The 57,671-nt window shown below is 68.2% G+C and carries 46 protein-coding genes; 17 read left to right on the top strand and 29 right to left on the bottom strand.

Translation table 11 applies throughout. The features are described from left to right. Positions 1-405: 405 nt before the first annotated feature. Genes arsB through DB30_RS02975 form a run of 5 tightly spaced genes read right to left on the bottom strand, consistent with a single transcriptional unit; the run spans position 406 to position 4,517 of the window. On the bottom strand, positions 406-1,434 hold the full coding sequence (gene arsB, locus DB30_RS02995; RefSeq protein ID WP_052546447.1) for an ACR3 family arsenite efflux transporter: 1,029 nt from the start codon (positions 1,432-1,434) through the stop codon (positions 406-408). A 15-nt stretch (positions 1,435-1,449) separates the two neighbouring features. Continuing rightward, entirely contained in the window at positions 1,450-1,878 is a 429-nt protein-coding gene (locus tag DB30_RS02990) for a YchJ family protein (protein ID WP_052546446.1), read from the bottom strand. Between the two features lie 8 nt (positions 1,879-1,886). Continuing rightward, the gene (locus tag DB30_RS02985) at positions 1,887-3,266 is read right to left on the bottom strand and encodes a Vgb family protein (RefSeq protein ID WP_146657920.1); all 1,380 of its coding nucleotides are present in this window, start codon (positions 3,264-3,266) and stop codon (positions 1,887-1,889) included. A gap of 13 nt (positions 3,267-3,279) precedes the next feature. Continuing rightward, complete coding sequence (locus DB30_RS02980; RefSeq protein ID WP_052546444.1) at positions 3,280-3,795, bottom strand: nucleoside deaminase; 516 nt, start codon at positions 3,793-3,795, stop codon at positions 3,280-3,282. 11 nt (positions 3,796-3,806) lie between these two features. After that, entirely contained in the window at positions 3,807-4,517 is a 711-nt protein-coding gene (locus DB30_RS02975; RefSeq protein WP_052546443.1) for a hypothetical protein, read from the bottom strand. A 197-nt stretch (positions 4,518-4,714) separates the two neighbouring features. Between DB30_RS02975 and DB30_RS02970 the strand changes: the two genes are divergently transcribed. The 5 genes from DB30_RS02970 to DB30_RS02950 all read left to right on the top strand — a co-directional run bounded on the left by DB30_RS02970 (position 4,715) and on the right by DB30_RS02950 (position 9,986). Next, on the top strand, positions 4,715-5,863 hold the full coding sequence (locus tag DB30_RS02970; protein ID WP_052546442.1) for a hypothetical protein: 1,149 nt from the start codon (positions 4,715-4,717) through the stop codon (positions 5,861-5,863). A gap of 87 nt (positions 5,864-5,950) precedes the next feature. Beyond that, on the top strand, positions 5,951-6,907 hold the full coding sequence (locus tag DB30_RS02965; RefSeq protein WP_146657919.1) for a hypothetical protein: 957 nt from the start codon (positions 5,951-5,953) through the stop codon (positions 6,905-6,907). After that, positions 6,908-8,083: a DUF2169 family type VI secretion system accessory protein gene (locus tag DB30_RS02960; RefSeq protein ID WP_052546440.1), complete on the top strand. Its 1,176-nt coding sequence runs from the start codon at positions 6,908-6,910 to the stop codon at positions 8,081-8,083. Between the two features lie 16 nt (positions 8,084-8,099). Beyond that, positions 8,100-9,176 (top strand): hypothetical protein, encoded by a 1,077-nt coding sequence (locus DB30_RS02955; protein WP_052546439.1) that lies wholly within the window; start codon positions 8,100-8,102, stop codon positions 9,174-9,176. 660 nt (positions 9,177-9,836) lie between these two features. After that, on the top strand, positions 9,837-9,986 hold the full coding sequence (locus DB30_RS02950) for a hypothetical protein (RefSeq protein ID WP_153258199.1): 150 nt from the start codon (positions 9,837-9,839) through the stop codon (positions 9,984-9,986). An 82-nt stretch (positions 9,987-10,068) separates the two neighbouring features. On the opposite strand, the gene DB30_RS02945 is transcribed toward DB30_RS02950, so the two are convergent. From DB30_RS02945 to DB30_RS02935, 3 genes are all read right to left on the bottom strand, one after another. Beyond that, complete coding sequence (locus DB30_RS02945) at positions 10,069-11,520, bottom strand: HNH endonuclease signature motif containing protein (RefSeq protein ID WP_052546438.1); 1,452 nt, start codon at positions 11,518-11,520, stop codon at positions 10,069-10,071. A 232-nt stretch (positions 11,521-11,752) separates the two neighbouring features. Further along, on the bottom strand, positions 11,753-14,083 hold the full coding sequence (locus DB30_RS02940) for a hybrid sensor histidine kinase/response regulator (protein WP_052546437.1): 2,331 nt from the start codon (positions 14,081-14,083) through the stop codon (positions 11,753-11,755). A 228-nt stretch (positions 14,084-14,311) separates the two neighbouring features. Then, the gene (locus DB30_RS02935) at positions 14,312-14,992 is read right to left on the bottom strand and encodes a hypothetical protein (protein WP_052546436.1); all 681 of its coding nucleotides are present in this window, start codon (positions 14,990-14,992) and stop codon (positions 14,312-14,314) included. Between the two features lie 243 nt (positions 14,993-15,235). On the opposite strand from DB30_RS02935, the gene DB30_RS02930 reads away from it, so the two are divergent. Continuing rightward, positions 15,236-15,628, top strand: coding sequence for a hypothetical protein (locus DB30_RS02930; protein WP_052546435.1), 393 nt, complete (start codon positions 15,236-15,238; stop codon positions 15,626-15,628). A 33-nt stretch (positions 15,629-15,661) separates the two neighbouring features. Continuing rightward, positions 15,662-16,306, top strand: a complete 645-nt coding sequence (locus tag DB30_RS02925; RefSeq protein WP_146657918.1) for a CAP domain-containing protein — start codon at positions 15,662-15,664, stop codon at positions 16,304-16,306. Between the two features lie 30 nt (positions 16,307-16,336). Here DB30_RS02925 and DB30_RS02920 read toward each other — a convergent pair whose 3' ends face one another. Continuing rightward, positions 16,337-17,119 (bottom strand): nucleotidyltransferase domain-containing protein, encoded by a 783-nt coding sequence (locus tag DB30_RS02920; RefSeq protein WP_052546433.1) that lies wholly within the window; start codon positions 17,117-17,119, stop codon positions 16,337-16,339. A gap of 260 nt (positions 17,120-17,379) precedes the next feature. Between DB30_RS02920 and DB30_RS02915 the strand changes: the two genes are divergently transcribed. Then, positions 17,380-18,000, top strand: a complete 621-nt coding sequence (locus tag DB30_RS02915) for a hypothetical protein (RefSeq protein WP_052546432.1) — start codon at positions 17,380-17,382, stop codon at positions 17,998-18,000. On the opposite strand, the gene DB30_RS02910 is transcribed toward DB30_RS02915, so the two are convergent. Next, positions 17,994-19,727 carry a BRCT domain-containing protein gene (locus DB30_RS02910; protein WP_052546431.1) on the bottom strand — a complete coding sequence of 578 codons (1,734 nt, stop codon included), beginning with the start codon at positions 19,725-19,727 and terminating at the stop codon, positions 17,994-17,996. The two genes, DB30_RS02915 and DB30_RS02910, sit on opposite strands and share 7 nt — an antisense overlap. 120 nt (positions 19,728-19,847) lie before the next feature. Here DB30_RS02910 and DB30_RS02905 point away from each other — a divergent pair, with 120 nt between their 5' ends. Then, a complete protein-coding gene (locus DB30_RS02905; protein ID WP_052546430.1) occupies positions 19,848-20,630 on the top strand; it encodes a sulfite exporter TauE/SafE family protein in 783 nt (260 codons plus the stop codon). A 45-nt stretch (positions 20,631-20,675) separates the two neighbouring features. Further along, a complete protein-coding gene (locus DB30_RS02900) occupies positions 20,676-21,137 on the top strand; it encodes an SRPBCC domain-containing protein (RefSeq protein WP_052546429.1) in 462 nt (153 codons plus the stop codon). Here the strand turns inward: DB30_RS02900 and DB30_RS02895 are convergent. The 4 genes from DB30_RS02895 to DB30_RS02880 all read right to left on the bottom strand — a co-directional run bounded on the left by DB30_RS02895 (position 21,116) and on the right by DB30_RS02880 (position 31,598). Further along, positions 21,116-21,931 carry a hypothetical protein gene (locus DB30_RS02895; protein WP_052546428.1) on the bottom strand — a complete coding sequence of 272 codons (816 nt, stop codon included), beginning with the start codon at positions 21,929-21,931 and terminating at the stop codon, positions 21,116-21,118. The two genes, DB30_RS02900 and DB30_RS02895, sit on opposite strands and share 22 nt — an antisense overlap. Continuing rightward, complete coding sequence (locus DB30_RS02890) at positions 21,928-23,886, bottom strand: PAAR-like domain-containing protein (RefSeq protein ID WP_146657915.1); 1,959 nt, start codon at positions 23,884-23,886, stop codon at positions 21,928-21,930. Before DB30_RS02890 ends, DB30_RS02895 begins: the two co-directional genes overlap by 4 nt. 1,099 nt (positions 23,887-24,985) lie before the next feature. Beyond that, complete coding sequence (locus DB30_RS02885) at positions 24,986-26,653, bottom strand: hypothetical protein (protein WP_146657914.1); 1,668 nt, start codon at positions 26,651-26,653, stop codon at positions 24,986-24,988. Positions 26,654-26,675: 22 nt separating this feature from the next. Continuing rightward, positions 26,676-31,598, bottom strand: a complete 4,923-nt coding sequence (locus DB30_RS02880) for an nSTAND1 domain-containing NTPase (RefSeq protein WP_052546424.1) — start codon at positions 31,596-31,598, stop codon at positions 26,676-26,678. A gap of 89 nt (positions 31,599-31,687) precedes the next feature. Here DB30_RS02880 and DB30_RS02875 point away from each other — a divergent pair, with 89 nt between their 5' ends. Continuing rightward, positions 31,688-32,374, top strand: a complete 687-nt coding sequence (locus DB30_RS02875) for a hypothetical protein (protein WP_052546423.1) — start codon at positions 31,688-31,690, stop codon at positions 32,372-32,374. A gap of 37 nt (positions 32,375-32,411) precedes the next feature. Here the strand turns inward: DB30_RS02875 and DB30_RS02870 are convergent, their stop codons facing one another. Then, positions 32,412-34,334 carry an ATP-dependent DNA ligase gene (locus DB30_RS02870; protein WP_052546422.1) on the bottom strand — a complete coding sequence of 641 codons (1,923 nt, stop codon included), beginning with the start codon at positions 34,332-34,334 and terminating at the stop codon, positions 32,412-32,414. A 181-nt stretch (positions 34,335-34,515) separates the two neighbouring features. Here DB30_RS02870 and DB30_RS02865 point away from each other — a divergent pair, with 181 nt between their 5' ends. Next, the gene (locus tag DB30_RS02865) at positions 34,516-34,755 is read left to right on the top strand and encodes an FAD-dependent oxidoreductase (RefSeq protein ID WP_052546421.1); all 240 of its coding nucleotides are present in this window, start codon (positions 34,516-34,518) and stop codon (positions 34,753-34,755) included. Positions 34,756-34,767: 12 nt separating this feature from the next. Here the strand turns inward: DB30_RS02865 and DB30_RS02860 are convergent, their stop codons facing one another. The 6 genes from DB30_RS02860 to DB30_RS02835 all read right to left on the bottom strand — a co-directional run bounded on the left by DB30_RS02860 (position 34,768) and on the right by DB30_RS02835 (position 39,575). Further along, positions 34,768-35,193: a hypothetical protein gene (locus tag DB30_RS02860; RefSeq protein WP_052546420.1), complete on the bottom strand. Its 426-nt coding sequence runs from the start codon at positions 35,191-35,193 to the stop codon at positions 34,768-34,770. A gap of 41 nt (positions 35,194-35,234) precedes the next feature. Continuing rightward, positions 35,235-36,035 carry a hypothetical protein gene (locus DB30_RS02855; RefSeq protein WP_052546419.1) on the bottom strand — a complete coding sequence of 267 codons (801 nt, stop codon included), beginning with the start codon at positions 36,033-36,035 and terminating at the stop codon, positions 35,235-35,237. Between the two features lie 12 nt (positions 36,036-36,047). After that, a complete protein-coding gene (locus tag DB30_RS02850; RefSeq protein WP_146657913.1) occupies positions 36,048-36,785 on the bottom strand; it encodes a hypothetical protein in 738 nt (245 codons plus the stop codon). A 176-nt stretch (positions 36,786-36,961) separates the two neighbouring features. Continuing rightward, positions 36,962-37,513, bottom strand: coding sequence for a response regulator transcription factor (locus DB30_RS02845; RefSeq protein ID WP_052546416.1), 552 nt, complete (start codon positions 37,511-37,513; stop codon positions 36,962-36,964). Next, positions 37,510-38,925 carry a HAMP domain-containing histidine kinase gene (locus DB30_RS02840; protein WP_052546415.1) on the bottom strand — a complete coding sequence of 472 codons (1,416 nt, stop codon included), beginning with the start codon at positions 38,923-38,925 and terminating at the stop codon, positions 37,510-37,512. Before DB30_RS02840 ends, DB30_RS02845 begins: the two co-directional genes overlap by 4 nt. A gap of 38 nt (positions 38,926-38,963) precedes the next feature. Beyond that, a complete protein-coding gene (locus tag DB30_RS02835) occupies positions 38,964-39,575 on the bottom strand; it encodes a FixH family protein (protein ID WP_052546414.1) in 612 nt (203 codons plus the stop codon). Positions 39,576-39,676: 101 nt separating this feature from the next. Between DB30_RS02835 and DB30_RS02830 the strand changes: the two genes are divergently transcribed. Together DB30_RS02830 and DB30_RS02825 are read left to right on the top strand one after the other, a co-directional pair. Continuing rightward, positions 39,677-40,006, top strand: coding sequence for a NapC/NirT family cytochrome c (locus DB30_RS02830; RefSeq protein ID WP_146657912.1), 330 nt, complete (start codon positions 39,677-39,679; stop codon positions 40,004-40,006). Beyond that, positions 39,999-40,886, top strand: coding sequence for a hypothetical protein (locus DB30_RS02825; RefSeq protein WP_052546412.1), 888 nt, complete (start codon positions 39,999-40,001; stop codon positions 40,884-40,886). Before DB30_RS02830 ends, DB30_RS02825 begins: the two co-directional genes overlap by 8 nt. Here DB30_RS02825 and DB30_RS02820 read toward each other — a convergent pair. The 5 genes from DB30_RS02820 to DB30_RS02800 are packed head-to-tail and all read right to left on the bottom strand — an operon-like array spanning position 40,828 to position 47,065. Next, entirely contained in the window at positions 40,828-42,162 is a 1,335-nt protein-coding gene (locus DB30_RS02820; protein ID WP_052546411.1) for an MYXO-CTERM sorting domain-containing protein, read from the bottom strand. The genes DB30_RS02825 and DB30_RS02820 overlap by 59 nt on opposite strands. A gap of 28 nt (positions 42,163-42,190) precedes the next feature. After that, positions 42,191-43,099: an agmatinase gene (gene speB, locus DB30_RS02815; RefSeq protein ID WP_052546410.1), complete on the bottom strand. Its 909-nt coding sequence runs from the start codon at positions 43,097-43,099 to the stop codon at positions 42,191-42,193. Positions 43,100-43,104: 5 nt separating this feature from the next. After that, entirely contained in the window at positions 43,105-43,932 is an 828-nt protein-coding gene (gene speE, locus DB30_RS02810) for a polyamine aminopropyltransferase (RefSeq protein WP_052546409.1), read from the bottom strand. 42 nt (positions 43,933-43,974) lie between these two features. Next, positions 43,975-45,369 (bottom strand): NHL repeat-containing protein, encoded by a 1,395-nt coding sequence (locus tag DB30_RS02805; protein ID WP_146657911.1) that lies wholly within the window; start codon positions 45,367-45,369, stop codon positions 43,975-43,977. A gap of 10 nt (positions 45,370-45,379) precedes the next feature. Then, entirely contained in the window at positions 45,380-47,065 is a 1,686-nt protein-coding gene (locus DB30_RS02800) for a zinc metalloprotease (RefSeq protein ID WP_052546407.1), read from the bottom strand. A gap of 608 nt (positions 47,066-47,673) precedes the next feature. On the opposite strand from DB30_RS02800, the gene DB30_RS02795 reads away from it, so the two are divergent. Next, positions 47,674-49,293, top strand: coding sequence for a vWA domain-containing protein (locus DB30_RS02795; protein WP_052546406.1), 1,620 nt, complete (start codon positions 47,674-47,676; stop codon positions 49,291-49,293). A gap of 75 nt (positions 49,294-49,368) precedes the next feature. Here DB30_RS02795 and DB30_RS02790 read toward each other — a convergent pair whose 3' ends face one another. The 3 genes from DB30_RS02790 to DB30_RS02780 all read right to left on the bottom strand — a co-directional run bounded on the left by DB30_RS02790 (position 49,369) and on the right by DB30_RS02780 (position 54,565). Then, complete coding sequence (locus tag DB30_RS02790; RefSeq protein ID WP_240480150.1) at positions 49,369-51,006, bottom strand: M16 family metallopeptidase; 1,638 nt, start codon at positions 51,004-51,006, stop codon at positions 49,369-49,371. Further along, the gene (locus tag DB30_RS02785) at positions 51,006-52,427 is read right to left on the bottom strand and encodes a M16 family metallopeptidase (protein ID WP_052546405.1); all 1,422 of its coding nucleotides are present in this window, start codon (positions 52,425-52,427) and stop codon (positions 51,006-51,008) included. Before DB30_RS02785 ends, DB30_RS02790 begins: the two co-directional genes overlap by 1 nt. A gap of 323 nt (positions 52,428-52,750) precedes the next feature. Beyond that, positions 52,751-54,565: a serine hydrolase domain-containing protein gene (locus DB30_RS02780; protein ID WP_052546404.1), complete on the bottom strand. Its 1,815-nt coding sequence runs from the start codon at positions 54,563-54,565 to the stop codon at positions 52,751-52,753. A gap of 247 nt (positions 54,566-54,812) precedes the next feature. Here DB30_RS02780 and DB30_RS02775 point away from each other — a divergent pair, with 247 nt between their 5' ends. Then, positions 54,813-55,382: a Rieske (2Fe-2S) protein gene (locus DB30_RS02775; protein ID WP_052546403.1), complete on the top strand. Its 570-nt coding sequence runs from the start codon at positions 54,813-54,815 to the stop codon at positions 55,380-55,382. A gap of 8 nt (positions 55,383-55,390) precedes the next feature. Beyond that, positions 55,391-57,100 (top strand): cytochrome b N-terminal domain-containing protein, encoded by a 1,710-nt coding sequence (locus tag DB30_RS02770; RefSeq protein ID WP_165703603.1) that lies wholly within the window; start codon positions 55,391-55,393, stop codon positions 57,098-57,100. Positions 57,101-57,671: the final 571 nt, after the last annotated feature.

The raw sequence follows: 57,671 nt of genomic DNA, 5'->3' as shown, positions 1-57,671 counted from the left end.
ACCGGAGCCAGGCGTGCGCAGGCGATGCTCGAGGTACGCCCGCGAAACCAGTGGATGCCAGCAGGCGTGGACGTGGCCCGCTCGAGTGGAGCAGTGGTTGACCAAGAACTGCCCGATCCCGAGCGCGTAGCCGCCGTCTCGAACGACGAAAAGCGCACAAGAGACCCGTGAGGGTCTCTCCGGGCACAATAAGAGGGCGTTGCGAGTGCGCCACCGAAGCCACAGCCCGACCTCGGGGATAGCGATCCATGACAACGCAAATTCGCGTCTTGAGCCCTCCGTGCCCGGAGGGACCCTCACGGGTCGTGCGCGCTGCCCGATCAGCACGTCGAACCCCGCACCCGCTCACCGAGGCGATGTCCATGCAGAGGTCTACATGCTCGACGGTCTGAGGCGCCAGCCTCGCTAGGACTTCGGAAACCAGTGGGTGGTGCGATTGGCGAACCACACCAGCGAGAGCATGACCGGGACCTCGATCAGCACGCCAACCACCGTGGCCAGCGCGGCCCCCGAGGTCAGCCCGAACAGGCTGATCGCCACGGCCACCGCGAGCTCGAAGAAGTTCGAGGTCCCGATCATCGCAGCTGGCGCGGCGACCTCGTAGGGAAGCCGCAGCAGCTTGGCCACGCCGTAGCCAAGCGCGAAGATCGAGTAGCTCTGGATCAGCAGCGGCACGGCGATCAGCGCCACGCGCACGGGCTCGGCCACGATCGTCTGGGCTTGCAGGGCGAACAACAGCACGACCGTGAGCAGCAGTCCCAAGATCGAGGTGGGCTTGAGCTTGCCGGCCAACGCCTGGATCGCCGCCGGGCCGTCGGGGCCCCGCCGTGCCAGCCAGCTTCGCGTGGCCACGCCGGCCGCGAGCGGGATCACCACGAAGATCAGCACCGACGCGAGCAAGGTCCCCCACGGAACCACGAGATCCGTGACACCAAGCAGCAGCCCAGCGATCGGCGCGAACGCGAACACCATGATCAGGTCGTTGATCGAGACCTGGACCAGCGTGTAGTTGGCGTCGCCGCCGCTGAGGTTGCTCCACACGAACACCATCGCGGTGCACGGGGCCACGCCCAGCAAGATCATTCCGGCGATGTACTGCTCGGCGGCGGCTTCGGGGACCAGATCGGCGAACAGCACCCGAAAGCACAGCATGCCGAGCGCGGCCATCGTGAACGGCTTGATCAGCCAGTTGATGCCGATCGTCAGCAGCAGCCCCTTGGGTTGGCGGCCAACCTCGCGCAGGCAGCCAGGCTCGACCTTCAGCATCATCGGGAAGATCATCAGCCAGATCAGCACCGCGACGACGACGTTGACGCGGGCGATCTCGAGGCTGGCGACCAGCTCGGCGGCGGTTGGCGCGAGCAGGCCCAGGCCGATGCCCACGAACATCGCCAAGGCGACCCACAGTGACAGATAGCGCTCGAAGGTGCCCATGAATGGTTCGGGAGTTTATGTCGCGTGCGGGGTGACCTGACCAGACTCATACAGCCAGCGGCCCGCGCGACGCACGAAGCTGCTGCGCTCGCTGAACGAGACGTCCTCGCCGTCGCGGGACAGCTTGGCGAAGAATAGGACCTCGGCGTGGTCCTGGTCGAGGGTCGTGGCCTCGCGGATCTCGAGCTTTTCGAACCGCGTGTGGGCTGAGAACAGGCGGATCTCTGTGGCCCAGATCTCACGGTCCGCGCGCGCGAGCGGGCCCTCGGGATCCGTGGTCGCGATGATGTAGTCGACCGCGCCGACGACGTAGGCCGCGTAGCGCGAGCGCATCAACGCCTCGGCGGTGGTCGCGGGCTGACCTTGGTGCAGGCGCAGGCAGCAGCGCTTGAAGGTCCGACCGCTGCCACACGGGCAGGCGGCGCTGGGGGATCGCGGAGCCATGTTGTCGCTCAGCCCTGCGGGAACGCCACGTTCTTCAAGCCGGCGCCGGTCATGTCGGAGTAGGTGTACGCCCCGTTGAGGCCGTCGTAGGACTGGTACATGTGGGTGTCGGGATCGACACGGTACGCGCTGCTGGCCATGTTGACGACCCACACGTACCCGTAAAAATCGATGCTGACGCCCTTGGTCACGCCCGCGTTTGGCAGCGCGATGAAGTCGAGGATCTCGAGCGTGTTGACGTCGATCGCGGTCACGCCCGAGCCCTGGCCGCCGTAGGTCCCAACCCACACGCGGCCGACGCTGTCGGCCTGCATCCCGAGCCCGGTCACGTTGACGACGTCCCAGGTCTCGCTGTCCGGGGTGAACCGAGCGGTGCCGCCCGCGTAGCCGGCGACCCACGCGTGGCCCTCGCTGTCGAAGGTCATGCCGTAGGGCGACAGCCCGTTTGGCACGGGCCAGGTCGTGATGTCCAAGGTGTCGTTGTCGACGCGGCTGAGCGTGGGTGGGTTGCCGCTGCCGTGGGTCGAGAACCAAAAATTATCGTCGCCATCGACGGCCCCACCGTACGCACCCCACGAGCCCAGAACGACGTTGGGGGCGGGGACCGTGTCCTCGATCTCGCCGGTCTCACCGTTGAGGCGATGGATCTGCATGGAGCCGGGCTGGCCAAGCAGCGCGGTCTGGGTCCACAGTTTTTGGTTGACCCACGTGCAGCTGCCTTGATCGAACACGCCGGCCGTCCACGCGACCGGACGGTTGGCGAGGCTCTGGCCGACGAAGGGCGTGTACCAGCTGCGGCACTCCTCGAGATCCCACGCGATCACGTCGTTCTTGCCCGTCGAGGTCTGGAGGTCGGGCATGCCGTTTTGCTCGGCGCAGTCGTCGGGGCGCGCGAAGAACTTGCTGATGCCACCATCGCGACTTGCCACGGCGACGTCGCCCGAGAGGTTGACCGAGGTCCGCGACGGCCGACCGGCGTGATCGGGGCGCGTGATGTAGCGAGCCTCTTCCTCGAGGGTCTGGGTGTTGATCTTGCTGAGCGTGCCCTCGGAGCTGTTGGCCACCCAGATGTACGAGAACTCGACGTCCTCGCCGCCCATGCCCATGCCCATGCAGCCTTCGGCGGGCTCGTCGGGGATCGGGGCCATGTCGAACTTGACGTTGGGATCGCCGTCACCGTCGCCGCCGGGATCGCCGTCGCCATCACCGGTGTCACCATCACCGTCGCCATCGCCATCGCCAGTGTCGCCGTCGCCGTCGCCGCTTGGCTCGTTGGTGTCGGAGGTCTCGGGGACGGTGGAGCTCTGGGTGTCGGCGTCGCTGGCCGCGTCGTCGCCACAGCCGGCGACCACGAGCGCGCTTGCGATTGCGAGTCGTTCAATCCACATGGAACCCACGTTATCACGGCTGCGGGCGGCCACAGGGCAGCTTGGCGAAGGCCTGATCCGTGCGTTGGTAGAGCGGATCGCAGGTGCCCGGATCCAGCGGCCCATGCCACGCCGGCCCGCCGATCGGCCCGCCGGTCTGGTCCCCATTCTGGTCCCCGCTGGTCTGGTAGTAGGGCGGCAGATGGGGGCGGATGAAGCTGGCCCCGCCGCGCTGATCGATCGCGCCAAACACGACGCGCCCGATCCCGTGCAGCAAGCACGCGCCGAAGCACATCAAGCAGGGCTCGAGGGTGGTGACCACGACCATCTGCGCGGCCTCGGGCCACAGCTCGATCGCGACCCGCGACAGCGCCTGCATCTCTGCGTGGCGACCGGGGTGGTAGGGCGGCCCGGGGACCTCGGACGCGCCCTCGGCGATGATCCGGCCGCGCAGAGCGATCACGGCTCCGACCGGCAGGCCGCCGCGGGCCTCGTTGGCCAGCGCGAGCTCGACGGCGCGGGCGAGCAGCTGTCGATGGTCGTCGCTCACTTCACTTCACTTCACTTCACGATCTCGAGCTTGGCGAGGGGGGGATCCAGCAGCGTCACGCGGTAGCTGTGATCCTCTTCGATCTCGATCAGCCCCGCTGGCTGCCACGGAGCGTCGACCGTCTTGCGCAGCTCGATGCGGTAGCCGCCGGGCCGGATCTTGACGGTCTTGTCGCTGTCGAGGTCGAGCACCCGGCCGCCAAGCTTCACTTCGACGCGCTGGTAGTGCTTGAGGACCAACGTCACGCTCACGCGTGGCCCCGCCCACCGGGTGCCCGCCCCCGAGTTGGCCGAGCTGCCCGAGCCGTCCGCGGAACCCGAGCCCGCGCCGCCTGATCCCCCGCGTCCGTTTGTGCGCGGCTCGATCTCGGGGACCGGCTCGAGGCCGGCGAGCTCCCACTCGTCGCGTTCGACCTCGACGGGACCGGCGAGTGGGTCGACCTCGGGGGTCAGCTCGGCGCCAGCGAACGCGGGCTCGACCGGGGCCTCGGCGACGTCTGGTTTGGCCTTCGCGACCGCGGGTGGCTCGTCGTCGGGCTTGTCGCTGGCGGCGCCCCACCAGCCTGCCGCGTAGCCGATACCAAACAGCGCGAACCCGAAAGCTGCGATCAACAGGGCGCCGATCGCCACCATCGGACCGATCGGTCCGGTCCCCTGGCCCGAGCCAGTGCTCGAGCGCGGATCAGGCGGGGGCAGTCCGGGGGCCAGCAGGTCGTCACTCATGGGGTTCGCGCATGGGATGCTTGGGTTGGCGCCGGCTGTCAACCGCTCGCGCAGCCGCGCCGGTCTGTCCCAAAGATCAATATCACCGCGATCGGGCGGCTCAGCGGACGCGATCCCGAGCTGGCGGCGAAGAACTGGCGATGAAGACGTCGCATTGGTTGACGGCGGAGGGCCGTCGGGTCTAACCGATAAAGGGGATGGGCATCTACGTGATCGTCGGCGCTAGCTTGCTCGGAGCGGCGTCGTGTCTGTTGATCGCGTGGTCGCTGTGGTCGCGCTCGCGGCCGCGTCGACCCAAGCTGCGGCCGACCGGGGGCTACGCGGCGGTCAACCCTCAGCCGCCCCCGGCCGGCGATGACTACGGGGGTTACGGGGGCGACGGGGACGAGGACGAGCCCAGCACCCAGTTCATCTCAGAGGCAGAGCTGTTCGGATCCGACGCGGGTCCCCAGCGCACGGAGTTCCTGAGCTCGTCGAGCACCTCCTCACCCAAGCGCACGATCTTGCTGGAAGAGCAGCCGCTCGATCCCAGCATGCGGACGGAGTTCTTGTCGGCGGCGGATCTGTTCCCCGAGGCCGAGCCCGAGCCCAGGACTCAGTTCTTGAGCTCCGAGGAGCTGTTCGGCGAAGGCGAGGAGGATGAGGACGACGACGATCAGGAGCTCGCCACGGAATTCCTGACCTCCGAGGAGCTGTTTGGCGCCCACGGTCCCGGCGGCTCGGGGGCGTCGCAGGGGGGCCGGACTGAAGCGACCGTCGTCTTGGCTCCCGGGGCGGAGCTCCCGAGCGCATCGGTGCCCATGCAGCCGCCGACCCCAGCGAGGCAAAGCCCGATCCCGGCTCGAGCCGTCGCGCCCCCGCCCGAGCCCCAGCACATGGATCGCCCGCCCGTGCATCGCATGCCCGTCGCGCCACCGGGCCACGTCGCCGGTCCTCCGCTGTGGAGCCCAGCCGCCCAACCGCCCACGCCGATGGCAACGCCGCGGGCACCCGCACCGCAGCCGCGAGCTCCCGCGCCGGTTCCCGCGCCCGCGCCGATCCCCGCGCCCGCGCCCGCGCCCAAGCAAGTCCCTCCGTCGCGGCTGCCGGCCGGGGTGGGATCGTCGCCCATGCGGGCGCCCGTGCGGCCCACGCCCGCGCGCCCGGTCACACCGAGCGCAGCGCAGCCCGTCGCACCAGCGCCGTCGCGGGGCTACGTTGGCTTTGTCGGCGCGCCGCTCGATGACGACGACGACGACGACGACGACGACTTCGACAGCGACGACCCCGAGACCGAGATGGTCCATCAGGCCGAGCTGCTGCGCTTGATGACCCCGTTTCAACCCAAGCCACCCGGGAAGTCTTAGGACCCACAGCCAGCGCTCGAGCACGGAGCGTCGACACGCGTGGCCTTCGGGCGCTAACATGTGCCGCCGCCCCGCGGGGCCGTCGTCATGCCGGACTTGGAGGGAGAGGTTGCGGAGCTCTACTCCGCGTACGTGAGCGAGCTTGGCGCGGCGCTCGACGAGCTCGAGCCGTGGTGGGAGCGGCTCATCGCCACGCTTGGGCGCAAGGCGATCAAGCTGCGCTGGCCGGCCGGCGTGGCCTCGCACCCGCGCGTGCTGGCGATCTACCGCGACTATCACCGCCGGTTCTCAGCGCTGGGCCCGGCGCCACGCGGGGGATCGACCCCGCGATTTGACGACGACGCCGCGTGGGGCAGCGAGGCCGAGGGCGCGCCGGACCAGCTGATCCCGCCCGCACCCGAGCGGCTGTTGATCGAGCGGCTCTCGATCGAGGCGCCCAAGCTCCACGCCAAGCTCGCGTACCTGGTGATGTCGCCGATCGGCGTGAGCCCCGAGCCGCGGCCGAGCATGCGGACCCTGCAGATCGTCGAAGCGGACACCCACCGGCCCCAAGCCTTCGACTTCGAGCTGCGCCACGGGACCCAGCGCGGGCTCGAGCGCCTGCTTGGCGCCGGCTTTGATCTGCGCGCGGGTGGGTTCAAGCCCGTCGCGCTCGAGCACGCCAGCGAGTTTCACCGGCTCGCGTACAACTCGTACCTGCGCGCGCTCGGGCGGGCCTTGGCGCAGGTCGAGCGGTGGTGGGCCCGGGTTGTCGACGAACACCTGCAGCGCGGGGCGGACTCCGCCGCTCGAGCGCTCGAGCGCGCCTTCGCGGATCACTTGTTCGGGCCGGTGGGGCATCCGCAGGTGATCGGGGTGATCCAGGCCTACTGGGCGCTGTGCCACGAGATCAACGCGGCGCTGACCGAGATCGATCGCCACGTCGCCCCGGAGCAGATGTTGCTGGGCTGGCTGCGAGACGAGCGGCACCAGACCTGGGTCGACGTGCTCACGGCGATGCCCTACTGGCCGGTCGGGCTCGACCGCGCTGGGAGGTGGAGCTAGGTGTCGACGATCTCCAGGCTGGACAACCGCACGCCCTTCGAGGCGACGCACCTGCTGACGCCGGACGGGCAGGGCGGCGAGGCGGTGCTGTTGGTGGTCAAGGCCACGTTCGAGATCGGCGCGGACGGCCGCCCGCAGCTGGTGCCCGACCCGGCGCCGATCCGCCTGTGCGATGAGTTCATCGGGGATCCCAGCCTGGGCAGCCCGCTCGCCGACACCGATCTGGCGCTGTTCAAGCCCCGCGTTGACGTGGTGGTGGTGGGCGCCCAGGCCCACGCGCCGCGTGGGCGCCCGATCGACAAGCTGTTCGTCGAGCTCCACGTGGGTCACCCAGACGGGGTCCAGAGCAGCGAGGCGGCCCACGACGCGGGCCAGGCCCAGCTGATCAAGAGCTTGTTGGTCACCGGTGATCGGGTCTGGGTCGACGATCAGCCCGGGGAACCGCTGCCCTTCGTGTCGATGCCGCTGGGCTGGGAGCGGGCCTACGGCGGCACGGTGCGCGGGCGTGACGGCGAGCTCGATCTCGATCAGCGCAATCCCCTTGGCATCGGCTGGGCGGGGGCGCGCTCGGGTGATCCTGCGGTGCTCAGCGAGCTGCCCAACGTTGAAGATCCTGCGTCGACCATGGTGCGGCGGCAGACCGCCTGTGTACCGGCGGGGTTTGGGGTGGTCTCGCGGGCGTGGCTGCCCCGGCGGGCGCTGGCGGGGACCTTTGACATTGGCTGGCAGCGGCGGCGCTGGCCGTTGCTGCCGCACGATCACGATCCCGCCTGCAATCAGTCGGTCGCGGCGGATCAGCAGCTCGAGCGCTTCGTCGGCGGCGAGCCCGTCCGGCTGGTCAACCTCACGCCCGAGGGCGAGTGGCTGTTTCGGCTGCCGCACCTGGACGTGCCGATCCACGCGATCAGGGCGATCAGGGCGAGCAGGGCGATCAGGGCGGGGCAGCTCGAGCGGGTGGGCCTGCGCGTCGACACGATCGAGATCGATCCCGAGCGGCGGCGGTTGAGCTTGACGGGGCGGGTCGCGCTGCCGGTCGCGCGCTCGACCCCGCCGATCGAGGAGCTGGTGATCGGCCACGTGCCGCCGGGGTGGCTGCGCGCCCGGGCCAGCGGCAAGTGCTATGTGCAGCTGCGCGGCGCGGATCAGGTCCCGGTCGGGCGGCCGTATTTCTACTGAGTGATGGCGGTGCGTGATGGTGATCGACTCGACCATGCAGATCCTTGGCTACGGAGCGGTGACCGCCGTTGGCCTCACCGCGCCGCAGACCTGCGCGGCGATCCGAGCGGGCATCAAGCGCTTCGCGCCGATCGAAGCGCCGATCCTCGATGACGAAGAAGCGCAGATCGGCGCGCGGGTGTCCGCGGATCCCCGCCTGCGCGCGGACCCGGGCGAGTGGCTACTCAACCTCGCTGGGCGGGCGTTGCTCGAGTGCGTGGGCAAGCCGGCCGCGGGCGCCGAGCCTGCACTGCTGTGGTTGGTGCCCGAGCCCGAGCGCGCGCACCCGCTGAGCGCGGGCGTCAGCGACAGCGAGCTGCTGCGGCGGCTCGAGGCGCTGGTCGGGGTTCGGTTTGCGCCCTGCTCCCGAGTGCTGCGCAGCGGGGCCGCGGGCTGCGTCGAGGCGCTGGGGATCGCGCGGGAGCTGCTGGAGACCCAGGCGATCGCGGGCGAGGTTGGGTGCGTGATCGGGGGCGCGGACTCGCTGCTGCGCAAGGTCGACTTGCAGGCGCTGGCCCAGGGTGATCGCTTGCTTGGCCCAAAGCAATCGCAGGGGTTGGTGCCCGGCGAGGGGGCGGCGTTCGTTTGGGTGGGGCGCGCGGTCCGAACACCGCAGTCCGACCTGCCGGCCGAGGAAACAGTAGCCGCGCCCGAGGGTGTGTGTGTCCGCGGCATCGGCCTGGGGTACGAGCGCGCGACGGTGCGCGGGACCGCGTACTCCGTGGGTGAGGCGTTCACCTCGGCGCTCACGACCGCGTCGCAGGACGCCGACATCCCCGAGTCCGAGATTGCGTTCATTGCTGGGAATTTCAACGGCGAGCGCTACGACGCCTGGGAGCACACGCATGCGCTGCTGCGTGGGTACAGGACCCCGCGCGAGCGGCTGCCGGTGGTCTGGCCTTCGGCCTCGGTCGGTGAGATCGGCGTCGCGGCAGGGGTGTTGGCGCTGGTCGTCGCGGCGGCGGCGATCGAAGGGGACTACGCGGCAGGGGACACGGCGGCGGTGCAAGTGCGCTCGGACGGGGAGCTGCGCGGGGTCGTGATCGTGCGCTAGCAAGCGGTGGATTCGTCGACAGCATCCTCGTTGCCGTCGGAGCCAGTTCGTACGTGGCGGCCTGTTCGACATGGCCCGAGGCAGGAGTCCGACCCGCGCGGGGCGCTAGAGGGAGAGTACGACTGATGCCCCTACTACTGACTGACTGGGAGAGGTCACTATGGGAGACCATGGTTTCGGCGTTTGAGAACGGGGAGAACGCCACTCTCTACGAGCTGTGCCAGGATTTCTTGGCTCGCCGGCCCGGCAACGTCCCTGCGCTTGCACTCATGATGCATTCGCTGTCATCTATGTTTCGCTTCGACGAATGCGAGCAACTCATTCGAGAGAATCGGCCGATATGGGAAGATGCGAATGACCGGCGTGTCTGGCACCGAGCGACGGGCGCGTACCTCACCCGCTGTGGACGTCACGCTGAGGCGGAACAGGCGCTCCGTGAGGCTAGTGCCGCACACCCTAAGTTCGTTCCGGGTTATGCACGGCACTGAGGCCCAATGGCAGTGTCGCAGCTCCTAGCAGTACGCCCGGTACAGCGTCGTCGCCGCTCCTCGCCCTTGGGCCTCAGCTCCGCACCTAACCCGGAACGAACGCAGGGTGTGCGGCACTGGCGCGCTGTATGTCCGCCCACCGGGAGATCTCGTTCTGGACATTGTGGAGTTGATGATCTCTCGAGGTGAGCTGTGCTCGGCACTGCAGGAGATCGACGAGATCTTGGCCGATGTTGAACAGGTTGACCTGGACGAGGACGAGCAACACGAGCTACTCGAGCGACGCGCGTTTGTGTTGCGAAGTCTTGGGCAATTGCGATAGGCGCGACAGGCAGCCCCCCGACGGAGACCACCGCTCCCCGGGCAACGCGAGCTGCGACGATGATGGGTGGAGGGGCAATCGGTCAGTTGGTCGTCCCCACCCCCGTCCCCACCGCCCGGCTCCTGTCGGCGATGAACATCCAGTCCAGCGTGTCCGACAGGTTCATCGGCCGACCATCCCACTTGGGCGTTGTCGTGCTGGCGTCGATGTGCAGATCCGCCTCACGCAAGAACCGCTCGAGCGCCTCTAACTCTTGGTCACTCCCGACGCGCGGGGGCGCGGCCAATATTGTGTGACCGCGCTGATCGATGAACATGATCTTGTCAGCTCGAACCTCCACGGACAGCCCGCCCTCGTGAATCATGCGATGGTGACCCGGGCAGACGAGCACTAGATTTGCCAAGCGGGTTGGCCCGCCTTCTGCCCACGCTTGAATGTGGTGACCATGCAGATGCCGCTTTCGACCGCAGCCCGGCACCCGGCACCCGCCGTCACGCAGCCACAGCGCGCGCGTGATCGCGGAGGGGATCGAACGCGTGCTGCGACCGACGTCGAGCAGCTCCCCGTCCGCACCGGTCACGACATCGACCCGGGCGCTGTCGCACGCGAGCATGCGCGCCACGTGCAGCGGGACCGGCGTGCCATCACGCAAGAACCCACCGACCCCACCGGGACCGTGCTCGAGTTGGTCCTCAGATGTGATGACGACCAGCTCATAGCCGGAGCTGAGCGTGCGGGGGCTGTGCTGTAGATAGGCCCGCGCGATATTGACGATCGCGTCGGCCTGCTGTTGCTGCAGCTCCTCGCCGTAGGTGGCGGCCAGGGGATCTGCAGGCATGCCCGCGGAAGCCTGTGCGTGGGTCGGCTCAGTGGAGGCTTCCGCGGAAGCCTGTGCGCTGGGCGCCTGAAGGGTTGGCGACGGTGCCACGGAGACCTCCGCGGAAGCCTCTGCCTCGCCGGTAGACATGGCTGATTGCATGGCCTCCCAGACCACAGCAGCCTCCTCCGGGGTCAACTGCATCTCGATGCGAACCATGCCTCCAAGGGTCTCGGCTCGCCGGACGAAGCGGCGCTGGTCTCGCGGCAGCTCGCCAGGGATCTCTGCTTGTACGCGGCAGCGCTTGTAGGCCCGGGTCAGCAGTTCGATCTGCGACGCGGTCGCGTGGACCGCAGCGTCAATGAACTCTTGCTCGTTCTCGGGCGTGGCGACGCGGGTTATCGCCCGGACCTTTGAATAGCTGAGCTCACCCCGGCTAAACAACGCATCAACCGCTGTCAATGTGCCGAGCGCCCGCGCAACCCGGACCTTTTCGCGTGCCGCCTTTAGCCCAATGCCGATCCGCCAGCTGAGCCAGTGCGCACACGAGAGAAACCCCGTGCCGCCCCACGCTTCGTGGGCATCGAAGACCCGAAGCCGCGTGATGAGGGCATGCTCGGCGACGTCGATTCGTGCAGCAAATGTAGCGATCTCATCGCCGATCGCCTGGAGCTGTTCCTGGTTCAACGAATCGTGCAATGTCGCGGCATCGGACATTCGTCTATTGTACGTATCCCGATGTTCAGGTCAGGCGCCAATGTGGCTCTTCAGGCTTTTGAGTGGAGTCAGGCCAGGTCTGGCAGTAAATCGAGTCCGCCGTGGTGGAAGAGGATCGCCCGTCGAGAGCGCTCGCGGAGGCTTCCGCTGAAGCCTGGGCGTTGGGCGCGGCAGCGCTCGTAGGTCGGCCCGCGGGCGGGCTGATCTAGCGAAGGCCTCCGCGGAAGCCTGTTCACTTCGGAGGAGCTGGCCGCCGCTTGGCTTCGCTGCTCCGGGCATGCGCCTCGAAGCAATCACGCATGTTCAACAGAAGATCGTGACGACGAATCGGCTTGGCGAGCTCGACGCGGTGCACACCGGGTCGCTCGACTCCAGGCGTTTCCCCATACCCAGTGAGCAGGATGACCGGGACATCGAGTCCTTCCGCGACGAGAGCATCGGCGAGGCCGTGGCCGTCGAGTCGCGGCATGTTCACGTCGGTGATCACCATGTCAATGGAGTCGGCGTGCTGCTTTGCGACGTCGAGGGCCGCGAGGCCGTCGATCGCTTCGAGGACGACGTAGCCGGAAGCTCGCAGCACCTGTGACAGCACCCGGCGGACCATGGCGTCGTCGTCGCAGAGCAGCACGGTCTCCGCACCTATTGTGCGGTCGAGAGGTTGCAGCGTTCCCTTCTGCTGCGACTGTTGTGTGCAGCCGGGGAACCACAGCGTGAACGTCGTGCCTCGACCGAGCTCGCTCTCCACTGTTGTGCGCCCGCCGAGGTCCTCGACGATTCTGTAGATGGTGGCGAGCCCCAGCCCGGTGCCCTGTCCGGGGTCCTTGGTGGTGAAGAACGGCTCGAAGACCTTGCTCATGGTCTCCGGGGACATGCCGCAGCCCGTGTCGGAGACGAGCAGCTGCACCCACGGCGCGCCCTGATCTTCGGCATCGGCCACGCGCGTCTCGATGGTGATGCGACCGGACTCCGCCACGGCGTCCTTGGCGTTCACGACCAGGTTGAGCAGGATCTGCTCGATATCAGTTGGGATGCACTCGATCGCAGAGATCGCCGGGTCGCAGCGGATCTCGAGCTCCACCGAGCTCCCCACGAGGTGCTGGAAGACGTGACGGAGCTCCTCGATCTCCTCGTTCAAGTTGACGGTTCGCGGGCTCTCATCGTTCTTGCGGGCGAACGCCAGCAGACGCTCCACGTGCTCCGCGGCACGCTCCGCGGCGCGGCCGATCGGCCGCAAGTACTCCATGGCGGGGCCGTCGGAGTCCAGGTGATCGGCGAGCAGCTCCGAGTTACCCGTGATGACCATGAGCAGATTGTTGAAGTCATGGGCGACCCGGGCGGCCAGCGTGCCTACCGAATGCATCCGCTGCGCCCTCTGCAGATGCTGGCTCTCCTGCCGCCTGCGATCCGTAATGTCACACACGACGCCCACGACACGCTCGAGGTGCCCGTGGTCGTCGTGGATCGGCGTTCCACGCTCCGAGACCCAGCGCAGGCCGCGAGCCGGTGAGGTGACTCGGTACTCGACATCGAAAGCGGCGCCCGCGAGGCCGGCTTCGAGGCTGGCCTTGGCGAGGTGGCGGTCCTCGGGGTGAACGAGCTCGAGCCAGGCGGAGCGGTCTTTGTGACTGTCGCCGACGTGTTGAAAGATTCGCTGGTACGCGCTGCCCACGAAGCTGAATTCGTGGGTCTTCGCGTCGTGGACCCAGGCGTAGGCCTCGACGCTGTTCGGGCGCGCGGCCCCGACTTGGGCTTGAAGTGAATTGAAGGAGGCTTGCAGCACCTCCGTGCGCAGCAGGGCCTCGGCGCCCATGAGCGCGTCCCCTCGGGACGCGGTCAGAACCAGCCGCCGCAACGACGAGAGACCCGTGACGAGCTGCGTGTGGAGGACGCTCGGATGACCCATCACGTTCGGCTGACTCGAGTACTGGGCGTCAATCCAGGTCGCGATCTCGATCTGCTCCGAGAGGAGCTGCTCGACGTCGTGCTCGTGGGTCAGGCCTGGGAAGCTCTCCGTCCAGAAGTGTGCGACCCGGACGAAGGACAGCAGCTCGACGAGGCTGCAGTAGTCATGCGGCGACAGAGCGTGCCGAAGGGCTTCGTTCGGAAACACAGCGTGTGCCGAGTGCAGGAACACAGCGACGCAGCAGCCAAAGATCGCGTCCTCGAGATCGCTATTTGGCGCGGGCCACGACATCGGACGGCCCGGAACGCTCAACAGGCGCTCGGAGTGCCGGACGATCTCCGCGCTGCTCGGCGGCTCGCGCTTTAGCAACTCGAGCACGTCGGGACCGGACATGGGCGGGCACGCGGGGTCACCCGAGACGTAGCCGCGACCCATGAGAAACGCCGCGTGCCGCGTGAGGCAGTAACGCACCCCACAGAACCTGGAGAGGTAGACGAACAGGCGCTCCTTGAAGAGCGCGGGCAGGGGGTTGTCGAGGTAGGCCCCCTGGGCGTGCAACCACAGGTGGCGGGAGACGGTCTCGTTGGCCCGCGCGAGCCCGAAGAACGACGGGCAGACACCCATGCGCCTGGTGATCTCTTCGCTGAGGCGTGCGTCCATCTCGGTTGTGGTACGGCTCGTGCGAGCCCTGCTGCCAACATGGAATGCTTCCAGACCGACGTCGACGGAGCGGGGGGCGCCCGCTATTGAAATGCAGTCGAGGAGCGACGCCTGGCCGCAAGCGGCCGCCGATCTGTGAAATGCGTGCAGCCAGCTGGTGAAGACGCGCGCACGGCGGAGCGAGGGGCCGCGCGGGTTGCGTCGCGGACATCCGTGCTTTGGGACGCTTCACTCGGCCTGCCGCGCGTAGCTCGAGCCGTCGCTGATCGGTGTGACCACGCTGATCGGTGCGCCTGCGAGCCGACCGATCGCCGCGATGAGCTCCTGCACCGGGACGCCCGCGGCGCGTTCGCGGGGCGTATCGAGCCAGACGATCACGACCGGCGTTGGCGCGCGGCCGGCCCACGCCTGCACCAGCAACTCGAGCTCGAGCCCGTACCAATCGTCAGTCCCAAGCACTTCATGCAACCACGCCGCGAACGCCCACGCCGATGGATGCGAGCTGTCCGGCGGATACACATGCACGCTGACCTCCGGTGTCGCGGGTGCACAGACCACCCGCTTGGGACTCACGGAGACGACATGCGGCTGCCAGCAATCGCCAAATGCGGTAGCGAACGCGGCCCCGCATACACAGCGCAGGTTGGGCCCGTCGAGTCCGTCGGGCCCGCAGCAGCCGGTGCTACCGCCGAGCACGGCCGTTGGGAGGTCGCCGCTGCAGCACAGGATCTCGTTGGCCGCGATCTCGAACTCGGCGAAGCCCGCCCGCGCCCGCCACATGCAACCGCGTGGGAGCATGTCGCGGCCCTTGACGACCTGAACCGGATCCGCGTCGATCTCGATCTCTGTCAGCGCGACCGAGAGATCGGCGCGACAAGCCCGACAGACGAGGGTCCACGCGCGGCTCACTGTCCGCACAGTGTACCGTGTGAACCATCGTGCGAGCGCCCCGACCCAAGCGTTGAATGGGGGCGGATGCCATACGACCATTCAGCCATGCGACTGGTACGTTCGTCTTTGGTCCTGGTAGCGCTCACGACTCTCTGCGCCGGGTGTAGTCACCGCTCCGCGCGGGCGCGAACCTACGAGGTCGAGGTGGCACACCCGAGCGCTCCGTTCGAACCGGGGAGGGGATACGAAGACGGGTCGGGCATGACCGAGGATGACTGCACTGTGTGGCACACCACCTACCGCTGGACGGATCTGAACCGAGACGGTGAGCCGACGCGACCGGAGCGGCTGGACGTGTCGACCCGCTGCATCGCAGGCGCGTCTGCGATCCCGCGACCGAGCTCGAAGCAGGCCGAGAACACGGTCAAGGTCGAGGTCGAGAGTCCGCCCGAGGAAGTCGGTCGCGCCCTCGAAAACTTCAGGATGGACGGCGAGGGACCCAACGTTGCGTTTTACCGAGGGCGAGACGGCGAGCGCGCCGAACTGACGAACGTTGAGAAGATCCAGTTCTACGACAACGTCGTCATCATTCGTCTTCGGGACGGCACGGGTCGCCTCGTGCCCGTCTCCGACTTTCTTGGTGTCGCTTGGTGACGCGCCCGCGGCCGAGGTCGGCTATCATTGGCCATGCGCCGACTTGGACTGCTTGGGTGGGTTTGTGTTGCGGGGCTCGCTTGCTATGGCGGCACCCCAACCCGTGAGAGTGTGGGCACGGGCGCCGACGGGATGCCCGAGACCAGCGGCGGCGATGGTGACGGTGACGGTGATCCCAGCGGCGACGGCGATCCCAGCGGCGACGGCGACGGTGATCCTGACGGCGACGGTGACGGTGATCCCGGCGGCGACGGCGACGGTGATCCCGGCGGCGACGGCGACGGCGACAGCGGCAATCCCTACGAAGCCGAGGCCACCTACTGCGTCGAGGTCATCAACGGCTACCGGGCGACGCTCAACCTGCCGCCGCTGCAGCGCTGGACGGACGCCGAGGTCTGCTCGGACGGCGAAGCGCAGAGCGACGCGATGACCAACACGCCGCACGGCGCGTTTGGGATGTGCGGCGAGTCAGCCCAAAACGAGTGCCCCGGCTGGCCTGGCCCGGTCACCCAGCTGCTCGACGGCTGCCTCGCGCAGATGTGGGCCGAGGGCCCGGGCGAGCCGTTCTCCGAGCATGGGCACTACATCAACATGAGCAACCCGAACTACACCCGGGTCGCTTGCGGGTTTTTCCAGACCGCGCAGGGCGACTACTGGGCTGTGCAGAATTTCAACTGAGCCGAGCGCGGGGCGGGCCCTGAGCCGAGCTCAGGCGCCAAAGCCCTCGCGGCGGCGGGCGACCAGCCACGCCTCGATCTCATCGACGTTGGTCGCCTGCTCGGGCAGCGGGCTGCGATCGCGGGCGGCGTCGATGCGGGCCTCGAGCTCGGGCCAGCGCGCGCGCAGCTGGGTGGCCAGCGGCTCGGGGGCGGGCTCCTTCTCGGCGCCAGCGATCTTGACCTCGACCAGCTCGAGCACCTCTGAAAACCCGTACTCGGGCGCGAGGCTGGGCAGGTGGGCCACGAGCTCGCCGGTCTCGAGCAGGTGGATGCCGGTCAGGGCCACGCGGTAGGTGTAGAGCAGCGACTTGGCCCGGGGCGGCTCCTGCTTCTCGTGCTCGCGCCGCATGCCGTGCAGGTACCCGCGATAGTGGCCATGGCTGGCCCGGCTGCGGGCGCGAAGGCCCAGCTCGCGCAGCTCGTCGACGAGTTGGTTGGTGACCAGCTGAAACGGGCTCGCCAGTCGCTCGTGAAGGTTGCCGTTGCCCTTGATGAGCAGCCGCAGCGCCTGGGCGAGCTCGTTGGTGGTCAGGTCGCACTCGACGTCCTCGAACACCTCGAGCGCGTCGTGGTTATCGCGGCCCGGAAACAAGGACACGATCCGCTCGGTCGGGAGCTGGTGGATGCCCTTGAGATCGATGTCGCTGTCGGCCGACGAGAAGCCGTAGTGGTGGCTGCCCGTCACGCCGCACATCAGCAGCCTTCCGGGCGGCGGCCGCAGGGCCACGTAGCGGCGGCATAGATCGAGGTCTGGACCGGGCTGCTCGAGCATGAGGTGCTGAATAGCACGTTCGGAAGCCTACGAACCGGGGCAGGATTAGGGTCTCGCCGATCTGGGTCAGGCGGTGGGGAGCTCGAAGATCCCTGCGTAGATCGCATCGACGTCGAGGACGAACTGATCCGTGAGCGTCAGCCGATCACCCGCGATGCATTGCACCGCGGGCTGCCAGGATTCGGCGAAGCCAGTGCCGTGGATCCGGGTTTCAACGCAGGTGACATCCGCGGGGGCTCGCGGTGTTGAAGGCAGCACTCATGCGCGCCACCGCCATTCTTGTGTTGCTGAGCACCGCTGCGCTGGTTTTCACGCTCGCCTCGGGCTGCGATCTTGGCGATCCGGTCGACTCGGCTGACTCGGGCAACTCGGGCAACTCGGTCGGCGGGGCCGACTCGCCCACGCGCGACGCCGAGCCGCGTCCGCTGGTCTACGCTGAAGACTGGACCCCAACCGCGGCCGCGGATGATCCCTTGTTCGAGCACCGTCCGTCCCAGACGATCTGCCCTTCATCGGCGTGGGCCGAGGAGTTTGGGACGCTCGAGGTCTCGACCAGCGGGTGCAACTACTTCAGCGTCGAGCAGCCGCTGGCCGAGCCGCTGGAGATCGGCGACGAGCTGCGGGTGCGGGTGTGGTGGCAGTCGCTGATCTCGCACGAGCCGGCGACCGGGCACCTCGCCTTGCTGATCAACGGCGCGCTGGTGTGGGAGACCCACGTCGAGATCCCCGGCGCCTCGGATGCGCGGTCGATCCGGTTTGCGAGCCCGGTCGCGGCCGAGCCGGGCGCGACCGTGACCTTTCATCTTCACAACCATGGCGCCAACACATGGACGCTGGCCGAGTTCGCGACGCTGGGCCAGCCTGACCAGGTGACTCAGTAGCCCGTGCCCGAGAGCACGATCGCGTCAGCTGGGAGCCCGAGCGCCTGGGCGTGCTCGCTGGACCCGTGCCCCCACTGCGGCGCCGCCAGGAGCTGGTCGTTGGTGCAGCGCGTGTGCAGGGGGTCCGCGCCGTCGAGCTTGGCGAGCCGAGCGACCAGCTTGGCGCCCAGCAGCGCGTTGCCAGGCACGCCGCGGCGGGCGGACTCGTGGTGGGCGAGCAGCAGCAGGCCGCCAAACAGGCCAATGAACACGTCGCTGACCCGGTATTGCCAGCGGCAGCGCGACATCTCGGGCTTGGAGAATTCGTCGCCGGTCTCGGCGACCACGCGCTGCGCGTCGAGCTCGATGCCCGCGCGCGCGACCGCGGCATGAAGATCGATGACGATCGCGACCGCGTCGGCGAGTGAGCGAGTTGCGAGCAGCCCGGCGGCCCGGCGGGCGTTGCTTGGCACCTGGGCGAACGCGAGGTTCGAGTAGCTCGTGAGCGGATCCATCGCCCGGACGAGCTCATCGAGCAGCGCCCCAGGATCGTCCTTCGCCGCCGCCGCAAACACAAAGCTCGGGTCGCGCAGGCGCTGGTAGGCGTCGACGCGTGTCCAGGTCTTCATCCACTTGACTGGGATCCAGGCGATCGTGCCCTCGTCGAGCTGCACCTGCGCCAGCTTGGTCCCGCAAAACTCGCTCGCGGGCCCCTCGGGTGCCTCGTGGATCGCCAAGACCTCGCCGCGGCCGCCCTCGGAGAAGTACCCAAACTGGACACGCTGCCCCACGCGGACTTTGGACGGCGTCACCGGGGTCGCCCGGAACCGCTCGAGCGTCTGCTCTTGCTCGGCGTACGACACGTAGGGGTTTGGCCTGAAGCAGCGTGGCCAGTAGTGAACGAAGCCGTTGTCGATCGCGGCGCGCAGGTAGGCCGCGATCGAGTCGGCCGGGGTGATGCCATCGGCGCCCTGTGCCGCCGAGGCAAAGATGATCCCCACGCGCCCGGGCTCCCCCGTGGTGTCGGTCGGCTTGTCGCGGACCAGCCAGGTGCCGCCTTCGGGCGTGACCTCGTCGAGCAGCAAGGCCTCACGGTCCTCACCAAACCCCATGTAGTGATCGTCGTCCCCGGTAAACTGGGTCCACCTCGAGACCGGTGGCAGGCGCAAGCAACCACCGCCGGGGGGCTCGACGAAGCGCCATTCGATGTGGGCGCCATCGATCTCTGCGTAGAAGTTGATCAGCTCGGTCGGAATGTCGGCCGCGCGCAGCTGCGCGAGCTTGGACTTGCCGGCCTTGCGCCCGAGCGTGGCGTGGGTGACCTCGATGTCCTTGCGGCGCTTCAAGGCCGCGACAAAGGCCCGAAGCTCCGTCGCTACGGCCGTCATCTCGGTCGAGGCCGCGGCGTCCTCTGCCTGCTTCTTGGCCAGCTTGGCGTCGGCGTTGGCGAGCTGCTGTGCGCCCGCGCCCCCGGCCGTCAGCAGCGCGACCATCTGCGCCTCGGTCATCAGGGTTACGCCCAAGCTGGTGGCCTTGTCGAGCTTCGAGCCCGCGTTGTCGCCGTGGATCAGGAGATCGGTCTTCTTGGTGACGCCGCTGCCAACGCTCGCGCCGGCCTGCGTCAGCACTTTTTTTGCGTCGGCCCGCTTCATCGTCGTGAAGGTGCCGGTCAGCGCGATGACCTTGCCATTGAACGCGGCGACGGGGGTCGGGGCTGCGCTGGGGGGTGGGTCTTGCTTCGCTTTCATTGCTTCGCTTGGGGTTCCCGGCCCCAAGCATCGCATGTGTGGACGCCGCAGCTCGGCGCCTGGGCTGTGAGAAATGGCCCGATGTTGGGTGGGGGGACGGGATACCCTGCGCCCCTTCCAATGGCCCCAACCCTGATCACCGCCGTGCTCGGCGTCATCTTGATCGCGATGTTGCTGCGGGCGGTGTTCGGCTTTGGCGACGCGATGTTCGCGATCCCGCTGCTGTCAGCGCTGATCGGCTTGGAACGCGGCGCGCCCGTGCTGGCGCTGGCAGGCACGGCGATCGCGTTGTTGTTGCTGCGCGAGCGACCCGAGGCGATCGAGAAGGGGACGGTGATTCGCCTGCTGCTCGGCGCCGTCGCTGGGGTCCCGGTCGGGCTGTACGTGCTGGTCGCGTTGCCGCCGATCTGGGCGCACTGGGGGCTCGCGGCGCTGCTGCTGGGGTTTGGTGGGTGGCGGCTGCTGTCGCTCGCGCGGCCCCGCGCGGCTGCAAGGCCCGACGCCGCGACCGAGCAGGTGGGGGCGCCCGCCTGGGCCCGCGACCTCGCGTTCGGGCTGCTCACGGGGGCGAGCTCGGCCGCGTTCGACATCGCCGGGCCGCCGTTGCTGGCCTATGCGGCGCTGCGCGGTTGGTCCAGCGAGGCCGTGCGGATCAACTTTCAAGCGCTGTTCTTACCGTTGGGGTTGGTCACGATCGCCGGCCACGGTCTCGCTGGCCTGTGGACGATCGAGGTGCTGACGCTCGCCGGACTCGCGCTGCCGATGATGCTGCTGGGCTATGTGTTGGGTCCGCGCTTGCGCGCCCGGATCCAGGCTCGGTTCGGTGAGCACGCCGGCCAGCGCGTGTTGCTGGCGGTGATCTTGGGCCTCGGCGTGTTCCAGCTGATCACCGCGCTGACCTGAGCTGCGCAGGTTCGACAAGCGCCGGGATTTTGCTAGGCATAGGCCGTGGCAAAGGTCTTCTCCACCCGCGTCGACATCGCTGCCAGCGCCGAGCGGGTCTGGAAGATCCTCGCGGATCTCGAAGGCTACTCGGCGTGGAATCCGTTTACGCCGCGGATCGAGACCACCTTCGTCGTGGGCGATCCGATCGTCCTGCACGTCAGCTTTGACGGCGCCAAGCCGCGCAGGCAAGTCGAGATCCTGCGGAGCTGGGCGCCCGGCGAGCAGCTGTGTTGGGGCATGACGATCGGCCCCGCGTGGCTGTTTCGGGCCGAGCGGGTCCAGCGGGTCGAGGTGCTTGGGGATCAGCGCTGCCGCTACGTCAGCGAAGACGCGTTCGCGGGCGCGCTCTCGCCAGTCGTGGAGCTGTTGTATGGCGGCAAGGTCCAGCGGGGCTTCGACGCGCTCGGGGCTGCGCTGAAGCGCCGGGCCGAGTCCGGGGCAGCTCAGCGTACGATCGCCAGGTAGCCGGCAACGTAGTCACGGTGGGTCCGGCCAACGAAGATCGGCATCGACCAGCGATCGCCCCCAACCGGTCGGATCTGCCGGATCAACGGCAAGCCGTCGCGGGTGCAAGGCTCGATCAGCCGGCCATCACAGCGCACCCGCAGGTCGACGTCGGCCTCGTCGAACGCGGCGATCTCCCAGCCGGGCTGGGCGCTGATGTGGGCCCACGTCTGCGTGAGCCGGGTCTGCGCTTCGGCGGTGGTCATGTCGTAGACCGGCGCGACCTCGCTGAACTTGAATTGGCTGTTGGCGGCGAGCGGATCGATCTGTCCAGCCGCCAGGGTCGCGTGCAGGTCACGAAGCCACGTGATGAGCTCGGCCACGCTGCGCCGATCCGCGGTGAACGGCGGCGCGCTCTGCCAGTACCACGGCGCCCACGAATGGGTAGCGAACCCGACCGCGCGCAGGATCGGGGGCATCGGGGGCATCGGGGGCGCGGCGACCTCGGCGACCTCGGTGGCGCCCGCGGGCAGCGGTGGCGGCCACTCGACGATCGCCAGCTCGACCTCGCTGCCCGGCTCGGGGATGTCGCCAAGCGACGCCTGGCACAGCGTAATCCGCAGCTGGGCGGTCTCGTCGGCCTGCTGCACGTGCACGCTCAGCACGTTCTCGCCGTTGATGACCCACTCGCTGATCGTCGGGAACGCGTGCTGCGGATACTCGACAAACAGCTCGATGATCGGCGCGTCGTTGAGTCGGACCTCGGCTTGGACGCCGCGGGCCTCCACGTGCAAGTAGAAGATCGGCGTGCTCACTTGATCGCACCTTCGGGGCTGGGAATTCCGGTTGCCTGCTTTTCACCGCTGGGGAAGGTGCCCTGTCCAAGGGTGCGCTTGTCCATGATGTCCCACTTGCGGCTGAAGCTGCCGGCGAACCTGATGTGGCCGACGACGTTGGCCTCGAGCCCGTTGAATTTGAGCTTCCAGTCGATCTGCAGGCCCTCTTTGTCGTCGATCTTGGGTGAAGCTTCGAACGGAAACCCAAGCTCGAACTTGCCCGCGGCGGCGACCCAGTCGGCCCCGAGCGCGGCCTTGATCCCCAGCTCGCCCTTGATCTCGACGCCGATCTGGGTGCCCCAGTCGGGCTTCTCTGGCGTGGCTTCGCACGAGGCGCTGAGCTTGGCTTCGCCCGAGACCTTGCCAAACACCACGGCGGTGACGGTGAACCGCCAGACCTCGAAGTCGATGCCAAAGCTGGCGTCGAGCTCGATCGAGACCAGGGTGAGCGCAGCCTCGAACTTCCACCACTTGAAGACGGTGTGGTCCTTGGCCTCTTTGGCGGCCCACTCGAACGACAGATCCCCGGTGAAGAAGCCGATCGAGAACCCGAACTTCCAGCCGACCTGCGGCTGAAACTTCTTGATGAAGTTCATGACCGACTGGATCTCGTTTTGGATGTTGACGAACGCCTGAATGATCTCGCCGAGCTTGGCGGTGGCGTTGACGTCTTCGCTGTTGCGCGTGAGCTTGATGCTGGCGCCGACAACCCCGGCGATCGGCTTGCGGACCGGCGCGCCGCCTGGGGTCGCTGGATCGTCGACCCAGTCGGTCTTCTTGTCCCAGCCGTCGTCTTTGCCGTCGACCCACTTGGCGTTGGGCTTCAGCGCCTTGCTCGCCGTGTTCGCGTAGTTGCGCTTGATGAGCGCCGGGATTGAGAGCGACAGCTTGTACTTGTCGCTCGAGAACACGTCGATCGTGCGCGAGAGCTTGCGAAACCCGGGGCTCTGATCCTCCAGCACGCCGCAAGAGCTGACCTCGACAATGTAGCGATTGGTCGACTTGGGCGAGAAGAAGAAGTACCCGATCACCGCGGCCGGGCTCATGTAGGCGATGGCCGGCAGCTCGATCTTCTTGCACTTCAGCTTTAGCTCGACCTTGGTCTTGCCCTCGTGCTTGGTGACCTCGCCGGTTGCCCGGTTGGTGACCGCCACGTGCGGATGCGAGTGGCTGCAGCTGTACCCGGGGCCGCCGGTGATCTCGATCTCGAGCTTGTCCGCGCGGCGATCGTCCTCGCCCGCGATGACCTGAATGTTGGGGATGAACGCCGCCTTCGAGCCCTTCTTTGGGCGCGGCAGGTTGTCTTGGATCTGCCCGTTGTAGGTGTACTCGAACGGGCCGAACCCGCGCTTGCCGTCGCCGCTGCCGGTGTGGCTGCACTTGACGCTGATCTTTTCAAAGTCGCAGGGGATGACCTTGGCCGGCTCGGAGTCGCCGGGGCCGGTCGCCTCCATGACCTTGGCCTCGGCGGCGCGGCGCGAGGCGACGGGACCGGGGACCGGGGCCGAGACCTGCGCGGGCTGACAGATCGCGCCCGAGTTGAGGTTGGATGGCGGCGGCCCCCCGGCGCTGTTGTGGCCCATGATGTCGCCGTGACGGGCGACCCCAAGGCCCTCGACCTGCACGGTCGACGACCACACCGTGAAGTAGCCGTTCTTGAGGATCTCCCCGGTCACGACGCTGCCGCCAAGCGTGCCGCCCTCGTCGCCGATGCTCTTCGAGGTCATCGAGACGTCCTCGAGGAAGGTGGGCTCGCCGTCGATCCGCACGGTCTTGCTGCCCTTGATCAGATCCTGGGCGAACAGCACGTTGACGTAGGGGATCGGGACCGGGCCCGGCGGCGGCGACAGGCACACGTCGACCGGGCCGACGCCGGTGCCCCCGCAGCCCTTGTGGAAGAAGCCCATTTGCTCAGCGAAGACCGTCAGTGCCATGGGTGCAGGGACGGTAACACCGATGCGATGGCCGGGCGTGCGGGGCCGCGTTTGCCCACGTACGCAGCCCCAGGAGCGAGCCCGGGACTGTTTTTATTTCGGGCGTTGGCTGGGCGCCCGCTCGCGGACGCGCGCGTGGTGGTGAGCGGCGTACCGAGCTGACTTCCGCGAGCAGACAGACTGACCTCGTGAACGAGGAGAACCCGAGACCTTCGGGTGGGCTCGGTCTGTCCCGCTGCGGACGCTGAGGGTGAGCAGGCTGGGCTGGGCACAGGCACCCCTGCTTCACCTGGGGCATGGGCAGCGCGATCGCGACGCGAACACGACGCGCGGCGCCTGTGGGGCAGATCTCGACATACTCGACTCGCTCGCGGACGGGTGCCTGGCCAGAAATCGACACGTTCGACTCGCTCGCGGATTGGTGCCTGGCCAGAGATCGACACGTTCGACTCGCCCTTTGGGCGCTTGGCGGGCAGGAGTCGAGCTTGTCGAGTGGCTTCAACGCCGGCTCGGGGGCGAACTTCGAGGCATTCGACCTGCTCGCGCGCCGCGGTGCGGGCGGTTTCGCCGGCGCTCGGGTGACTCCGGCGCTGGGTCGGGCCAATTTCAGGGGCGGTCGCGTCGCCCCCGCGTTGGGTCAGGGGTGATTTGCTGGGGGTCGCGTCGTTCCCGAATCGGAGCTTGGGCAGCTTGGGGGGTGGTCGACCTACTCGCGGCGAGGGTCAGGGGCGATTCCTGCGGTGGTCGACCTGCCCGCTGGCAGGGTCAGGGGCGGTCTCCAGGGGGGTCGGGTCGCTCCCGGGCTGGGCCGGGGGCGATTCCGGCGGTGGTCGACCTGCCCGCTGGCAGGGTCAGGGGCGGTCTCCAGGGGGGTCGGGTCGCTCCCGGGCTGGGCCGGGGGCGATTCCTGCGGTGGTCGACCTGCCCGCTGCCAGGGTCAGGGGGGCGTTGTAGACCTTGCCGGGCCGGTCGAGGGCGGCCTTGTAGAGCTTGGCGAGCAAGCCGGGTACGCGGAGGCATAAACCATCCCGGCCCGCGGGCGCGGAGGTGTCAACCGCTCGCTACCGCCTGGCCGCCTGCTCCAGGGTGACGGTCGCGCTCACGAGCGCCCCCGCAGCGCCGCGCGCCCGGCTGCTTGGTACGCGTCCGCCAGCTCCTGCAGCTCGTGTCGATCAACATCGTAAGCCCGCGCGATCGCCTTGGCCGACTCGTCGCCCAGGATCACCTTGGCGATCGCCTCTTCGAGCTCGTCGATCTTCAAGGGCAGCGCAGCGCCATGCGTCTCGGTCGACTGCGCGACCGGAAACCCCAAAAAGTTCTGAGCTGATACCGGCGTCGACACCTGCTGCTGGCTCGCAGCCCGCCCCCCTCGCACGCACAAGCGCGCCGCTGGATCACCCAACAGCACGTACGCCGAGAGATCCTGCCGCAACATCCACAGGTGCCCGCGCCGGGCCAGGTCGACCTCACCCCCGCGCGCGCCCTGGTCGTAGATCGAGGCCAGCTCGCTCTCGGTCTGGCCCAGATACTTGTAGAGCTCGCGAAACGAGATGCCCATCCGATCCCGACGCAGCGCCGAGCGCAGCACACCCGTGAACTTGCTCGGTCGGTTCATTGGCCCGTCATCGAGCTCCTGAAAGCTGTAGCTCCACGCCAGATCCACGTGGCCTACGAACGCCAGCGGGCCGTGCTCGCTGGCCAGCGTGGCCTTGGGCACCGCCGCGATGAACGGCCGCTCCCCCGCAGCGGGGATCCCCGCGAGCACGGCCTCGGCCTTGCCGCGAAACTGGCCAAGCTGTTTGAGCTCGGCCAGCCAGTGCTGGTACGCGCTCGCGTCTGGGGTGCCCGCGCCGTAGCAGGCCAGCATGAACCACAGTCCACCCGGCAAGAACTTGGCGTCGCTCAGCGTGGTCCCTTCGATCGAGCCCGCGCGACCAAAGCTCATCGCCCCTTGCCGCGCCCGCTGCTGCTCGGCGGAGCCCCAGCCGCGCCGCGGGGGGCCGTCTCCGTGGCTGAGCGAGAACATCACGGCGGGGTGATCGATCGCGGCGAACTGCAGCAGTTCGTCGGGGCTCGGATCAAACTCGTCGCCGCACGCGAGCAGCTCGCGGGTCGAGAGCTTGCCCAGCGCCAGGCGCTTTCGCATGTGCTCGAGCCCCGGCTCGACCAGCGCCCGGTGACCCAGCCGCGTCGCCCCGGTCCCGTCGTGGACCGTGTGAAACATCGTCGTTGCGAGATCGTGGGTTGGCGTCGCGTCCTCGCTGGCGAGCAGCTTGGCGACGTAGGCCGCGTAGTCGTCGTCACGATCAAACGCCAACCGCCCGACGAATCCATCGCTGGCTTGCCGCTGCTGCAGCGCGAGCGGCAGCTCGTGCAGATCCCCGAGCATCAATTGGTAGCGAGGCCGATCGTCGTCGTCGAGGTCTGCGCTCTGAAACACCCGCTTGTTCCAGCGCGCGGCCTCGAGCGCCGTCATTGCGCCGGGGACCCGATAGACCTGGACCGGCGCGCCCTGCTGGGCCTCGCGCCGCTCGATCAGCGGACGGACCAGCGCCAGCAGCCGCTCGCCGCGATCGCCCTCGGGCGCGAACACCCCCCAGCGCTGCAGCTCGAGGTCGTTTGGATCGCCGCCCTCGTCCCACAGGTACTCGGGCAGGGCCTGGGCCTCGTGCGCACCGGCCTGCGACGACTCGCCGTCGATGCCCTCTGGCAGCAGCGGCGCGCGCTCGTCAGCGCAGGTCATGAGTAGGTGTAATTCGTCGTCCATGGCCTAGCTCTCTCGGAGGTGGTCACCGCGTGCCCTCGCGCCGCGCCTCACAGCTGTCGAGGGCGGCTTGGGCGGTCTGTGGGTCTTCTCGCAGGAAGCTGGTGCGCAGCTCGACGGGGATGCAGTCGCTGGTGGCTTGGTCGATCGCGGCGTGCAGCTCGGCCTCGCTGACCTGAAATTTTTCGAGGTGCCAGATATGCGCCGAGTCTTCGCTGGTGCCCGCGAGCAGGTGTTTGCTGTCGGGACTGATCGCAGCCGCGCGCACCGATCCAGCGTGGCCCTCGATCGAAAAGTGCGCGCCGGTCTCGACCGTCCACACCCGCGCGCTGCCGTCCATCGACGCGGTCACGAGTAGCTCGCTGTTGGGGCTGAACCGGACGTCGAGGACCGGCGCGACGTGACCCTGCAGCTCGCGGACCTCGCCTGTCGTGGTCGAGACCAGCCGGACCAGGGCGTCTTGAGTGGACAGCGCGATGTACTGGCCGTCGGGGCTGAACTCGGCCGCGTACACGGTGGTCGTGAGGTTGAGCTCGGCGGGGGAGCGCAGCGAGCTGCCGTCGAGCGCCCAGATCTGCAGGCGGCCGTCGTCGCTGGCCGACAGCATCGTGCGTCCGCGCGGATCGAATTTGCCGGACCAGACCCGGCCGTCGCTCGCGGTGATCCTGCGCAGTGGTGTGTCGAGCAGGGCCCCGCCCGGGCCCGGATCCAAGCCCGGATCCAGGCCTAGGTCCCAAAGCACGAGCTCGCCCGTGGTCGTGGCCGTCAGCACCAAGTCGGCGTCCGTCGGCGACCACGCGACACTCGACAGCCCGCTGTCGTGGCCGTCGAGGACGGTGAGCAGCTGGCCCGACGCGACGTCGATGATCGTGACCCGCCCGTCCTCGCCCGCGGCCGCGAGCCGATCGCCCGTGGCGTCGAATTCGATGTCGCTGATCGAGGCGGCGTCGCTGTGCTCGTGCTCCCAGAGCGGGCCCTGGCCGGCCTGAGTCCACACGTGCACGAGCCCCGCGGAGGTCGCCGTGGCCACGCGGTCGCCGGCCGGCGACCACGCGACGCTGCGGATCGGCCGGCCGTGGCCTTCAACGGCGATCCAGTCCTCGAAGCTGGTCGTGTCCCACAGCCGCGCGGTCGCGTCGTTGGAGCCGGTGAGCACGAACTCGCGGCCGTTGATCCGCGCGAAGTCCAGGGCCCCGATCTGGTTGATGTGGCCCAGCATGTAGACCGACGCCTCGTCGCCGTTGGCGTCCCAGATGCACGCCATGCCGTCGTCAGCGACCCCAACGACGTGGGCGCCGGTGGTCGTGAAGCCGACGTGGCCGACCACGTTCTCGATGTCGGTGAACTCGACGAACTCGGCGAACCCGCTCGGATCGCCTGTCAGGGTCCACACCCGCACGTTGCTGTCGGCCGAGCCCGTGACCACGCGCTCGCCCGTGGGATCGAAGCTGGCCGAGCGGACGGACTCGGTGTGGCCGCGCAGCACCGCGATCGGCTCGAGCTCGGGCTGCGGCGAGAGCGACCAGACCCGCGCGGTCTTGTCGTCCGAGGCGCTGACGAGGCGGGTGCGATCGTCGACTTGGTTGAACGCGATGCTGTTGACGGCGTGGTCGTGGCCGCGCAGCACGATCGGATCCTGATCGCGCTCCGCCAGCTTCCACACGCGGATCAGCGCGCCGCTGGCGGTCGCGAACCACTGACCGTCGGGGCTGAACACCGCGGTCTGAACGTTGGCCTGGTGGTTGAAGCTCCACTCTTCGCCGCCAGCGAGCGGCCACAGGTGCGCGCGACCGTCCTCCGAAGCGCTCAGCGCCCACGCGCCGTCGGGGCTGACGTCGATGCTGTTGCCCTCGTGACCATGACGACTGCCGTGAATGCCGAGCTTGGTCGCCGTTGGCGGATCTTCGCGGAGGTCCCACAGGATCACCTCGCCCCGCGCGGTCAGGGCCACGATCCGGTCGCCGTCGGCGGTGAAGTTGGCGTCGCGAACATCCGAGCCGGAGTCCGGGATTCGATCGGGGTCGAGGGCGCCGTCATAATTCAAGGTGGAGATCAGCGCGCCGGTCAGCGACCAGACCCGCGCGGTCCCGTCGACGGAGGTGGTGAGCACCGAGCTCGCGTCCGGGCTAAATCGGGCTGTGTTGATGGTCTGGCCGTGACCACGGAACACCGCCCGGCTGACAGGTCGCTGGACCGCCACCGCGGCGCCCTCCCACCAGCCGATCTGGGGGTCACCTGCTTTGATGTCCGCGTCTCGCAACAGCAACAGCGCCAAGGTTGGCTCGCGACCTTGGACCATTCGCGCGCCGTTGATGCGATGCAGGTTCTGGCCGATCCGCACCGCCTGCTGGGCCGTCTGCATGCTGCGCTTGGCCGCGGCCGTGGCCTCGTGGGCTTCCAGGGTCGCGGCCTGGGCCTCGTTGGCGAGCACCCGCTGGGTCGCCTCTTCGCGATCTTGAAACACGCCAAACGCGATCGCCAGACCAATGGACAAGCCCACGCCCAACCAGACGAGGGCCCGGCGCCGACGCTCGGCTCGCTCGCTCGCGACCAGAAAGTCGATGACCTCGGTGGACAGCTCGCGCAGCCCAAATTCCTCGCGCACGCTCTGCGCGTAGCCAAGCCGATGGTCCTTCAGCAGGTAGCCCTTGCGGTTGGCCGCGAGCCACTCGGCCGCCCAACCGGTGACCTTGCGGATCGCCGTGACCTTGCCACGGTCGGCGTCTAGCCAGGTCTGCAGCTTGCTCCACCGGCGGATCAGCGCCTCGTGGGCGACGTCGTACCAGACCTCGTCCGAGCCGTGCTCGCCCGTCACGACCAGCCGCGCCTCGAGCAGCCGGCGCGAGGTCTCGGCGAACGCCGCTCGATCGGCCGCGTCGCTTGGGGCCACCTCGGCGCGTCGGACCCGACGGCGGGTTCGGGCGCTGCCGTCGGCCTGCACGTCGACCAGTGACAAGAGCAGGCGGCGAGCCTGGGCCAGCTGCGCGTCGGGCATGGACTCGATCAGCTCGTCTGCGGTCCGGGTCAGCGCCCCCTCGACGCTGCCGAAGCCGTTGTAAGTGTCAACGGTCATGCGGTTGTCGACGCGGCTGCGCCACAGCAGATCGAGGGCGTACTCGAGCAGGGGCAGGGCGCCCGGCTCGTCGCCGACCTCGCGGGTCAGCGCTTGCACGAGGCCGGCGTCGAGCTGCAGTCCCACGCGCTCGGCCGGCCGCCGGATCGCCTGCTCCAGCGCGCGCGGCTGCAGATGACCGATGAAGATGTGGTGGTTGTCGTCGTAGACGATCGTGTCGAGCCGGGTCCCGGCGTGGTCCAGGGCGATCTGCGAGCAGTGACCCAAGAAGTCGATGCGCATGGTGATCATGACCACCAGCGGCAGGTTTGGCGTGGTCGCCAGCGTCCACAGCAGACCGACAAATTGGCTGGCTTCGGTGCTCGCGAAGACCTCCTCGAATTGATCGATCAACACCAGCACGCGCAGCTCGGGTCCCTGCGTGCGCAGGCTCCCGATCAGCTCGGGCAAGCTGCTCTGCACGCCCGGGATCAGCCGACACACGGCAGCCAGCAGCTCTTCGGTTGGGCTCTGCCGGCCGCCGGGACGCATCAGCGTGTGGACCCAACGCTGGTCCTCGCGCTCGACCAGGCTTGGCAGCACCCCGGCCATGACCACCGAGGACTTGCCGCTGCCCGAGGCCCCGGCGATCGCCAGGAACCGCGGATCTTGCCCGCTGAGCAGCTCGTCCACGCGGCCGCGGATCAGCGCGCACTCGGTGTCGCGGCCGTAGAAGAACCGGCGGTCGCTCGCGCGAAACGGCAGCAGGCCGCGGTAGGGCCGGAACACGATCGGGCGATGGTCGTCGCCGTCGGACTCGCGCGCGTACAGCTGGATCGAGGCCCAGTCCAAGCTGGCGTCCTGGGCGGTCAGGGCCCGGCGGCCGGCCAAGAACGCGGCCTCGACCGAGCTGGGCTCGCCGAGCAGCTGTGCGTAGAACACCCGCGCGAAGATCGTCGAGCCAGCGACCGAGAGCGGAAACCGAGAGGCCAATACTGTCTCGACGCCGGCGCGGTGCAGGACCTGGGCGACGCTCCCGAGCTGGGCCCCGAGCGCGCCTGGATCGGCGCCCTTGCACGCGCACAGCACCACCGATCGCAAGGTTGGCGCGTGGGCGCCCAGCACCCGTCGCAGGCGCCCCGCATCGACGATGTCGGTGCCGTCGTCGTCGGTGTGATGCTCGAGCGCCAGCCCGATCGACTGACCCGCCGCGGCCCCGTGGCACAGCAGGTGGAGCACGGTGATCGGCTGGCCAGCTTCGCTCGCGGCTTTTAGGGCGTCGTCAATTCGGGTCAGCGACGCGTGGCGAAGCTCGACGAGGTGGTTGGCCGGCAGCTCGCCGGCCTTGATCCCCGCGCGGATCGACTCGTGGTGATCGCTGACCGGGACCTCGCCGCCAGCGGCCGACCACGCGAACAGGATCCGGCCGCCCTCTGGGGCAGGCGAGACCTCGGTCGCGGTCGTGCTGGTGCCCGGCCACTCGTAGCGGATCAGCAGACCCGAGAGCTCGCCAAGGTGCTGACCGGTGGCCTTGATCGTGAGCAGCTCGAAGGGCAGGGCGTACAGCTCCGCGGCCGCCGAGCGGACCGTGAGCAGCACGGGGGTGTCGGCCTCGAGCGCGTCTTGGATCTCGCGCTCGCGGCTGGCCCAGCCAGTGGGCTCCAAAAACTCGCGCAGCCGACCGCCGAGGGCCTGGACCGCCTCGGGATCGGGGCTTGGCCGCGCGACCCCAGCTAGCTCGGCCAGCAGCGCGTCGTTCCAGCGCAGCGACGCGCCACCAAAGGTCCCGCCCGGGCCACGCAGCACGTACTCCTGCCGACCCATGCGGATCGCATAGGGGTCCTCGACGTCGTCGGCTCGGGCGAACTCGAGGCGGATGTGCAAGGGCTTCGTCAATGCTTCAGCGCAGCCCCGATGCTACCTCAGTTGGGGCCGCGCACGGCGTCCTCGTTGGCCTGGCCAGCCGACCCTGATAGCGTGTGGGCATGCAGACCCGCTTGGTTCATCTTGTCAGCTTTGTTTCGATCCTGTCGGCGTTGGCGTGCGACCCCAAGGCCGCCGATCCAGACGGCATGGAAACAACCACCATGTCCGGGAGCGGCGGGAGTGAGAGCGAGAGCGAGAGCGGAGGCGACGGTCCCACCGGCGAGCCCGAGGGCTGCGTCCCCCCAAGCGGTGACGGCTTCGCGTGTGAGGTCGACGAGGACTGTGCGATCTCGGGCGACTGCTGTGGCTGCGTGGCCTTCAACCCCGACATGGGCTCACCGGGCAATTGCGGCGGGATGTGTGATCAGAACAAGTGCGAAGAGTGGGGCATTGAGAAGGCCGCTTGCGTCAACGGCCAGTGTGTTCCCCACGGCCTGAGCTGCAACCAGGCCGTGCTGACCTGCGATGCCGCGGCGCCGAACTGTGGCGAGGGCACGCAGCCGCAGGTGTGGGACGGCTGCTTCACGGGCGACTGCCTGCCGATCGACGCCTGCGATTGGGTCCCCAGCTGCGCGGCCTGTACGATCGAGCAGAGCTGCATGCACGAGACCCGCAACGGCTGCGACTACGATCGCTGCGTTGGCCCGATCGAGGAGTGCCAAGACCAGGCGCCGTGCGCCTGTGTCGGGAGCATCTTCTGTAGCGGTCAGTGCACGCCGACCGCCGAAGGGTTTAGCTGTGGCTGAGCGACGCAGCGCCGCCTGAGCGGCAGGTAGCAGCGGCTCAGCCCAGGCGCTGCTGCATGTACAGGTCGTCGATCGCCGAGACCTTGTCGACCTCGCCCGCGTGCTTGTCCGAGCGGATCGCCACCAGCTTGGGGTCGCGCAGCTTGAGATCCTTGGTGACGTTGTCTTTGACAATGCCCTCGAACCGGACCGTCACGACCACGTGCGGCCGCAGCTCGACGCCCGCGCGCACGCCCGAGGCGCTCTGCCGCTCGACCCGGCGCCCGGTGATGAGCCCGTTGCGCATGATCTCTGCCTGGATCTCGCGGTCGCGGTGCTGATCGACACCGGCCACGTCGCCAACATCGACGAACCCGCCGTCCTTGGTTCGGGCACCGATCGCAAAGCTCCCGAACATCCCGGCCTTCTCTTTGGTGGTGACCGAGAAGATGCCCTGCAGCAGGACCAGATCCAGGGTGATCTCGGGCTTGCGTTTGAGCCAGTCGGGGTCGCGGCGCGCGAGCGCGTAGGCCCCGTCCAGATCCTTGGTGATGATGCCTTCGTAGCCCTGACCGCGGAAGTATTGGTACAGGCGGTTGACGTCGTTCTTGGTCGGGGCGAGCTGGCCCTCGGCGATCGAGACGGGGATTGGCAGGGTGTAGTTGGAGAGCGGCCCCAAGAACTGCTGCATGGTCTGCCGACGCTGGCGCAGCGGCAGCTGGGTCAGATCCTGGCCGTTGAGGTAGATCAGATCGAAGGCCGCATACTTGAGGTTGACGGGCCGCTGTTGGACCTCGCCCGAGAGGCTGGCGTAGACCTCGTACACGGTCGCCAAGCGCGGGCCTTCGAGGTCGAGCACGGTCCCGTAGAGCTCGCCGTCAACGATGCAGTTGTTGCACGGGAACATGCTGATCGTCTGGCGCATGCCGCTGACCTGCTCGAGCCAGTCTTTGCGGCCGCGGGTGTAGGCGGCGCACAGCACCGAGCCGTGGGCGTCGGTCGACTTGTGCAGCATGAAGCGGATCCCGTCGTACTTGCGCTCGACCCACGCTGGGTACTTCTTGACCCCGTCGGAGCCGCCGCTGGCAAGCGCGGGCTTGATCGCAACGAGCGGCTGCAGTCGGACCTCGCGCAGGCCCTCGGCGCCCTTGGTCGCGAGCATGCGCGCGACCGCGAACGGATCCGACAGCGCGATCGCGTGCTGGACCGCCTCGGGCTCGGCGTCGTAGTAGCCGGCCAGCGCCCGGGCGATCACGGCGCCCTCGTACTCGAAGCCAAAGTCGGCCTTGCGCAAGATCAGCCGGGCCATGAAGTAGGCCTCGATCTTGCCCATGCGGGTCAGCAGCGAGCGGAGCAGATCGAACTTGAGGCTGCGGACCGCGTCGGGCAGGAACTCCAGGGTCAGCAGCACCTCGCCGGCCGTGAGCGCGGGCGCCGACTTGAGCTCGCGGCGGCCCTCTGCGAACAGCACGCCCACGTCGCCGACCTGGGTCAGGCGATCGAGCATGTCGCGGTAGCTCTTCATCTGGACCGACATCAGCAGGCGGATCAGGCTGTCGCGCTTGAACGTGCTGGTGCGCCCAACGAACGCGTCGCCGACCAGGCAGCCGATCTTTTGAACCGCCGTGAGCCCGATGTCCTTGTCGAGGAAGTTCTGGACCAAGGCCGCGCGCCCGGCCGTGTCGGGCGGTCGCTCGATCTCGATGCCAAACAGCTGCGCCGCCTTCTCTGGGTGCATGCGCATCAGCGGGATGAACACCGCGCGGCACAGCGAGTGGAAGGGGATCGTGTTGAGCGCTTCGAGGGATCGGTGCTGGGCCGACAGGTGCTCGACGACGAACTGGACATGCAGCGGCATGCCGAGCACGGACTCCATGTAGCTCGCGCTCGGGCGGTGGCTGCCGAGCGCGCCGGTCAGCTGCTCGAGGTTCTCGCCGGAGTGAAACCAGCTGCGGACGGTGGAGTCGTCGACGACATGCATGGGGCCCGGAGTTTAGCCTTTTTTGGACCCCCACATGCGCCTTGGGACTTCGCCGACTGCAGCCGCTGGCCCTGGGGGTGTGCGGCACTAGCTACGCGGGGGGTGCCTGTGCGGGGCGGTTCGGTGGTGGGCCAACGGCGAGCCGCTGTCTCGGGTGGTCGCGTAGGTAGGCGGTGCCTGCATGCGCTTTGACATCGCAATCGTGGGGGCGGGGACGGCTGGGGCGGGCGCGGCCTGGCAGTGCGCCCGCCGGGGCATGCGGGTCGTGTGCGTGGACAGCCGGCCGCTGGCCGAGGCCGGCGCGCGGTGGGTCAACGGCGTCGCCACGTGGCTGCTCGACGCCGCCGAGATCCCCACGATCGCGCCCGCAGGCCAGCGCGGCGGGGACGTGGTCCAGGACGGTTGCCCGGGTCGTCGGTGATCCGGGCCCAGACTACTGCGGCTCGGTGCAGATCAGGTAGGTCCCCTGACACTCCAGCCCGCACGGGCAGTCCGCGTCGCTCGTGCACTGCAGCGCGCAGATCATGTCGGTCTCGCCCGGGTTGACGGGCACGCACGCTGGCGTTGCCCCGGGAAAGTCGGCCATCTCGCCGCAGTCGCTCACGTCCGTGCACGAGCGGGTGCACGCCTGGTACAGATCGCCGCCCAGGACACACTGGCAGCCCATGTTGGTGCTGCATGGCCCGTAGGTCCCCTCGGGAAAGCACACCGGATCACCGCTGTCCGTCTCGCTCGTTGCCCCGTCGTCGCTCGAGTCCTCGGGGGCACCCGTCGCCCCGTCGCCTTGCTCGCTGGCGTCGTCGCCCTTGCAGGCCAACAACACGAGCGACGCGAACACCAGGGTCGAGAGCCGAGTCATGGCCAACTCTATGCCCCGCGCGGGCCCGCGTCACGCTTTGATCACAGCGGCCCGATCAACTTTGCCCACCCATCCAAGACCACGAACACGGCCATGCTCACCCCCAGGGCCGACAGCATGGTCCGCCCGATCGTCCAATTCTGGTCGGGATCTTCATCGATCCTCGCAAACACCGGGACGCTGATCACGAAGAAGCTGCCGTAGAACATCGACCCCCACAACAGCATGCGACCGCGGTCCGCGTACTCGAACACGTCGGCCAACGCTGGCACGGCCATGAAGAAGGTCTCGGCAAACGCGACCACATACGCGAGCAGGGCGACCACGACGATCTTGCCGAGCAGCTTCAGCGACAAGCGCGTGCTCAGATACCGAAGCACGACCGTCGCCGTCACGTGGTAGGTCATGAAGTAAGCCTGCGTCACCGGGTACAAGAACAGCGGGACGGTCGCCTCGCTCTCGCCAACCAGCTCGGCCTGCAGGTTCCAGCTGGTTGGGAAGCCGTAGCGCATGCCCACCACGTCAAAAAAATAGTGGGTGAAGAAGTAGCTGCCCACGAACACGAAGATCCCGATCCACACGTTCAGCCGAAACCACCCCGTGCGCCAAATCGGGAGCTCGGCCTGTTCGGGGGGCGGCGCCAAATAGGGGATCAACCACAGCGGCGCGGCCAAGCCCACCCCGAACAGCATGTAGCCCGGGTCGCCCCAGCTGCGGTACACGCCGGTCAGCATGACCACCCCCATCAGCGCGATCCAGATCGGGCTGTAGATCAGATACAGGCGCTCGACCCTGGCCTTCGCCGGGTTGCTCGACAACCATTGCCCCGTGCCGGTGGCCACCCGCGCAGGATACTACTGGCGAGCGATCGGCAGCAGACCCGGCCGTGGTTCGTTCTCTGCCGGCGGCTTGGCCTCGGCGATCAGCTTGAGGACCTCGGGCATGGTGGCGATCGGGCAGGCGTCATCGGCCCAGCTGATCAGCCGCACCGACGACCAGCCCGGCAAGAACGCCCAGTGCAGTCCGTCGGCCTCGCTCCACAGGGCGCCCTCGACCCCGGGCACCGGCGTGGACGCGAACTCCGGGTTCTTGGTCAGCCGGCCCAGGCGCAGATCGTGGTCGGCCGCGGCCGCGGCCACGTCCTCGCGGTTGATCTTGGACCCGCGCAGAGACACCGGCGCGCCGCCGTCCATGTTGGGCAAGAAGAAGTAGCCGCAGCTTTGTTGCAGCGACTCACCCATGTACAGCGCGTGGCCGCACAGCTTCTGGATCCGCTCGGCGTCGAAGCCAGTCTCGAACGGACAGCAGTGGGGGTCGGCCAGCTTGGGCGCGAACAGCTTGCACACGCCGTTGCTGGTGTCGGGCTTGCCGGAGCCGAGCGCGGGCGCGTCGGGCAGCGGGCGCGGGGCCGACTCGGTCGCGTAGAGATCATCGCCGTCGCGCACGACCCGGGGATCTTCGGTTGGCACGACCGCGGGCGACGCCGGATCCTGGGCTGCTTGTTGCTGCTCGGGCGTGGGGACTTTGGCCGGGCAGCCAAGGCACATGGCGAGCGCGGCCAAGCTCGGGAACACGGGGGAGAGTCGGGGCATGGGCGCTCTGTTCTTAGCGTCGCGGCGCGCCCAGGTCGAGGGCGGGCGACGCTCCACGCTAGACTCGCTCGCAGCCGGCCGCTTTCACCCCCAGGCGTCTTTCAGCTCGGGCGAGGGCTTCTCGCGGCTGCGACAGCGGGTGGCCGCCGTGGGTCGCAGCTCGATCGGTCGCGGGCTCAGGGCTTGCGGCGGGGCGTGACCGCGGCCTTGCGCGCCAGCTTGCGCTGCAGCGTGCGTCGGTGCATGCCCAGCCGGCGCGCGGCCTCGGACACGTTGCCGCCGCAGTCCGTCAGCACCCGCTGCAGGTGCTCCCACTCGAGCTCGTCGAGCGGGGTCGCGTTTTGGGTCGTGGGCGTGTCCAGCAGCACCGGCTCGGTTCGCTCGAACGCGGCCAAGATCTCGTCGACGCTGGTTGGCTTGGTCAGGTAGTGCACGGCGCCAAGCTTGATCGCCTCGACCGCGGTGGCGATCGAGCCAAACCCAGTCAGCACGACCACCCGCAGCGCCGGCCAGCGCTCGCGCAAGCTGGCCACGACCTCGAGCCCGTTGCGGCCCGGCATGCGCAGATCGACAACGGCCTGATCGGGCTGCCACGCCTCGGCCTCGGCCAGCGCGCCGTCGTAGTCATGCGCGATCACGGTCTGGAACCCGCGCCGACGCAGCGCGCCTGCCAGCGCCGTGGCGAACGCCCGATCGTCATCGACGACCATGATCGTTGCCTCGCTCATGCGGCGGCCCCCCGATCGACGAGCGGCAGCTCGACGCGGACCCGTGTCCCGCGCCCGAGCTCGGAGTCGATCTCGATCGTGCCGCCAAGCTGACGCAGGTGCGCCCGCGCGAGGTACAGGCCCAAGCCCATGCCCTGGTTCTCGGGTCGGGTCGTGTGGAACGGGCTGAACGCGGCCGCGAGCTCGTCGCCGTCCATGCCGACCCCACGATCGATGACGTCGATGATCAGCGCCGCGTCGCGCACGTCGAAGCGGATCACCACGGCGCGGTCGCCCTCACCGGCACGCCGGGTGGCGTCGGCGGCGTTGTTGAGCAGCTCGCGCAGCACCTGGCTGAGCGCGCTGAATGGTTGGCCGCACGACTGGGACTCGAGGTCAGGATCGATCTCGACCCGCAGCGGCACGCCAGCGTCGACCCCCTCGAGCTCGGTGACCAGCTTTGTCAGCGGCCACGGCTGCGCGCGCGCGTGGCCCAGCGCGCTGACCCGCAGCTCGGGGCTGGCCATGCGCGAGACGATCAACTTGCAGCGGGCGAGCTGCTCGCGGATCGTGTCGAGCGCGCCCTCGGACTCCGGGGCCGGCAGGTGCGGCAGCTCGTCGACTAGCAGCTTGATCGTGCCCAGCGGGGTTCCAAGCTCGTGCGCGGCCCCGGCCGCGAGGGTCCCGAGCGCGGTGAGGTGGCGATCTTCGAGGGTGGTCTGACGCAGCCGGGCGAGCTCGTCGCGCTGATGCGCGAGCGCCAGCGCGGTCCGATGCACGAATACCGTGATTAGCACCCCGACCAGGCCAAACGCGACCCACATGCCGAGCTGGTGGCCCTCGAAGTGCTCGCCGTGCGGCCGGTCGCTTGCCTTCGCGGCCGTTGGCGCCGGGCCGCCCGCGTGGTCCGCGGGCATGTGGTGGTGGGCGTGTGGATCTTCGCTGGCAGCGGTGGTGGTGGGGGCGGCTGGCTCGGGCTCATGCTCGACGGGCGTCAGCAAGAACAGCCCCGCGAAGCAGGCCACGCACACGCCGGCCAGCGCCCAGGTCCAGCGTGGTGAGACCTGCGTGGCCAGGGTGATCGGCAAGAAATACAGAATCGTGAACGGGTTGGCGGGCCCGCCCGAGAGCGCGAGCAGCAACGTCAGCGCGAGCGCGTCGGCGAGCAAGTGGGCCCCGGCGAGCGGCTCGCTCGCCCGCCCACGCGCGAGCGCCAGCGGGCTCACCAAATTGAGCACGGTCCAAACCACCACGGTCGCGACGAGGGCGATCGGGTGCTCGCTGCGGGGGAGCAGGCCAACCGGGAGCCGGTCACCGGCGAGCGCGGCGAACAGCACGCTCGCCGACACCAGCGCGATCAGGACCCAGCGCGCGGCGATCAAGTTGCGCAAGGTGATGCGCGCGTTGGCCTGCGCTTGCTCGCCGATCATCATCGCGGTGCCGGCATGCTAGCCCGAATCACCGGGCGAGCTCACTCGACGCAGAACCCAAACATGACCGAGTCCTGCTGATCGGCCGCGGTGACATCGAAGGCGATCTCCCAGTACCCGGTCATGTGCAGGTTGACCGGGGCGACGTCGTACTCGCCGGGGGTTCCTGTTGGGCTGACCTCCGCGACGATCGCCGTGCCGTGGCCGTGGTCGGGCATCATCGGCGTGACCACGATCTCCAGGCCATCGAGCGGCTCACCGTCGGCGTCGGAGAAGCTCAGGACCCAGCTGTTGTCGCCCTTCACCGGCGGCGCGGGATCGGCCGAGACGAAGCTCGCGGTCACGAACGATCCGGACTTGCTCAGGCCCACGGCGTAGGTGTCGGCGCGGGTCTCTGCTGCGCAGCCTTCCTCTTCCCCGTCCTCGTGTTCGCCCTCGTGCCCTTCCTCGTGTCCGTCCTCGTGCCCGTCCTCGTGCCCGTGGTCTTCTTGGCAGGTGCCCTGGCCGTCGTGAACGTCGCAGATCAGCCCCTGGTCACAGTCCTCTGCGGTCTCGCAGGGCTTGCCAACGGCATCCCCGCTGTCGCAAGCGAACATGATCCCAGCGAGGGACCCAAACAGAAGGGACGCGGCCAGCATCGAGGTGCGTGTCATGTGTGGAAGCTACCCGAGGAAGCGCGGATCGGGGTGCGACCGCTTGTCGCCGCGACATTGTGTCGCAGGCGCGCGGGCCGAACTCGGCATATAGCGTAGGCGTGCGGCAGCTTCGAATGTTCGGCGTGCTGCTGGTTGCGACAGTGGGGTGCCTGCCCGCGTTCGCGCCAAATATTCGCGCCAATGGTGTCCACGCTGGCGTCAGCAAAGCCAGCGAATCGCAGACCTGCATGAGCTGCCACGTGAGCGAGCAAGAGGCGCTCGAGCTTGGCGGGCCGACCGAGGCGCCGATCGTCGCCGACTGGATGACGACCGATACGCGCACCTGCGTCGACTGTCATCGCGCGCGGGTTGGCTCTCGTAGCGACCCACGCCGGGCCAAGCACGATCGTTTGCCCTCGCTCGCAAAGGTTGGCCGTGCAAGTGAGTAGCTTCCGCCGGCGCCGCTCGCTTGGGTTGCTGCTGGCGCTCGCGTGGGTCGCGGTCCCGCGCCAGGCCAACGCCCACCATGTCGCCGGCCACGGCAGCTCCGAGGGCGTGCGCAGCATCAACAGCGTTGGCAATCGCGGCGGCGCAGCAAGCACCCGACTGATGCTGCTCAACGAGTTCAGCCACTCGGGCGTTGGGATCGTGCCCGGACAGCGCAACGACCTGAGCTTGCTCGGCGAGTATGCGCCGATCCCTGCGTTCTCGTTCGGCGCCCAGCTGCCGTTCACGACCGTCGCCGAGCAGCCCGAAGACGGACCGAACAGCGTCCAGTCTGGCTACGGCGACACCCGGGCGTTCATCCGCATCACGCCCCACGCCGACAAGTTGATCCACCGAACCTTGACCTTCGTGGTCGGCGCGAGCTTTCCAACCCGAACGGTCCGCAGCGTGGTCGACCCCGGGCGGCTGTGGTCCGTCACGCCCAGCCTGATCTACACCCGCACCTACACGCGGCTGTATTGGCAGGTGCTTGGCGTGGCCAGCACCGAGTGGCGTCCGGCTGGCGTCGCGCTGGATCTCAGCGCGGGCGGCCAAGTGGGTGCGCGGCTGCTCGACGGCAAGCTCGCCGTCGGCGGCGGCGCGCTGGTCGATGTTCGGGCGATCAACGCCTGTCGCAGCCCCGCGGGGGAGCTCGAGTATTGCGCGGGCAGCCGCGCGGGTGAGCGCGATCGAGCGGTCGGCACGACGCGGGCGACCGCGCTCGCAAACTTCGCGTGGAACATCGACACACGCTGGTCCTTGACCCTGGGCGTACAGGTGCCGTTCACCCCGCAGCGGGACTTTGACGTCGGCGCGGCGCTGGGGGCTGTCGTCGTGTTTTAGGGTCCTGGGTCCGCGCCGGTCGCCGGCGTCGCAGACCCAGCAGGCCGAGCAGCGCCAGCGCTCCAGGCCCAAGCGGCAGCGACCCCGCGCGCGTCGAGGCGCAGTGGCAGCCGTCGTCGAGCAGCATGGGATCTTCGCCGACCTCGATCACGAACTCGAGCGAGGTCTCGTTGCCGGCCGCGTCGCGCAGGCGCAGCTCGAAGGTCCACGTGCCGATCGGCAGGGCGGTGACGTCGAAGCTTGGCTCGTAGACGGGCGAGAACGCCGGATCGTCGACCAGGTCGCGGATCCCGATCGCCAGCTCGTACACCTGCGGGTGCTGATCATCGATGATCCGCAGCTCGACGCCGAAGTCGGCCGGGCCCACGAAGTAGGCCCCATCGAAGGGCCGGACCAGCTCGAGGACCGGCGCGATGTCGTCGACGTAGGGCGCGCCAAACAGCAGGTGCATCATCGCCAGGTCGTGCTGAAAGTCTGGGAGCCCGCACTGCTCGAGGCTGATCTGCGGACAGCTGCCTGCTTCCTCTACGGGGGTCAGCGCGGTGTCCTCTACGATCTGCGCGCAGCCATCGAAGAACTTGGCGATCGTGTTGCCGCCGCTTGGGGCCATCAGCGCGTGCTCGAGCCCGATGTGATCGAAGCCCCAGGTGTGCGCCGACTCGTGCAGCGCCGTCGATGCCCCCCCGTTGATCCACGAGCTGCGCTCGCCGTCGAGGTACACATGGGCGATCTCGTTGGGTCGATCATCCCAGCAATCGCCCCCTGGCGCGCGGCCGAGCGCCTCGTCGTCGACCGACTCGCCGCCGTACACGACCATCACATACGACTCGTCCTCGGGCGGCCGCTGGGCCGTGACGCGGACGCCCAGCTCGTTGACCTGCGAGCGCATCGCGTCGAGGATCGCCACGCGGTGGGGGAGGGCGCCGCTGTAGGGCGCGAAGCTGGTCCCGGTCTCGAGCCACGAGCAATTTTCGTGGCTGTTGGAGGGCGAGCAGTCGCCGATCGTGACGCCGTCGAAGTTGACGAAGATCGTCGTGTTGGTGCCGAGCTTGCGGCGTGGCTTGGCTGGATCGGGCTGTTGAACGCTGGTGGCGGCGACCGGCGGCGTGGGCACGGCGTCGTCGTAGGGGACGACGAGCGTGTCGGGCACGGGCGCGTGGTGGGTCTGGGTGCGGACCGGGGCGGTGGGCTCGATCGCCGGGCCGCGCAGGTGCAGGCCAAACTCTGGCTCGCCCGCGACCAGCGTCGCGAGCAACAGGATCGGCGCCGCTGGCATCGCTCGTACTCTAACAGAGGTTCGCGGCTCAGCCGCCGCGGACCAACCCAAGCAGCAGCGTCCGGACCAGGCGGGCGACCGCGACCTGCGACCGACCCGTGGGATCGATCCCCGGCGCGAGCTCGACGACGTCGGCCCCGACCAGCCCAGGGCCGTTCGTGGGCGCGCTCGCCAGCAGACCCAGCGCGGCCTCGACCATGCCAAAGCGCAGCCCGTCGGGCTCGGGCGTCCCGGTTCCAGGGATGTCCGCCGGGTCGATGCCGTCGACGTCCAGCGTGACGTAGATCGGCAGGTCAGCCGCGAGCAGCTCACGCACGCGCGCGGCCATGGGCTCGAGCGCGGGGGCCAGCAGCTCGATCCGCGGATCGTCGGCGGCGAGCTGATACTCCGTGCGCTCACCCGAGCGGATCCCCCACTGGTGCAGCCGGTGATCCGGCCCCATCCGCTCGCGCAGGCGGCCGAGCACCGTCGCGTGATTGTAGGGCTCACCGTCCCACGCCGCGCGCAGATCCATGTGGGCGTCGACGTGAATGATCTGCAAGCTGGGGTGCCGCTCGAGCGCCCGCTCGACGAAGGGGTAGGCGACCAGGTGATCGCCGCCGATCGCAATCAGCGGCAGCACCGGCAGCGCGTCGAGCTGCTTGCGCAGCGATCGGACCAAGCGCTCACCCGGGGTCGCGCCAGCGACCACGCCCGCCGCCGGCACGTCCACGACCAGATCGCCAAGGTCGACGTACGCGAATTCATCGAGGGAGCGATCGAGCTTGGGGCAGTAGGTCTCGATGCTGTCGGACGCCAAGCGCAGGCCTTCGGGCCCGTCGCTGGCGCCGCTGCGGTAGGTCACCGCGCCGTCGTAGGGGACCCCGATCACCGCCGCAGAGGCCCGCTCCGCCTCCGTGGCCAGACCCGCGCCCAAGAACCGTGTGGTTGCGCCCATGGGGTTCACGGCGTGACCAGCTTCGAGATGAAGTTTGGCAGCATGAACGCGCCCGCGGCCACGGCCGGCGAGTAGTAGCGGCTGGCCAGCGCCGCGGCCCGCTCGAGGTCGACCTGCTTGGGCTCGAGCGAGTCGCTGGCCAGGCAGAACACCCAGCCGCCGCCCGGGTAGGTTGGGATCACGCCGTAGTAGGCGTGGACCTCGTTGAACACGCGGCGGACCGTGGCGAACAGATCACGGACCACCTCGGGCGCGTAGTAGGGCGACTCCGCTTGGGAGCTGATGATCCCGCCAGGCCGCAGGGCCGCCGAGAGATCGCGAAAGAACGCTTCGGCGAACAGCGCCGCGGCCGGACCGATCGGCTCGGTCGAGTCGACCAGGATCGCGTCAAAGCTGTTGGGGTGCTGCTTGACGTAGGCCACCGCGTCCGCGAACACCAACTCCACGCGCGGATCCTGAAGCGCCCCCGCGACCGAAGGAATGTGCTCTTGGCACACGCGGGTGACCCGCTCGTCGATCTCGCACTGCACGACCCGCTCGACGCTGGCGTGCTTGAGCACCTCGCGGACCGAGCCCCCGTCGCCGCCACCCACGACCAGCACCTGGCGCGGGTTGGGGTGGATGCACAGCGGCACGTGGGTCAGCAGATCGTGATACACGAACTCGTCGAGCTCGGTGACCATGACCATGTCATCGAGGGTCAGCAGCCGGCCGTGGCCAACGGTCTCGTGGACCTCGATCGACTGAAACTCGCTCTTCTCTGCGTGCACCAAGCTCTTGGTGTTGATGCCGGTCGCCGAGATGTCCCTGTAGTGCTCGTAGAACCACGCCATGGTGGCGGGGCTTTTAGCCCAGCGCGCCCGGCTGGTCCATGGTCACAGACCTCCGAACCCGCCGACCCACAGGTAGTTCTCGGGCCCGTCACGGACCTCGCCGACGACGACGGTGCCGCTGGGCCCCTCGGCGAGCCCATAGTTGTAGGTCGAGGCCGGGATGATGTGCGTGTTCTTCCACGTGTGCGCCCCGATGCACTGACCTTCGCCGGTCAGGGACAGGTTCGCGACCCAGGCCTCGGACCAGCTGATGCCCTGGCCAATCTCTTCGTTGCGAAGCGACCCGCCGATCGTCAGCAGCCCGGCGTCGCTCACCGCGAGCCCCGCCACGCCCCAGTCCTTGGTGGGCGAATACACGAAGTCCTCTTCGGTCAGCTCCCACCCGAGCTCGCCCGCCGCCGACGCGCGGTGGACCCAAAACCGCCAGATCCCGGTCGACTGGTAGACCGCGAAGTAGACCTCGTTCTCGGGCCCCGCGGCGACGCCAACGGACCGGTGCAGGTGGGCCCCGCCGGTCGCGTGCGGGCTCAGCTGCCACTGCTCGGCGCCGCCTTCCGGCCCGTAGGCCAGCACCACCGCCTCGCGGGTCTCGAAATTCACGCCGAGCTCGCCGCCCACATAGATCGAGCCGTTGGGCGCGACCGAGACCGACGCGCCGCGATCGATCGAGAACCCGCTCATGTCGACGTTGCCCGAGTAGGTCGCCGTCCAGCTTGGCGAGCCGTCGGCGCTGGCGAGCTTGCGGACCCAGATGTCCGAGTCTTGGTCACCCATGCGCACCGTGCCCGAGACGACGATCGTGCCGTCGGGCGCGAGCGCGACGTCCCCGGGCTCGTTGTCACCCGCGAAGTTGCTGACCTCCGTGGTTGTCCAGTCGACGCTGCCGTCGGCGCCGCTGCGCTTCTCGATCCACAGATCCTTGCCGTTGCTGCCTTGCAGGCTGCCAACCACGATCAGGTCGCCCGCGTCGTCCAACACCACGCCAGACGCGAAGTCGACCCCGCCGCTGTCCACCGTCTGACTCCACAGCTGCTCGCCGCTGGGGCTGAACTTGCCGATCCACGCGTCGAAGTTGGCGTTGTCGATCCGCCCGGCGACGACGAACTCGCCGTTTGCGGCCACGTCGACGTCGAAGCCGGCGTGGACCTGGCCGTTGACCTTCATCTGGGTCTGCTCCCACGTCGACGCGCAGGGGCCGTCGCCGTCGCCGTCGCCCGGGTCACCGTCGCCGTCTCCATCGCCTGGGTCGCCGTCACCGTCGCCCGGGTCGCCGTCGCCGTCACCGGGTTCTCCGTCGCCAGTGGTCTCGGGGTTGGCGACGTCGCTGCCGCCGTCGTCGCCCCCGCAGCCGGCGAGCGGGGCGAAGGCGGCGAGCGCCAAGGTTAGGGTCGTGTACTCGATGCGGGCGCGCATGTGGTCCTCGAGTGTAGTCATCATCAAATCAAATCTAGTGATCGAAGCGGCGCGCGATCTGTCCGCGTGGGACCACGGTCGCGACGTCGTTGGAGATTCGCACGATCTCGTCCACCAAGGGCAGATCCGAGTCGGGGACCTCGGCCATGAAGTAGCGGGTCTTGCCGTCGTCGAGCACCCAGCTGGCGGCGGGCAGCTCGTCGATCAGCTCGCCGTCCTCGGCGTAGAACCCGACATAGTCGCTGGTGGTCAGCATCTCCTTGGGCACCTCGCCGGGCGACGTCCACCATTGCTCGAGCCCCGAGGGGTGGACCCAGCCGTGCAGGACTTCGACGAAGGGATCGTCTACGCCGAGCCCCGCCCCGGCCCCCGCTCCCGCTCCCGCCCCCGCATAGTCCCACGACGTCAGCTGCCGCACCTGCTCGTGGACGAGGCCCCAGGTCCAGTCAGACACCCACGCCGGGCTGCAGTAGCTCATGTAGTCCTTGCGGGTGCTGGGGCTGTACCACGCGAAGCTGACCACGTTGAAGCCCCACGCGCCGATGCTGGAGCCGGTGTGCGGGAAGTTCTCGTCGGGGCCGTCGGGGTTGCCGCAGGGCGAGTGCGGCCGGCCCTGGTTGTGGCCAAGCTCGTGCACGATCGTGTCGCGGGTCCAGCCAGCGTCGACCCACAGCGAGGTCGACACCCGCAGATCCCCCGACCCCTTGTAGGGGCCCGGGGTGCCAGGCGCGAGCCCGCCAGCTCCGTCAACGCCGCCCGAGCAAGAGTTGGCGACCGCGTGATAGTACTCGTTGGGCTCGGCGAAGTCGGTGAAGCGCAGGGCGGCCAACCTGCTGTTGATCTGGCTGAGCGTGGTCAGCTGGGTGTCCAGCACCAGCGTCTCCGGGTGGATGCTCATGTGCAAGGTGTGGATCGGGTTCTGCGCGAAGAACCAATCCTGGAAATTCTGAAAGTTCGTATTGATGATGTTGGAGGTGTTGGTGTGGCAATTGCCATAGTCGTACTGAACCGGCACCAAGATGACCTTGGCTTCCATGGGCTCGGTCGTCACACCAATTGGTTGCATCCCACCCGCCGGGGCCGATGGCGAGGCGGTGGATGCCGCGATGTTGTCGTGGCCACCCTCGCCCTCCCACAGCTCGATGAAGAACTCCGCGTCGCCACCAAACTGCTCGGCCGCGAGCGCGAAGGTGATCGGACCGTCGATGCTGCCGGCCGATGGCGGGCCCGAGATGGTCTTGGTCAGCTCGTAGACTTTCAGCTGATTTTGGGTGTTGCGAATGTGCAGCTTGGCCTTGATCGGGCGCGGCTGCCAGCCGCCGGGGATCGTCCAGAACACTTGGATCAGCGTGTTGCGATCCTTGACCAGGCCGCCGGTCCGCTGCTCGACGGGGATCAGCTGACCGCCCGACACAATCTCGATCGCCACAGCCTGGTTGACCTCGACGCGATCGATGGCGATCCCTCCCCGGGCCCAATCAGCCTGCGCGAACGGTACGAAGGGGGGCCCGGGATCGCCGTCGCCGTCGCCGTCGCCGTCTCCATCGCCCGGCTCGCCGTCACCGTCGCCGGGATCGCCGTCGCCATCTCCCGGGGCGGTGTCGCCATCGCCGTCGCCATCCCCGGGGGCGGTGTCACCGTCGCCGTCGCCATCGCCGCTGCTCGTTCCAGCTTCGAGCGCGTCGTCGCCAACGGTGGCGTCGTCACCACAAGCGCTCATGAGTGTCAGTCCAACACACAGGATGGTCCCGCGTCGCATTCGCGCAGATTATCATGTTCACCAGGGATCCCGGCCCCACTGAGGCAGCTGGCGGCTGCACGCCACGACCCACGAGCAATGGCCCCCCCAGACACCCAAACAAGCCGTGGACCTCGCCGACTGCGCACCGGCCGGGAGGGCTCGCCCAAGCAGCCGCCGGGGGGATCGAGACCATCGCCGCCCGGTCCGCGCTGCCGCCCGCGGCCGGCGTGTTGGCATGGCTCGGTTCGGTGTTGGCCATGGCGGCGGCGCTGGTGTTCGCGCCGGGGCGGGGACGCCAAGCCCGAGTCAATGGGCAGGCTGCTCGCAGGCGCGAAGCAGAAGATCGACGGCGCCTTGCTTGGTCTCTCGATCTTGGCCCGACCTTGCTTCGCTTCGCTCATCTCCACATGCGTAGATACGCCGGGTTGAAATGGTCGGGTTTGGTGGACACGGGTGGCGACACAAGCTGCCAGCAATCGGGTTGCGGAGGTCGCCGCGATCGCCAACGTAGTTGTCGGGTTTGTTGGTGTGGGTCGTGGAATTACTGCGGTTTTGGGCGGCGAGGGCTTTGCTCTGGTGTCCGCCCGATGCAGAACCGCCGCCTGACCCTCTCGTGCCTCGCCCTGCCCATGCTCGTCGCTGCTAGCTTCGCTTCGGGGTGCAACGCGCATCCGATCAAGCCTGTCGATCTCGCCAGTAACATCGTGGAGATGGGGGGGCTGCCGCTCGACGTGAACAAGAAGGTTGATGTGCTGTTGGTGCTCGATAACTCGGGGTCGATGGGCGACGAGCAGGCCAACCTCGCTGCCAACTTTGGGCCGTTCATCGATCGGCTCGAGCAGGCGGGGGCGGACTATCGGATTGCGATCACCACGACCGACATCGGGGGTCCGCTGTGTGGCAACACCGCGAACGGCGGCCAGCTGCAGCTGTCTTCGTGCGTCGATCGTCCGGGCACCTTCGTCTCGGCGGTGACCAACGAGGACAAGTTTGATGTGGCCTGTGCGGCCCAGTGCGAGCTCGGTGACGCGGATCTGCAGATTCGGCCAACGTCGATCCGGGCTGATGGCGAAGCGGTCGCGCGCCCGTGGATCGAGAGCTTCAACGGCGTCGACAACCTGCCGACGGGGGTCGAGCCGATCGAGGCGTTTGCGTGCTTTGCCCCCCAGGGGATCAGCGGCTGCGGGTGGGAGTCGCCGCTCGAGGCCACGGCGCGGGCGCTCGACAACATGCAGAACGTGGACCGGCCCGAGTTTGGGTTTTTGCGCGATGACGCGCTGTTGGCCGTGCTGATCGTGACCGACGAGGTCGACTGCTCGTTCAACCCAAGCTTGAAAAACGAGCTGTTCGTCGAGGACACGTTCTATGCGGAGGGGGCCAACAGCGTGACCTCGGCGGTGTGCTGGAACGGCGGGGTGCAGTGCGCGGGCGAGAGCCCCTACGCTGACTGCTGGGACGTGGATCTGGACGCCAACGGGCAGCTGACCACGGATCCTGCGGCGTCGGTCCTGCGACCGGTCTCGCGCTATGTCGAGCTGCTCGAGGGCATCGCCGCGACCAAGATCGGCGGCCGCGAGGTGTTGGTCTCGGTGATCGCGGGGGTGCCTGCCGACTACAACAGCGGCGCGGCGGAGCTGATCTATGCCGACAGCGAGGATCCAAACTTCCAGCGCGACTTCGGGATCGGCGCTGGGTGTGAGAACGAGGTCAATGGCGAGCTCCAGACCGCCGTGCCGCCGGTTCGGCTCGCGACATTCGCCGAGGCGTTCGTTGGCGCGGGCGTGGATGAGGGCCGGCGCAACCTCTACTCGGTCTGCGAGGCCGACTACACCCCGGCGATCCTGGACATCGTCGCCGGCATTGAAGTCGAGCTGCCTCCGGCGTGCTTTCCTGCTTGTGTGCTCGATCTGGACGCGTCTACGGAGGCGCTGGAATTCAGCTGCGACGTGACCCAGAGCGCGGGCGGGCAAGACCAGGGCATCGTCGAGTGTGCGCTCGGGGACAGCGGCTGGGAGCTGCCGGCCGGTGAGGACGCGTGCTGGATCGCCAAGACCGGCGCGGACCTGGCCGAGGCCTGCGTCGCCGAGGATCGCAACCTCGAGTTCGAGCTGGTCCGGCGGCCGGGCGTGGCGGTTCCGGGCGACGTGGTGGTCTCGGCTGAGTGCGAGCTCTCGTCTCGCCCCAGCATTGACTGCGGCGAGGGCTAAGTGAGCCCTGCTAGTCCCAAATCAAGCGCTGAATTGGAAAAGGTGAATGATTTGGGGCTAGCACGAGAGTCGGGGTTAGTTTTCGAACATCTCGTCGACCGGGATCACCGTGACCCGGTCGGCGGAGATCCCAAGCGTGTGCGCGCCGATCAGCTCGTCCTGTGCGAGGACCTCGGGCGGCTTGGTGGAGGGGTAGCTGATCGTCGCTGGCTGGTCGGCGACGATCGCTTCGCGCAGCTGCTGGGCTTCGCCCGTGACGATCACGATCGCCAGGTTGCTGGGATCGATGTGCTCGCGGATCGCCGCGTTGACCTGCTCGAGGGTCATGCTGTCGAGCGCGGCCGCGAAGCGATCGAGGTGGCCCTGCCCGTCGGGCCCGTCGAGCCCGTAGAATTGGTCGTCGATCGCGTAGCCGAGCCGCTGCGAGGTCGTGTCCGCGAAGTGCAGCATGTACTTGCGCAAGAAGTCGCGGGTCAGCTCGAACTGCGCTTGCGTGAGGCCGTGCTCGACGAATAGCTCGAGCTCCCGATGGGCGGCCCGGAGCGCGAAGTGGGCGTGCTCGTTGGGTAGGGTTCGGATCCACACCTGAAACAGCTGCGCGCGGCGAGCGACGTTGGTTGGCGGCATCTGCCGCTGGCCGCCGTTGGGGAACGCCTCGATGTAGCTGTAGTCGCCGTAGTTGAGCCCGCGGGCCTCCCGGATCACCTGAAACAAGTGACTCGAGGAATTGCGATGCTCGCCCAGCCACGAGTTGGCCAGCCACAGCGCGTAAAAGTCTGGCTCGCCGCGGTGGACGTCGATCGGGTGACCAAACGAGATCGACGCGTCGGCGCCAGGCTTGTCGATGATCAGCAGCCGCTTGCCCTCGAGCGGGGCGGGCACCGGAGCTGGCATCGGGCTCGCGCTCGCGGTCTCGGGGAGCGCTTGGCCGCTGGCCTCGAGCGCGTCGAGCTGCGGTTGTTGGTAGCGGCCGCCGATCGCAAACACCACGCGATCGCGGGTGTAGTGGGCCGCATAGAACGCCTTGACGTCGTCGAGGGTGATCGCCTGTAGGCCGGCGACCGTGCCGACGGACGGGTGCGCGTAGCGGGTGCCCTGGAACGTGAGCCACTCGAGGCCAGCCTTGCCCAGCTCTTCGTCCGAGGCGTAGCGCAGGTTCTTTTGCAGGTAGCTCAGCCCCTCGCTGCGCAGCCGCTCGAAGTCCTGCGGATCAAACGCGGGCTCGGTCCACTGTTGGGTCAGCAACGCCGCGAACGCGTCGGCGGTCTCGTGGTGGCTGCGCCCGCTGATCGTCGTCATCTCGCGGTCAACGCCGACGCGCCAGCTCGCGGCCATGGGAAACAACAACTCGACGATCTGCTGCCACGGATGCGACTTGGTGCCGCCGCCCGCGAGCAGCTCGCCCGTCAGCCACGCCAGGCCCTCGCGGCCGACCGGATCATCTTGGCTGCCGACCTGAAACCACGCCGCGTAGGTGACGCTGGGATCCGCGGGGACCGGGAGCTCGACGCTGTGGTTGGCCCGCGCGGGCGGTGGATCGGTGGGGGCTTGGTCTTGGGTGTCGACGACCACGGTCGTGCCGTCGACCTTGCACCCGGGCAGCAGCAACGCCGCCGCCATACAGGTCACTGCCCACGGCGCGCCAGTCCACGAGTGGGACCCCCGACCGGGCGCAGGGCGTCGCTCGAGCTGAATGAATTTTGGCGTGTGCATTAGTTGGCTCCCTTCGCGGCGTCGCCGGCGGGCGGTGACTTGGACTCGCGCAAGATCGCGACGGTGCGGCGTTGTTCAACGAGCCAGCGCCTGGCCGCCTCGCGCACGTCTTCTGGGGTGACGGCGTGCAGGTTGCGGTACAGCACCTCGACCTGACCGAGGTCGCCGGCCGTGCCAATGAAGCGCGCGACCTCGCCAGCGACGGCGCTCGGGGTGTCGAGGCCGAGCAAGTAGTCGTAGCGCATGTATGACTTGACCGCGTCGAGCTTGGCCTGGTCCGGGAGCTGATCGCGGTAGTGCGCGACGGTCTGATCAATGCGGGCGATGACGGGGTCGATGTCGGCCTCATCCTTGATCGTGGCGAGCACGCTCCACAGCTCGGGGTCGCGGTTGGTCGCCGCCCCAGCGACCAGCGACTCGACCCGTTGTTGCTCGAGCTGTAGCTCGCGGTAGATGTCGCTGGTCTGCCCAAACGCGAGCTCGGCGAGGACCAACGACGCCACCCAGATCTTGTCTTCGGGCGCGAACGCGCCGCCCTTGTAGGCGATCCACACCCGCGGCAGCGTGCGGCCTTCGTACTCGACCTCGACGCGCCTCGACTTTTTCTGGACGGGCTCGGCCTTGATCTTGGGCGCGACGTAGCCGGGCTCCCAGGCCCCGTAGTGTTGCTGGATCAGCGCGAAGGTTGGCTCGGGCTCGACATCGCCCGTGACGATGATGACGCAATTGTCGGGGCGATAGTAGCGATTGAAGAAGGTCCGCGAGTAGTCGTATTGCTTGGGCATCGCCTTGATGTCTTCGACGAAGCCCATTGTTGTATGCGCGTAGGTGTGCCTGCTGAACGCCTCGGCGCGAAGCGCCTCGTAGAGCACGAAGAACGGGCTCGAGCGGTTCTTGCGATATTCGCCGTACACCGCCCCGGCTTCGGTCTCGAACCCTGGCTTGGAGTAGGCCAGGTTCATGAAGCGATCTGACTCGATCTCCGCGACGGTCTCGAGATCGTCCTTGGAGATGTCGAACTCGTAGACGGTCATGTCCGCCGAGGTGTAGGCGTTGGAGTCGGCGCCCATTCGGGTGACGATCTCGTTGTATTTTTCGGCTGGGTACTTTTCTGTGCCGCGGAACATCATGTGCTCGAAGAAGTGCGCGAACCCGGTCACGCCCTTCTCGAACTCGTCCCGCGCGCCCGTGCGCACGACCGTGCGATACGAGACCAGACCCTCGCTGGGCGTGGGGATCACCAGCACCCGCAGGCCGTTGGCCAAGGTCTTCTCGTGCCACGGATAGGGGAAGATGTCGCCGGTGTGAGTGACGGCGTCGCTGGCCTCTGGTGGCGTCGCGGGAGGGCCGGCGACGGCTGGCGCTGCCGCGAGCAGCAGGGCCAGCAGTGAAGGGACCACGGTCAAGGGCTTGGCAGGCATGCGAGCGCGGATGATGCCAGATGTTCTCTACCCCCAGCCAGCCAGCCCGACTCGACCCGTGCTCGGCTCTCTTTTTTACCCCCAGCCAGCCCGACTCGACCCGTGCTCGGCTTCGCCTCCGCGCGCGTCGACACCCTCGCTGCGCTCGGGCCCCTTGGTCGGCCTGTCTGGGGGAACGCTTCGCTCTCTTTTTTACCCCCAGCCAGCCCGCTCGACCCGTGCTCGGCTTCGCCTCCGCGCGCGTCGACACCCTCGCTGCGCTCGGGCCCCTTGGTCGGCCTGTCTGGGGGAACGCTTCGCTCTCTTTTTTACCCCCGCTCGACTCATTGCTGATGCTGCAGTTCGCGTCCTGACCACCACAGGCGCTCTTGTTCGGCTTCCCCGCGGACCTCGATGATCATGCCTTGGCCGCGGGCGAGCCCCTCGACGCGCGCGCGTCGATCATCGAGGGGATGCAGGGCCATGCTCACCGGCAGCGGCGGGTGTTCGAGCAGGCCCAGGAACTCGAGGGTCAGGCGGCCATTGATGACACTCAAGGTCGGCTCGCGGATCGTCGAGACCTCGCCGGGGCGATCGATCACTGCCCAGCGGCCGACGCGATCGAGCCACGCGGGGGGGATCGGCGGCGGCGACGGCAAACGCACGCCCCCGCGCCGCGCGACCGTGCCGCGCTCGACGACCATCAAGTGGGCCTCGCCAACGTCGATGAAGCGGATGCGGGCGCCGGGCATGGCTTCGACGGTGCCGGTGTCGACCCCGTCGATCGTCAGGCGACCGCTGCCGACTTTGGCGCGCGACCACACCTCGCCCTCGTGCAAGCCGACCGTCGAGACGCCGACGCTGGTCGCATAGTCGCCGCCGTGCGCCGCAACAAACGCGGCCATGAGCGCCGGCGAGGTCGGGCTGTGTTCGGTGTTGGGGGGCGGCGGCGGCGGCTCGAGCCCGTGCTTTTCTTGCAGGGCCGAGATCAACGTCTCGACCGCGAGGCTCTCGACTGCACGTCCAGCCGTCAGCGAATTGCTGGCCACCGCCACGGCGAGACCGTGGTCCGGTAGCACGATCAGGCGCGCGTGGTGGTAGAAGGTCCGACCGCCGTGCCAGGCCACGCGACCCGCCCAGTCGAGCTCTGCGTGATCGAGGAACCATGCGTAGCCAAAGCTGTGATCGAGATCGAGGGGCAGCGCCTCGTTGTGGCGGGTGAGCATGGCCTCGACCGCGACAGGAGAGAGCAGCTGCGTCCCGGCCACCCGGCCGTTGGCGAGCAGCATCCGGGCGAATCCAGCGAGGTCGAGCACGCTCGCGTGCAGGCCCCCGGCGGGCGCCATTCGAAACTCGGGGTCGAGCCGCGCCTTGCGATCACGGTAGGCTGCGGCGCGCTCGATCGCCGCCAGCCCGCGAGGGGAGTCGTGGGTCGGGAGCAGCACCGGCTCGGGTGGGGGGCCGTCGGAAAAATATGCGGTGCGCATGCCTGCCGGACGCAGCACAGAGTGGGTGACCAACTGCGCGTAGGGCTGCCCGCTTGCGCGCTCGAGCGCAACCCCAGCCAGGGTCATCCCGAGGTTCGAGTAGATGGTGTGCGAGCCGGGCTCGGCGGCGAGCTCGATGCCTTGGATCTCGGCGACGATCTGGTTCCACGGCGGCGCGGCCTCGGACAGACTGTGCACGAACCAGTCCGAGGGTAAGCCAGACTGGTGCGTGAGCAGCTGCGCGAGGGTGATCTCGTGCTCGGCCGCGCCAGCGAGATCGAGCTCGGGGATCAGCTCGGCGACGGTCTGGTCGAGCTCGAGCTCGCCGCGCTCGGCCGCTTGCAAGATCGCGGTGGCGGTGATCAGCTTGGCGATCGAGCCCACGTTGTAGACCGTGCGTGGGCCAGCGGGGAGCCTGGCGTCGACGTCGGCCATGCCCCAGCCGGTTGCCCAGACGATCTCGTCGCCGTCGATCAGCGCGAGAGAGACGCCCGTGACATCGTTGGCGCGCATCAGGTCCGCGGCGAGGCGGGTGATGGTCTCGCGGGTCTCGACGTAGCGGGGGCGATCGCGCTTGGCCTCGTTGGCTTGCGGAGTCCCGGACCCGTTGCAGCCGCCGGGGCCGACGAGGGCCAAGAGCACGACGGCCAGCAGTGCGGTCGGTCGAGCCACTGCGCGCAATGGTAGCGCCTCGCGGGGGGCAGCGTGGCAGCTGTAGATCTTCGCCCGCGCGGTCCGTGGGCGGCGGCTGCAGGCGCGTGGACCTGGGCCGTGCATTCGCGGCACTTGTCCACGAGGGCGCCCGCGAGCGGGCGTAACATCCCGGGCGCGCGGTCCGTCACGACCTCGCGCACGATACCGGCGAGACTGCTCGCCGGACGTGACCCTGGGCTGTTAGCATCGCCCCACGAGCGCCGACATGAGCGACGAAGCAAACGACACTTCACACTCGAAGCACGCGAGCGGGGCCGATGACGGCCGCCGAGGATTTTTGAAGGTAGGGGTGGGGGTGCTCGGCGCCGGACTGGCCGGTGTCGTCGTCGCGCCGGCTCTGCGCGCGCTGCTATGGCCCTTGGCGGAGGGGGTCACGATCACCTCGGGCGGCGAAGACTTCGTCGTTGTCGGCAAGCGCGATCAGTTTGGCGAGACCCCGATCAAGGTCGACATCTACGCGGATCGTGTCGACGCCTGGAACCGGACCAAGAACGTCAAGATTGGATCCGCGTGGGTCGTCGTGATCGAGGGCAAGCTGCACGCGTTCTCGAGCGTGTGTCCGCACCTCGGCTGCGCGGTCGACTACGACGGCGCGACCGGAAAATTCAAGTGCCCGTGTCACGACTCCGCGTTTGGGCTCGACGGGAGCCACGAAGAGGGCCCATCGCCGCGGGGGCTCGATCAGCTTGAATTCGAGCAGCCAAAAGAAGGCAAGCTGGTGGCGATCCGCTACGAGCGCTTCAAGCAGGGCGTGGAAGACAAGGTGAAGGTCTGATGGGCGTCATGGACTGGATCGACGAGCGCACGGGCATACGGGCGCTGACCAAAGAGGCGCTCGACGAGCAGGTCCCGGGTGGCGCTCGGGTTCGCTATGTGTTTGGCAGCGTCCTGACCTACCTGTTCTTGCAGCAGGTCGTGCTGGGGATCCTGCTTGCTACCTACTACAGTCCCTCGGCGAGCGACGCGTGGGCGAGCACGGCGTACCTGCAGGACCGGGTCGCCGGCGGGTGGTTCTTGCGTGGGCTCCATCACCACGGATCTTCGGTGATGGTCGTGGTCACGGTGTTGCACTTGATCCAGGTCGTGCTCGCGGGGGCCTATCGCAAGCCGCGAGAGTTCAACTGGTGGACCGGGTTGGCGATGGGCGGCTTGGTGCTGGCGTTTGCGCTGACCGGGTACCTGTTGCCGTGGGACCAAAAGGGCTACTGGGCGACCCAGGTTGCGACCGGGATCATGGGCACGGTGCCGCTGGGTGACTTGCTGCAGCACGCGCTGCAGGGTGGGGCGCAGTATGGCAACCTGACGATCACGCGCTTCTACGCGCTGCATGTGTTCGTGTTGCCGATCACGCTGGCGGCGCTGCTTGGCGTGCATCTGTACTTGTTTCGCCGCCACGGCGTGACGCCGCCCGCGTCGATGAGCGACGACGAGCTCGCGGCCAAGGCCCAGCCATTTTGGCCCAACCAGCTGTTCATTGACGTGGCGGCGATGGCTGTGACGGGGGCTGTGTTGGTGGCGCTCACGTATCGGACCCACGGGGCGGAGCTGTTCGCCCCGGCTGATCCGGCCTCGAATTTCGTGGCGCGGCCCGAGTGGTATTTCCTGTTTCTGTTTCAGCTATTGAAGTATTTCGAGGGGCCGCTCTCGATCATTGCGACGGTGATCATTCCGGGCGGGGTGGCGACGTTCTTGTTTGCGTTGCCGTTCATTGATCGGGCGGACTCGCGGGCGGTCAAGAAGCGCGGACCCGTGCTCGCGGGGGTTGGGTTGATCATGGGTGGGGTCGTGGTGCTTACCGCGCTCGCGGTCGTGGCTGATGCGAACAATGAGCACTACCAAGAGGGATTGGTGGTGGCGCACGAGGACGCGGAGCGGACCCGGGAGCTCGCTGCGGCAGGCGTGCCGCCGGCGGGTGGGAACGCCGTGTGGGAGAATGATCCGCAATTCGCTGCGATCACCTTGTTCAAGGAGAACTGCGCGACTTGTCATGAGATCGACGGGCGCGGAGGCGAGGAGGCGCCAAGTTTGTCGCATTACAATGATCGTGCGTGGTTGCGGGGGGCTGTTCGTACGCCGCGGTCGGTGGCCTATTTTGGGGGCACCAAGGGGCACACGGACATGGAGGCCTATAGTGAGGCGGACCTGCCGGATGCGCAGCTCGATGCTGTGATTGAGTATCTGTTGCAGCTGCGGGCGCTGGGGGAGGAGACGCCGCAGGCGGTGACGTATGATGCGGAGCTTGCCAAGCGGGGGGCGGCGGTGTGGGAGGAGCTCGATTGCTCGGGGTGTCATGAGGTGGAGAAGGGGGTTGATGGCGGTGGGGCGCCGGTGTTCTGGGGGCGGGGGACTCGGGGGTGGATCGCGCGGGTGATCCGGAACTCGGGGGAGGCGGACCTGTATGGGGAGGGGGCGGAGATGCCGGGGTTTGAGGGGAAGCTGTCGAGCGAGGAGATTGAGGGGCTGGCGGGGTATGTGTTTGCGCTGGGGGAGTGAGGCGCTCTAAGCGCTCTCGCTCTACCTGACCCCTCCCGAAGGTCCTGTCATCCGGCTTTCGCGTACCTGACCCCTCCCGTGTCTTACCTGACCCCTCCCGTGTCTTACCTGACCCCTCCCGAAGGTCCTGTCATGTCTCGCGCTCCGACCCCTCCCGAAGGTCCTGTCATGTCTCGCGCTCCGACCCCTCCCGAAAGTCCTGTCGCTCCGACCCCTCCCGAAGGTCCTGTCATCCGGGTTTCGCGCATGTTTCCACCTACTTTCTTGACCTTCCGACCCCTCCCGAAGGTCCTGTCATCCGGGTTTCACGCACCTCTCTACCTACTTTCTTGACCCCTCCCGAAGGTCCTGTCATCCAGATTTCGCGCATTTTGCCCCGGCCCGAAGGTCCTGTCGCCCGGATCTTGCGCGTGACTGGCGCGATTCCGCCCCGCCTCCGGCATTTACGCGCGGCCAGCGGTTGGTGGGGATTTTTTTCGCGTGAGGGCGAACAACCCTGCAAATCGAAGCTCCGGCGGCCGACAGCCCACCCGTGGCGACTCCACCGCGACCCATCCACGCCGAGCAGACC

Origin of the sequence: Enhygromyxa salina, assembly GCF_000737335.2 — a bacterium.
In the GTDB taxonomy this organism is placed as follows: Bacteria; Myxococcota_A; Polyangia; order Nannocystales; family Nannocystaceae; genus Plesiocystis; species Plesiocystis salina_C.
This window is presented reverse-complemented; position numbering and strand designations above follow the sequence as displayed.

Excerpts from the sequence above, each read along its gene's own strand:
- arsB (WP_052546447.1), bottom strand. The coding sequence starts at position 1,434 with ATGGGCACCTTCGAGCGCTATCTGTCACTGTGGGTCGCCTTGGCGATG.
- DB30_RS02990 (WP_052546446.1), bottom strand. The coding sequence starts at position 1,878 with ATGGCTCCGCGATCCCCCAGCGCCGCCTGCCCGTGTGGCAGCGGTCGG.
- DB30_RS02985 (WP_146657920.1), bottom strand. The coding sequence starts at position 3,266 with ATGTGGATTGAACGACTCGCAATCGCAAGCGCGCTCGTGGTCGCCGGC.
- DB30_RS02975 (WP_052546443.1), bottom strand. The coding sequence starts at position 4,517 with ATGAGTGACGACCTGCTGGCCCCCGGACTGCCCCCGCCTGATCCGCGC.
- DB30_RS02970 (WP_052546442.1), top strand. The coding sequence starts at position 4,715 with ATGGGCATCTACGTGATCGTCGGCGCTAGCTTGCTCGGAGCGGCGTCG.
- DB30_RS02965 (WP_146657919.1), top strand. The coding sequence starts at position 5,951 with ATGCCGGACTTGGAGGGAGAGGTTGCGGAGCTCTACTCCGCGTACGTG.
- DB30_RS02955 (WP_052546439.1), top strand. The coding sequence starts at position 8,100 with ATGGTGATCGACTCGACCATGCAGATCCTTGGCTACGGAGCGGTGACC.
- DB30_RS02950 (WP_153258199.1), top strand. The coding sequence starts at position 9,837 with ATGATCTCTCGAGGTGAGCTGTGCTCGGCACTGCAGGAGATCGACGAG.
- DB30_RS02945 (WP_052546438.1), bottom strand. The coding sequence starts at position 11,520 with ATGTCCGATGCCGCGACATTGCACGATTCGTTGAACCAGGAACAGCTC.
- DB30_RS02940 (WP_052546437.1), bottom strand. The coding sequence starts at position 14,083 with ATGGACGCACGCCTCAGCGAAGAGATCACCAGGCGCATGGGTGTCTGC.
- DB30_RS02930 (WP_052546435.1), top strand. The coding sequence starts at position 15,236 with ATGACCGAGGATGACTGCACTGTGTGGCACACCACCTACCGCTGGACG.
- DB30_RS02925 (WP_146657918.1), top strand. The coding sequence starts at position 15,662 with ATGCGCCGACTTGGACTGCTTGGGTGGGTTTGTGTTGCGGGGCTCGCT.
- DB30_RS02920 (WP_052546433.1), bottom strand. The coding sequence starts at position 17,119 with ATGCTCGAGCAGCCCGGTCCAGACCTCGATCTATGCCGCCGCTACGTG.
- DB30_RS02915 (WP_052546432.1), top strand. The coding sequence starts at position 17,380 with ATGCGCGCCACCGCCATTCTTGTGTTGCTGAGCACCGCTGCGCTGGTT.
- DB30_RS02910 (WP_052546431.1), bottom strand. The coding sequence starts at position 19,727 with ATGAAAGCGAAGCAAGACCCACCCCCCAGCGCAGCCCCGACCCCCGTC.
- DB30_RS02905 (WP_052546430.1), top strand. The coding sequence starts at position 19,848 with ATGGCCCCAACCCTGATCACCGCCGTGCTCGGCGTCATCTTGATCGCG.
- DB30_RS02890 (WP_146657915.1), bottom strand. The coding sequence starts at position 23,886 with ATGGCACTGACGGTCTTCGCTGAGCAAATGGGCTTCTTCCACAAGGGC.
- DB30_RS02885 (WP_146657914.1), bottom strand. The coding sequence starts at position 26,653 with ATGGACGACGAATTACACCTACTCATGACCTGCGCTGACGAGCGCGCG.
- DB30_RS02875 (WP_052546423.1), top strand. The coding sequence starts at position 31,688 with ATGCAGACCCGCTTGGTTCATCTTGTCAGCTTTGTTTCGATCCTGTCG.
- DB30_RS02870 (WP_052546422.1), bottom strand. The coding sequence starts at position 34,334 with ATGCATGTCGTCGACGACTCCACCGTCCGCAGCTGGTTTCACTCCGGC.
- DB30_RS02865 (WP_052546421.1), top strand. The coding sequence starts at position 34,516 with ATGCGCTTTGACATCGCAATCGTGGGGGCGGGGACGGCTGGGGCGGGC.
- DB30_RS02860 (WP_052546420.1), bottom strand. The coding sequence starts at position 35,193 with ATGACTCGGCTCTCGACCCTGGTGTTCGCGTCGCTCGTGTTGTTGGCC.
- DB30_RS02850 (WP_146657913.1), bottom strand. The coding sequence starts at position 36,785 with ATGCCCCGACTCTCCCCCGTGTTCCCGAGCTTGGCCGCGCTCGCCATG.
- DB30_RS02845 (WP_052546416.1), bottom strand. The coding sequence starts at position 37,513 with ATGAGCGAGGCAACGATCATGGTCGTCGATGACGATCGGGCGTTCGCC.
- DB30_RS02840 (WP_052546415.1), bottom strand. The coding sequence starts at position 38,925 with ATGATGATCGGCGAGCAAGCGCAGGCCAACGCGCGCATCACCTTGCGC.
- DB30_RS02835 (WP_052546414.1), bottom strand. The coding sequence starts at position 39,575 with ATGACACGCACCTCGATGCTGGCCGCGTCCCTTCTGTTTGGGTCCCTC.
- DB30_RS02820 (WP_052546411.1), bottom strand. The coding sequence starts at position 42,162 with ATGCCAGCGGCGCCGATCCTGTTGCTCGCGACGCTGGTCGCGGGCGAG.
- speB (WP_052546410.1), bottom strand. The coding sequence starts at position 43,099 with ATGGGCGCAACCACACGGTTCTTGGGCGCGGGTCTGGCCACGGAGGCG.
- speE (WP_052546409.1), bottom strand. The coding sequence starts at position 43,932 with ATGGCGTGGTTCTACGAGCACTACAGGGACATCTCGGCGACCGGCATC.
- DB30_RS02805 (WP_146657911.1), bottom strand. The coding sequence starts at position 45,369 with ATGATGACTACACTCGAGGACCACATGCGCGCCCGCATCGAGTACACG.
- DB30_RS02800 (WP_052546407.1), bottom strand. The coding sequence starts at position 47,065 with ATGAGCGCTTGTGGTGACGACGCCACCGTTGGCGACGACGCGCTCGAA.
- DB30_RS02795 (WP_052546406.1), top strand. The coding sequence starts at position 47,674 with ATGCAGAACCGCCGCCTGACCCTCTCGTGCCTCGCCCTGCCCATGCTC.
- DB30_RS02790 (WP_240480150.1), bottom strand. The coding sequence starts at position 51,006 with ATGCACACGCCAAAATTCATTCAGCTCGAGCGACGCCCTGCGCCCGGT.
- DB30_RS02785 (WP_052546405.1), bottom strand. The coding sequence starts at position 52,427 with ATGCCTGCCAAGCCCTTGACCGTGGTCCCTTCACTGCTGGCCCTGCTG.
- DB30_RS02775 (WP_052546403.1), top strand. The coding sequence starts at position 54,813 with ATGAGCGACGAAGCAAACGACACTTCACACTCGAAGCACGCGAGCGGG.
- DB30_RS02770 (WP_165703603.1), top strand. The coding sequence starts at position 55,391 with ATGGACTGGATCGACGAGCGCACGGGCATACGGGCGCTGACCAAAGAG.